The sequence below is a fragment of the Paenimyroides aestuarii genome, from assembly GCF_024628805.1.
In the GTDB taxonomy this organism is placed as follows: Bacteria; Bacteroidota; Bacteroidia; order Flavobacteriales; family Flavobacteriaceae; genus Flavobacterium; species Flavobacterium aestuarii_A.
Genome location: NZ_CP102382.1, coordinates 978815 through 1036485, shown reverse-complemented (window position 1 = coordinate 1036485; position 57671 = coordinate 978815). Strand labels below are relative to the sequence as shown.

General features: G+C 37.2%; 37 protein-coding genes and 1 pseudogene (2 of these 38 running past the window's edge). 15 read left to right on the top strand and 23 right to left on the bottom strand.

The features are described 5' to 3' along the window. The 10 genes from NPX36_RS04905 to NPX36_RS04860 all read right to left on the bottom strand — a co-directional run. Nucleotides 1-372 carry the 5' portion of a helix-turn-helix transcriptional regulator gene (locus NPX36_RS04905; RefSeq protein ID WP_257500299.1) on the bottom strand. The gene continues 462 nt to the left of window position 1, outside the view, so the window shows 372 of its 834 coding nt (coding positions 1-372); its start codon is at nucleotides 370-372; the stop codon falls past the left edge of the window. Nucleotides 373-499: 127 nt separating this feature from the next. Then, nucleotides 500-1369 (bottom strand): DUF6892 domain-containing protein, encoded by an 870-nt coding sequence (locus NPX36_RS04900; RefSeq protein WP_257500298.1) that lies wholly within the window; start codon nucleotides 1367-1369, stop codon nucleotides 500-502. A 135-nt stretch (nucleotides 1370-1504) separates the two neighbouring features. Continuing rightward, nucleotides 1505-2128, bottom strand: coding sequence for a hypothetical protein (locus tag NPX36_RS04895; RefSeq protein ID WP_257500297.1), 624 nt, complete (start codon nucleotides 2126-2128; stop codon nucleotides 1505-1507). Between the two features lie 90 nt (nucleotides 2129-2218). Further along, nucleotides 2219-3238, bottom strand: coding sequence for an SMI1/KNR4 family protein (locus tag NPX36_RS04890; protein WP_257500296.1), 1020 nt, complete (start codon nucleotides 3236-3238; stop codon nucleotides 2219-2221). Nucleotides 3239-3805: 567 nt separating this feature from the next. After that, a complete protein-coding gene (locus NPX36_RS04885) occupies nucleotides 3806-4459 on the bottom strand; it encodes a hypothetical protein (RefSeq protein WP_257500295.1) in 654 nt (217 codons plus the stop codon). 337 nt (nucleotides 4460-4796) lie between these two features. Beyond that, on the bottom strand, nucleotides 4797-5789 hold the full coding sequence (locus NPX36_RS04880; protein ID WP_257500294.1) for an SPFH domain-containing protein: 993 nt from the start codon (nucleotides 5787-5789) through the stop codon (nucleotides 4797-4799). A gap of 6 nt (nucleotides 5790-5795) precedes the next feature. Then, nucleotides 5796-6620, bottom strand: coding sequence for a hypothetical protein (locus tag NPX36_RS04875; protein ID WP_257500293.1), 825 nt, complete (start codon nucleotides 6618-6620; stop codon nucleotides 5796-5798). Further along, nucleotides 6607-7401: a hypothetical protein gene (locus NPX36_RS04870; RefSeq protein WP_257500292.1), complete on the bottom strand. Its 795-nt coding sequence runs from the start codon at nucleotides 7399-7401 to the stop codon at nucleotides 6607-6609. The genes NPX36_RS04875 and NPX36_RS04870 overlap by 14 nt, the downstream gene beginning before the upstream one ends. Nucleotides 7402-7423: 22 nt before the next feature. After that, nucleotides 7424-7627 (bottom strand): hypothetical protein, encoded by a 204-nt coding sequence (locus tag NPX36_RS04865; RefSeq protein ID WP_257500291.1) that lies wholly within the window; start codon nucleotides 7625-7627, stop codon nucleotides 7424-7426. A gap of 179 nt (nucleotides 7628-7806) precedes the next feature. After that, nucleotides 7807-8202: a hypothetical protein gene (locus tag NPX36_RS04860; protein ID WP_257500290.1), complete on the bottom strand. Its 396-nt coding sequence runs from the start codon at nucleotides 8200-8202 to the stop codon at nucleotides 7807-7809. 373 nt (nucleotides 8203-8575) lie between these two features. Here NPX36_RS04860 and NPX36_RS04855 point away from each other — a divergent pair, with 373 nt between their 5' ends. The 3 genes from NPX36_RS04855 to NPX36_RS04845 all read left to right on the top strand — a co-directional run bounded on the left by NPX36_RS04855 (nucleotide 8576) and on the right by NPX36_RS04845 (nucleotide 11433). Next, the gene (locus tag NPX36_RS04855; RefSeq protein WP_257500289.1) at nucleotides 8576-8719 is read left to right on the top strand and encodes a hypothetical protein; all 144 of its coding nucleotides are present in this window, start codon (nucleotides 8576-8578) and stop codon (nucleotides 8717-8719) included. 198 nt (nucleotides 8720-8917) lie between these two features. Continuing rightward, a complete protein-coding gene (locus NPX36_RS04850; RefSeq protein ID WP_257500288.1) occupies nucleotides 8918-10714 on the top strand; it encodes a tetratricopeptide repeat-containing sensor histidine kinase in 1797 nt (598 codons plus the stop codon). A 5-nt stretch (nucleotides 10715-10719) separates the two neighbouring features. After that, nucleotides 10720-11433: a LytR/AlgR family response regulator transcription factor gene (locus NPX36_RS04845; protein WP_257500287.1), complete on the top strand. Its 714-nt coding sequence runs from the start codon at nucleotides 10720-10722 to the stop codon at nucleotides 11431-11433. 90 nt (nucleotides 11434-11523) lie between these two features. Here NPX36_RS04845 and NPX36_RS04840 read toward each other — a convergent pair whose 3' ends face one another. The 7 genes from NPX36_RS04840 to NPX36_RS04810 all read right to left on the bottom strand — a co-directional run bounded on the left by NPX36_RS04840 (nucleotide 11524) and on the right by NPX36_RS04810 (nucleotide 31958). Next, a complete protein-coding gene (locus NPX36_RS04840) occupies nucleotides 11524-13485 on the bottom strand; it encodes an OmpA family protein (RefSeq protein WP_257500286.1) in 1962 nt (653 codons plus the stop codon). A 12-nt stretch (nucleotides 13486-13497) separates the two neighbouring features. Continuing rightward, a complete protein-coding gene (locus tag NPX36_RS04835) occupies nucleotides 13498-14430 on the bottom strand; it encodes a PorP/SprF family type IX secretion system membrane protein (protein WP_257500285.1) in 933 nt (310 codons plus the stop codon). Nucleotides 14431-14439: 9 nt separating this feature from the next. Beyond that, the gene (locus NPX36_RS04830) at nucleotides 14440-25815 is read right to left on the bottom strand and encodes an HYR-like domain-containing protein (RefSeq protein ID WP_257500284.1); all 11376 of its coding nucleotides are present in this window, start codon (nucleotides 25813-25815) and stop codon (nucleotides 14440-14442) included. Continuing rightward, a complete protein-coding gene (locus NPX36_RS04825; RefSeq protein WP_257500283.1) occupies nucleotides 25812-26174 on the bottom strand; it encodes a hypothetical protein in 363 nt (120 codons plus the stop codon). The genes NPX36_RS04830 and NPX36_RS04825 overlap by 4 nt, the downstream gene beginning before the upstream one ends. Before the next feature lie 180 nt (nucleotides 26175-26354). After that, a complete protein-coding gene (locus NPX36_RS04820; RefSeq protein WP_257500282.1) occupies nucleotides 26355-27002 on the bottom strand; it encodes a response regulator transcription factor in 648 nt (215 codons plus the stop codon). Nucleotides 27003-27031: 29 nt separating this feature from the next. Beyond that, entirely contained in the window at nucleotides 27032-28807 is a 1776-nt protein-coding gene (locus tag NPX36_RS04815) for a sensor histidine kinase (protein ID WP_257500281.1), read from the bottom strand. An 898-nt stretch (nucleotides 28808-29705) separates the two neighbouring features. Further along, on the bottom strand, nucleotides 29706-31958 hold the full coding sequence (locus NPX36_RS04810) for a helix-turn-helix domain-containing protein (protein ID WP_257500280.1): 2253 nt from the start codon (nucleotides 31956-31958) through the stop codon (nucleotides 29706-29708). Nucleotides 31959-32040: 82 nt separating this feature from the next. On the opposite strand from NPX36_RS04810, the gene NPX36_RS04805 reads away from it, so the two are divergent. Next, nucleotides 32041-32274, top strand: coding sequence for a DUF2683 family protein (locus NPX36_RS04805; RefSeq protein WP_257500279.1), 234 nt, complete (start codon nucleotides 32041-32043; stop codon nucleotides 32272-32274). 156 nt (nucleotides 32275-32430) lie between these two features. On the opposite strand, the gene NPX36_RS04800 is transcribed toward NPX36_RS04805, so the two are convergent. The 5 genes from NPX36_RS04800 to NPX36_RS04780 all read right to left on the bottom strand — a co-directional run bounded on the left by NPX36_RS04800 (nucleotide 32431) and on the right by NPX36_RS04780 (nucleotide 40087). Then, entirely contained in the window at nucleotides 32431-33063 is a 633-nt protein-coding gene (locus tag NPX36_RS04800; RefSeq protein WP_257500278.1) for an OmpH family outer membrane protein, read from the bottom strand. Between the two features lie 223 nt (nucleotides 33064-33286). Further along, nucleotides 33287-34117: a class I SAM-dependent methyltransferase gene (locus NPX36_RS04795; protein WP_257500277.1), complete on the bottom strand. Its 831-nt coding sequence runs from the start codon at nucleotides 34115-34117 to the stop codon at nucleotides 33287-33289. 64 nt (nucleotides 34118-34181) lie between these two features. After that, nucleotides 34182-36059 carry a tRNA uridine-5-carboxymethylaminomethyl(34) synthesis enzyme MnmG gene (mnmG, locus tag NPX36_RS04790; RefSeq protein ID WP_257500276.1) on the bottom strand — a complete coding sequence of 626 codons (1878 nt, stop codon included), beginning with the start codon at nucleotides 36057-36059 and terminating at the stop codon, nucleotides 34182-34184. Between the two features lie 37 nt (nucleotides 36060-36096). Next, on the bottom strand, nucleotides 36097-36516 hold the full coding sequence (gene ybeY, locus NPX36_RS04785; RefSeq protein ID WP_257500275.1) for an rRNA maturation RNase YbeY: 420 nt from the start codon (nucleotides 36514-36516) through the stop codon (nucleotides 36097-36099). A gap of 619 nt (nucleotides 36517-37135) precedes the next feature. After that, nucleotides 37136-40087, bottom strand: coding sequence for a sensor histidine kinase (locus NPX36_RS04780; protein WP_257500274.1), 2952 nt, complete (start codon nucleotides 40085-40087; stop codon nucleotides 37136-37138). 26 nt (nucleotides 40088-40113) lie between these two features. Between NPX36_RS04780 and NPX36_RS04775 the strand changes: the two genes are divergently transcribed. From NPX36_RS04775 to NPX36_RS04730, 11 genes and pseudogenes are all read left to right on the top strand, one after another. Then, the gene (locus tag NPX36_RS04775; RefSeq protein ID WP_257500273.1) at nucleotides 40114-40872 is read left to right on the top strand and encodes a LytR/AlgR family response regulator transcription factor; all 759 of its coding nucleotides are present in this window, start codon (nucleotides 40114-40116) and stop codon (nucleotides 40870-40872) included. Between the two features lie 554 nt (nucleotides 40873-41426). Beyond that, entirely contained in the window at nucleotides 41427-41768 is a 342-nt protein-coding gene (locus NPX36_RS04770; RefSeq protein WP_317618270.1) for a helix-turn-helix domain-containing protein, read from the top strand. Beyond that, complete coding sequence (locus NPX36_RS04765) at nucleotides 41738-42091, top strand: helix-turn-helix domain-containing protein (protein WP_257500271.1); 354 nt, start codon at nucleotides 41738-41740, stop codon at nucleotides 42089-42091. The genes NPX36_RS04770 and NPX36_RS04765 overlap by 31 nt, the downstream gene beginning before the upstream one ends. Before the next feature lie 119 nt (nucleotides 42092-42210). Then, entirely contained in the window at nucleotides 42211-42492 is a 282-nt protein-coding gene (locus tag NPX36_RS04760) for a hypothetical protein (protein ID WP_257500270.1), read from the top strand. Continuing rightward, nucleotides 42489-48824, top strand: a complete 6336-nt coding sequence (locus tag NPX36_RS04755; protein ID WP_257500269.1) for an HYR-like domain-containing protein — start codon at nucleotides 42489-42491, stop codon at nucleotides 48822-48824. Before NPX36_RS04760 ends, NPX36_RS04755 begins: the two co-directional genes overlap by 4 nt. A gap of 30 nt (nucleotides 48825-48854) precedes the next feature. Further along, a pseudogene (locus tag NPX36_RS14420) lies at nucleotides 48855-48929 on the top strand (HYR-like domain-containing protein); the annotation flags it as partial. A 30-nt stretch (nucleotides 48930-48959) separates the two neighbouring features. Next, on the top strand, nucleotides 48960-50840 hold the full coding sequence (locus NPX36_RS04750; RefSeq protein WP_257500268.1) for a gliding motility-associated C-terminal domain-containing protein: 1881 nt from the start codon (nucleotides 48960-48962) through the stop codon (nucleotides 50838-50840). A 92-nt stretch (nucleotides 50841-50932) separates the two neighbouring features. Next, nucleotides 50933-51865 carry a PorP/SprF family type IX secretion system membrane protein gene (locus NPX36_RS04745; protein WP_257500267.1) on the top strand — a complete coding sequence of 311 codons (933 nt, stop codon included), beginning with the start codon at nucleotides 50933-50935 and terminating at the stop codon, nucleotides 51863-51865. A gap of 12 nt (nucleotides 51866-51877) precedes the next feature. Then, entirely contained in the window at nucleotides 51878-53839 is a 1962-nt protein-coding gene (locus tag NPX36_RS04740; RefSeq protein ID WP_257500266.1) for an OmpA family protein, read from the top strand. A 166-nt stretch (nucleotides 53840-54005) separates the two neighbouring features. Beyond that, complete coding sequence (locus NPX36_RS04735) at nucleotides 54006-55196, top strand: phosphoglycerate kinase (RefSeq protein ID WP_257500265.1); 1191 nt, start codon at nucleotides 54006-54008, stop codon at nucleotides 55194-55196. 104 nt (nucleotides 55197-55300) lie between these two features. Continuing rightward, nucleotides 55301-55786, top strand: coding sequence for a GNAT family N-acetyltransferase (locus NPX36_RS04730; RefSeq protein ID WP_257500264.1), 486 nt, complete (start codon nucleotides 55301-55303; stop codon nucleotides 55784-55786). A 472-nt stretch (nucleotides 55787-56258) separates the two neighbouring features. Here the strand turns inward: NPX36_RS04730 and NPX36_RS04725 are convergent, their stop codons facing one another. Then, nucleotides 56259-57671, bottom strand: partial view of a hypothetical protein gene (locus NPX36_RS04725; protein WP_257500263.1) — the 3' portion only. It continues 72 nt past the right edge of the window; 1413 of the gene's 1485 nt are visible here — the last part of the coding sequence; its start codon lies beyond the right edge, outside the window; its stop codon occupies nucleotides 56259-56261.

Sequence of the window (57671 nt, the reverse complement as noted above, 5' to 3'; positions counted from 1 at the left end):
AATAAGTTCACTGATGCGCATCAAACGTTGGAAACACTGTTCCCGTTCGAATTGGATGTTAGCCTGATGGTGATACAGTGAATACAACTGAAAGGTGGTTTCGGGAATGAACTCGCTTTTAAACCGAATGCCCCAAATTTCACACTTTCCATCTACCGCTTTGGGCAATACTCGATGTACTTTCCCTTTGGTGACAAAGCTCACAAATGGTGCCTGAATTTCGGTGGTTTCAAAGTCGATAAAATGCTCCAATGCACCTTCAATCCCAATGAGTAATTCCTCAAAATTGTGGTTGTGTGGCTCGTTGGGTACTTCTGAAATTCGCTGCGCCTCTTCAGCATTTACCTTAAATATGTGAAAGAGTTGGTTCATTATACGTTTGGTAAACAAAAATTCTTTCACAAATATACGAAAGGCTTACAAACACTTTTAAGGTGTAGCTTTTTTAAGTGTTGAATTAATTCCAATCATAAATCCCAAATCCGCATTCCGCAATCAATCATATCCACCTAGACTCAATACCTTTGGCTTTCAATTCATCAAGAATATGCGGTTTGGCATAGCAAAGAACGGCCGATTTCAAATGGGGAAAATGCTTGGTGTCTTCTGTACTTTCAATGTCCCAATAGTCTTCATAGCCTTCGCATTCTAAACAGGTATTCAGATAAATTTCGTTGCCGCCATCTTGATAGATTTCTGTGATTTCTTTTGCGAATCGCTTCGGAATAGGCAGTTGTTTAAAATACTGCATCACCTCTGGAATGGGCTCAAAACGCTCTTCTTCGGTGTCGATTGTTCGTTGTTTGTACCATTTGATAAACTCATAAATATCGAACTTGGGTTGTAGCAGTTCTTTTTCATACATCAAAATTTGAATAATACAGAGCTTAAAATTGAAATCTGTAAACTCGATAATCTCTTCGTTAAGTTTAGGAATGTTGTATTTATCTGCCGGAATCTCAAAGAATTTATTGTGCCAGATACTTACGCCAAAGGGTTGCTTATCTTCGGGGCGCTGTAGTCTGCTTACCGTCCAAAAGCCTTTTAAAAATGCTCCTTCTACAGGATGATTCGGCAGAACAAACGCGTTTCCATCAAGGTGGAGTACGCCATCAAACAGTTGTGTGGGCGCTACTTTTAAACCATCAGAATGCCTGTAATGCAACATAATATTGCTGATAGCCCCGACAGATTCCATTACTTTTATACCCAAAGCATCCCAAACATAGGTTTTCTCAAAGGTATATTTTTCATTATTCACCACACGATTGGGTTCGCCCAAAGCAGCAATTATCTGTTCGAATTGAATGGGAAAGTGAATGGGTGTATTGTTAATTTGTAGCTCGTGTTTGGTACAGTAAATGTTCATATTAATTTATGATTTTTGATTTTTGATGGATGACCTTTTTTAAATTTATGATTTTTGAATGATGATTGATGATTTTAATCCGAAATCCGCATTCATCAATCAGAAATCCGCATTCCGAACACCTAACTTATTATTCTATTCCCCATACATTTCATACTGCTTTTCTAACCAATCTTGAAATGTTCTATCGTTTACGTTGATAATTTCATTGCCTTTCACAGGAATACTTACCTTAAATGCTTCTTTCACCCAATGCTGAAAGTTGTTGTTTATACCTTCGTACAGTTCATCGCCATATTCAGCTACAATTTCTGCTTCGGTTATTGTTGTATTCCCAACAAACCGAAACTGTTTTAGTGCTTCCTGAATGTTATGTTCCATAGGTGAAACGTGCATATTCGCCTGACTTATTTCTTTATAACCAATAGCTAAAAACCGTAAAAAGTCGATAAAATCTTCAGCAATTATGAACATATTATCGCCTTCTGAACCCAAATGGACAATCTTTTGATGGTCGTTATCATCTACCCAAAAGGCAAAAATATCGCCCGTAGCTCCTGCACCAAACACCCCAAACCGATGCGAAACTTCATTAAAACCGAACCAATGGTTAATGGTTTCTCCATCATCTACACGTAACTCAAAATCACCACTAATGGGATAGCCGTTTTGTTCTACCCAATGGCATAAGTGTTCTAATTCTTGAGGAGCTTTTATTTGCTCGGGAAAACTACTTTTCAATTGTTCAAATAGATTCATTTTTTTAGTGGTTAGTGGTTAGTGTTGAGTTTTTAGTGTTTAGTAACTCAAAATTAATAACTCAACACTCACAATTCAAAACTCATAACATTAAAGGCCATACTTCTTTTTCATTTCATCATACAATAGGTTGTGTTTTTGAATCAATTCGGTATAAAAATCATCAAAACCAATGTCATACAAGGTTAAACCGCCATAGGCATAGCAATCTTGCAAAAAACCATCGGCAGTGGCTTTTTCAGGCGGAATTTCATAAACTTCATCGGTTTTTCCTTCTATCCAATCGACCATTGAGCTGGCTACTTCGTGGTCGAGCATTGCCAATTTTCCTGTGTCTTTGCCTTGTGCAATTTGGAGTAAGGCATTTCCACCGCCATCTAAACCAATTGGATAGGCGTATTTCAGTAAGCCTTTATGGTAGAATAAGTTCTCAAAATGCATCGTGTTTAAATCGGCATAAGGGTCGTGATTTGCTAAGCCAAACAATGATTTTGTCTGGTACAACCAGTCCCAATCAGAATGTTTGGCAAGGTCTTCATAAAACGGATATTCGGTTTGTGTAAACCCATACTTGTCTGATTCATAAGCACCTTTTTTAGTATCGAATTGTTCAGCATCTTGCCACCAATACAGGTACAAGCCATTTTGTGTGGTTAAAAAGCGTTTATAATCTTCACAAAACTTGAATTGATACTGATTTTCATAGGCTTCAATTGCCTTCAAGGTTGCTGATTCATATGCAGTATTACCAAACAGAACATTGCCTTTTTTGTAGAGGTAAAAACGCTGTTCGAGTGTACCCAAATTGGGATGTTCGGGGAAGGACACACGAAATAAGGTTTCGCCCATAACAGCCTTATCATCATAGGCATTCACGCAACCAAAAAGGGCATTTGTTTCTATGGTATTCTCGCATACTTTTACTGTACCAGCAGCATCGATGTATTCGTTTTTTACGCGTATTTTTTGTGTTTGTTTACTCGTAACCTGATAGGTAAAACCCACCACCGTTGGCCCATTAATGGGTACATTCGTATTTTTATACGTCGCTCTGAAGCTGCCATCGGCTTGTTTGGTGTAAATGCCGTATTCAAATTTTTCTGCTTTCAATTTTTAATTTTTTTAGTGAATTAAACCTATTTTTCGGAAACAGAAACGAAGAAATTGGTATTCGTAAGGCACTTGTTGTTATCCGTTAAGTGATTTATGAATGATGATTTTTGATATATGATTGATTAATTAATTCCGCAATCTGCAATCCTCAATCCGCATTCATCAATCTAAAATCATCAATGGTCATTAACAGGGCGCTCAACTGGAGCTTTGCATTGTTCGCCTCTTTGAGGCTATTATCAGACCGCTCCTCTGGCGCTAGGTACAAACGCACTTTCGATTCTAGGAACAGAACGCTCCTACGGAGCTTGGAATTGTTTGCCTCTACGAGGCTATTATCAGAACGCTCCTCTGGAGCTATGCCTGTGATGAACTTCCAACTCAAAACTCACAACTCAACATTCACCACTAAAAACTCATCACTTAGCAATCCGAAACCCGAATTCATCAATCACCAATCATCATTCATCATTCCGCAATCCCAAATCATCAATTCGCATTCATCAATCCGCAATCCGAAATCATCAATCCGAATTCCGAAATCCTCAATCATCATTCCGAACTCTAAAATGTTTCCAGTTCTAAATCGTCAATGTGTTTGGTTTCTTTCCATATTTCGAGTTTTTTCGACTCTTTGTTGTGTTCTCTTTTTTCAATAAGAATGCTATCGGGATTTACCCATTTCATCCCATACTCAGGCTTAGTTTTTAAGCCTAATGAAGGGTTGAAAAGACGATAATCCAGTCCGTTTTGATTCATCATTATCACTTTGTTATACTTGCCGAAATACTTCTTGTAATCAAACTTTTTTCCTTCTAAATTGTACAATTCCTTCTTTCCTGGAATACCCGCTATCTCGGTTAATAAAGCTACTTGTGTAATCACTTCTTCATCGGGCGAATAGCCCCAAACACGCACCAATTCAACGGCATCAAACTTGGCTTTTAGCAGTATTTTTTTATCGGCATCGGCAAAACCATATTTATAGACCGGGCTGGTGGCCTTACTGCTCAACCCAATGGGAATTCGCCTTTTGGAGTACTTGTATTTTTTAACCAAATAATAGGTTTTACCATCTACTTTATTGTCTTGTGGCTGTTCGGTAAGCCAAAATTTTATGTCTCCTTTTTTGCCCTTTTCAATGGTGGTACAGGCATTCATCAACCACAACACAGTAGCAGTTAATAAGGCAATAGGTAAGAAAGCTATTTTTTTCATTGTCGTCACTTTTTAATTTAGGAATTAGGACCTTTTTGATATATGATTGATGATTTTTGAATTATGATTTTAATCCGAAATCCTCAATCCTAATTCCGCAATCATCAATCATCAATACCAATTATTTTTAACAGGCCGCTCCTATGGAGCTTTGAATTGTTCGCCTCTTTGAGGCTATGAACAGAACGCTCCTCTGGAGCTATAAACAGGTCGCCTCAATAAGGCTCTAATTTGTATGCTATACAACTCAAAATTTATTACTAATAATTAAACACTCACAATTCATAATTCATAATTCACAATTCATAATTCACAATTCAACACTCACAACTCCTAACTAAGATAACAGTTTCGCTTTCGCGGCTTTAAACTCATCTTCGTCGATTAAACCTTCGTCAAACAATTCTTTCAGTTCTTTTAGTTTCGATTTTAAATCGGTTGTAGGTGCTGGGTTTTCAGTCTGATTGGATTGCTGAATGCTTTTACCCATTTCCATTCCGGCAAAAAGTCCCATTCCCGCGCCGGCAGTTCCTTCGTTATTGGCGGCATCGCGCATTGCACGCAGCTTTTGCAATTCAGAAAAATCGATACCTGCCAATTTTGCGGCTTGCACATCGGCTTGCATATCGCTAATGCCGGCAATTCGCTTGTTGGTTTCGTCATCAAACGAGGTACCTTCAATCCTAAAATCGAGCAATTCAAAACCTAAATCCGCAAAAATCTGCACCGTTTTTTCCTGAGCATCTTTGGCAATTTGTTCGATATTACTATCGATTTCGGCATACGAAAACTTTGCATTCGCCAAAAAATTAGAAATAGGTTGGGTGATTCTCGATAAAAAGATTTCTTGCAAATGGTGCACGCAGTAAAACTCCTGTCCGCCAACCATTTGCTCAAAAAACTGACGGGTTTGGGTAATTTTTACCGAATAATTGCCAAAAGCACGCAAATTAACCGGAAAACCATACACAGGGTCGTTGTAGGTTATGGGAATACGTGTGCCCCAGCGAATGTTGACCATATCGGCTTTTCTGAAAAACCATAGCCCAACTTTGTGGTTGCTTTCAAAGTTGTACAACACCTTTTTTATAGAGGTAAGAAAGGGTTTGTTGCCCGTTTCCAGATTGTACATTCCGGCTTCTTCAAAAACATCAACTATTTTCCCCTCATACGTAAAAATGCAGCCTTGTCCGGGCTGCAAAATTAACTTTGAGGCATTCTTAAGTTCGTCACCACGTTCGGTAAAACGGTAAAATAACTCATTGGGATGCGGTTGCTCCCATTGTACTACCGACCGAAATTGGTTTTTTAAGCTTTCTTTTATGCCCATAATTGTTTAAAATTCAATATCGCCTGTTAATCCTTCTGTTTTACTTTCTTCTTCATTCACATTGGCAATAGCTACATTCCCTGCCTTAACCTTGTCAATAATACCAAAGCGGTAGGCGTTAAAGGCTTCATTGCCTTGTTTTTCTAGCTGTTCTTGTTCCCAAGCGGAATAATAATCATACATATAATTGTATAAATTTTGGTCGATGCCCAACTCGTTCAATTTGTCGCGTTGTGCGTGTATTGCGGTAGAATCTAACTTAAAACGGTCTTGCGCCATCGCTTCATTTACTGCCACTTCTAAGGCATACACCAAAGCAATGTATTGCTCGTATTCCGGAAAATACTTGTCCATCAATTCTTTGTGGTCCAAATCGGAGCTGTTTTCTTTGTAAGCTTTATACACATCGGCAGAATCCATCTCGTTTTGTTGCTGCATAAACGCCATACTTGCTTGCGAATATTGCCCGATGTTAAGGCCTTTATCTTCCAAAAACTGGGCAGCATCAACACCCTTTTGGGTAGCGATATTCATTTCGCGTTGCAAACGAATAAAAGCGCCGTGGTCTGGAATTACCTTGCGCCAATCTTCCTCGCCCGTAGCTTGACCTCCACCAGCAAACGGCCCAACGTTGGGATTGCTGAAAATTTCGGTGTATTTCATAATCAAATCTGGGTCAGACAATTTTTCGGTGAATTTCTCCATTGTGTCCTGCCAAACAGGTAGCTCCACACCCAAGGTTGCAATAACTTGTTCTTCAGGCATTCCGTGGGTTAATTGACCACAACCGGCAGCCCAATCTTCAAATGATATTCCGTTAATTTTCTCCATATTTGTTATGTTTTTGAATGTTTATAAATTCGTTTAATTCGTTTTGAAACTTTTCTCTTTTTGTTTGAACTTCCTCTTCAGAAAGTGTTCTTAAAGTTTGCAAACTTTCCAGTTTGGCGTTTTGATAGTTTTCATAAGCCGTTTGATAGGCATTCCACAAGTGTTCTGGTGCCGGTGGTCGCTCTGCTTGCAGCTCTGCCAAGGCACTTTGCATTGTCTTAAATAATTCTAAATTTTGATAGGCCGCAATGCTTTCTAATTGATGCACCAAATGCACATAATTGGTTTCTAAATCGATGGTATTTGTAGTGTTACAGGCATTGCAGGTAATGTATTGTGCCCTGAAAATTTTGGGGTTAATGCGCACAATCGCGCCACACTGGGTACAGTTATAGTCTTTATTTACATTGGGCAAAAGGTGCTGGTATTGCAACTCCGATAATTTCCCTTGAATATACAGGTCGTGCACCTCTAAGCGCTGATGCAAGTTGTTTTCGATATCGCCCACGCTTAGTCGCACCGTATACCAGGCGTCGCCTTCTTTTTTAAGCAAAGGTTCAACCTTGTGGTTCCAGGCATTGTCGATGGTATCTATCAGTTGAAAAATCTGGTTTTTTACTGCGCTCCAGGTTCTGAAAACCGTTTGGTAATCATAATCGGTGTCTTGTAATTGCTCGATAAGCAGCTGGGTGCTTTCCGTTAAGGTTTCATCAAACCGTTGTTGTGTTTTTTGCACAAAGCTTTCCCATCGGGTAACCAAAGCGGACTCGTTAGGTGACATTTTTAGGTTGCTGTAGGCGTTTTTATTCATCGGCTTTAATGCTTGTATCGATGTTCATAAACTTTGTTCCGCAATAATCGCAGGTGGTGAGATTGGTATCTTTAGGTCGTGCCGCACCACAGGAAACACAGCGTTTGGTATCGGTTTTCGATTCTTTTTTTTCGGTACCGTACTCTTTTTTGCTGTCTTTGGCAGTATTGGCAATTTTTGAGAATAAGTTTTTCATTTTTTACAAACTAAAGATTGAGGATTGAGGATTGCGGATTGCGGATTGCGGATTGCTGATTGCTGATTGCGGATTGCGGATTGATGATTGATGATTGATGATTGCGGAATTAATTTATCATTCAAAAATCATAAATCAGCAATCATAAATTATACGTCCTCAATTCTTAATCGCAGCAGTTAAAGTACAAGGGATAAAACAGCTAGTACAATCAAGACGATTCCTGCTGGTATTTGATATTTCATAAGTTTTAATCTCAATTGTTGTCCTTTTTCTTTGGCGGTTTCGTTTTTTTCTAAGACATACTGAGAAATCAATCCATAGCCTAATAAAAATCCTACCACAAATTGCACAACAGATGCCGCTAAACCAATCAACCAAACCAAGCTAAATGCGCTAAGGTGCAAAATCATTTGAATGATTCCGATAAGTCCCAACACCGCAAGCACAACACCAATCCAACCTTGGTATGGCGTGATTTTGTCAATAAGTTCTTTAGCATTTGGTTTTTTTGCAATAATTACAGGCGATGCTGCAATAATGCCACCCAAAAGGGCGATAATAGATAAAATCATAATTTAAGTTTGTTTGTTTTTAATTATTGCTGCAATTTATTATAACCAATGTTTTCTTTTATAAACTAATCAGTATTCGTAGTTATTGAATTGGTATTTGATTGAATAAATGGAAACTTAATTTATATCTTTGAAAAAGAGCAAGTTAATTTATTTAAGTAATGACCTTATGAGATTTGACGACATCATTCAACTTACTCGATCCATTTTCAATGCTATTACATCTTAAAATATAACTCCTAAAAACATCAAACAATATGATCAGTAATTTGACATCAATTGAGGAATTTTTTGAAAGTTTAAAAACATCTTTAGGAAACTATCAAAGCACTTTGAAGTATTATAACAAAGATATAAGACTTTGATGGGTTAATTGAAAAAAGGTGCCTATCCGTTTACCAAACCTAAAGAAGAGATGTTGCCTATTTTTAAAGCGCATCCAACTTATGAATCTGGTTTTTTAAGCGATAGCCACGAAGGTTTTTTTAAGGTTTTAAAATACAAACAATTGATGTAAAATGGCAGTTAATCTTATGTTGCTGTCATTTTTTTGTTAACAATGCACCTCTATAATTGCTAAAATATTATTTTTTCAGTACCTGTATGGTTACCGTAATCCATAATTAGTTATTACTTTTGAAAAGCTAAAACAACCCCAAACTTAATAGTAATTTTGAATCCTATAAAATCCCTTTTTATTCTCATTTGCATCCTAATGTCAACGGGGTTGCTTTTTGGACAAGATACTACGTTTTCTAAGGCAGATTCTTTATTACAAACGGGAAATCTTTTGGCATACAAAAATCAATTGGTTAAAATTCAAAAACAACATCAAAACACTGAAAATACAGAAATACGACTTAAAACGTATGTGAAATTAGTAGAATTCTACTCAAATTTTCAAGAAAATTCAGACTCTTTGATGCATTATTACTACCAAGGAATTGCCAAAGCCAAAGAAGCAAATAGTAAAGAGTTTATAGCCAATTTTAAGTTTCAATACGCCAATTATCTTACAACTAAAGGCACCTATGTTGAGGCTTTGAAATTGTTTCAGTCTATAGAAGATGAAATTATCCAGAAGGATTATTCCTTTTTACCCCATTTTTACGATGCTTACGCCAGATTGCATTATTACTTAAAAGACTACGACAATGCGTTTGCTTATCTTAAAAAAGAAGCCCAAATATTTGAAAAGCGTAAAATGACTAAAAACATCGCCAGCGTCTATAATAACTTGGGTATTTTGTATAATTCTCAGAGCAAATTAGATTCTGCGTTGTATTATCATGAAAAATCGCAACGTATTAATATACAGTTAAAAGATACCATTGGAATTGTAAAATCTTACAACAATATTGGGCAAAGTTATTTTAACCATCGATTAATAGAAAAAGCCAAACTACATTACGAAAAAGCATTAGAATATCCTGATAAATACATTACAGAAAGCCTGCTGAACAACTATGCAGAACTTTTAATTAATAATGACGAACACGCAAAAGCAGCATCGTTTTTAGTGCATTTAACCCAAAGTGAACACAAAAAAATTGCCCAAAGTGCTTTAAGTCAGTTGGTCACACTTTATAAAGCCCAACACCAATTTGAAAAAGCCTTGATGTATCAAGAACAACTGAATCAATTATCACAAGAACTTTTAGATGAAACCAAATTAAAGGAAATTGAAAGGTTAAAAATTGAATATAATACTGCACAAAAAGAAAAAGAAATAGAGAGCCTAAAACTCATTAGTGAAAGTCAGCAACAAGTTATTGACCGCAACAGATTGCTAGTGTTTATCAGTGTATTATTGTTTCTAATTTCAATTGTAGTGTTTATTTTATGGAAAGTAAACCAAGACAAAAGAGCTAAAATTTATGAATTGGAAATGAACAGTAAAGTGCTTCGTTTGCAGATGAATCCGCATTTTATATTCAATGCTTTAGCAGCCATACAAAGCAATATTTTGAGCAGAGAACACCAAAAAGCCTCTAATTATTTGGTGAAATTTTCAAAACTGCTAAGGCATCATATTGAACAAACCCGAAGCAGTAGCGTTTTGTTGCAAGACGAAATTCAAAGTTTACGAGATTATCTTGAACTTCAAAAAATGCGAATGAGTTCTCAACTTTCGTTTCATTTTGAAATAGACCAAAGCCTAAATATTAAAGAATGTTATATTCCGGCAATGCTTATTCAACCCTTAGTAGAAAACGCCATAGAACATGGTTTAGAAAGCGTCCAATCACCAGAAATTAACATTCGATTTATTAAATTTTCAACCTATATTGAATGTCAGGTAATTGACAACGGAGTGGGTTTTTCTACAACCATTCATCAAGAAAAATGGAAAGTAAAATCATACGCCACACAAATTATAAAAGAACGTTTGGCTTTGCTCAGTAACAACCCCAAAAAACCATTAACTTTGATCATTAAAGACCAAATGATTAATAATCAACCTAAGGGAACCATTGCAATTATTCAAATTCCTATCTTAACACAATCTTAAAAATAATGCTAAAAACATTAATCATAGACGACGAAAGCCTGATAAGAAATAGCTTGAAGATATTACTTTCTGAACGAAATGACATAGAAATCATAGGTGAAGCCAGCTCAAAAGACCAAGGTATAGCGCTTATTGAAACGCTAAAACCCGATTTGGTATTATTGGATATACAACTAAAAAAAAACACTGGTTTTGAATTATTAGAGCAATTATCAGACATTACATTTAAACTTATTTTTGTAACGGCATACAGTGAATATGCCATAAAAGCCTTTAAATACAGTGCGTTTGATTATTTGTTAAAACCGATAGATCAAGACCTATTAAACCAAACCATTGACCGGTTAAAAACTGAAATTATCACAACCAGCCAACAATATCAAGCGCTCAAGACCAATAAAGAATTTCATAAAATTACCATCAAAACCACAGAACACATATATCATCTTAATTTTGATGAAATTATATATTGCAAAGCCGATAGTAGTTATACGCGCTTTTACTTAACCAACGACCGAAGCTTGATGACCTCAAAACCCTTGAAAAATTATCAAAATTTATTGCCAGAGCATCAATTTTTTCGTTCACATCAATCCTATTTGGTCAACTTAAATTTTGTAAAAAAGTATAATAAGAAAATGGCTGCATTAGAGATGCAAGACCAAACTGAAATTCCAGTTTCGGTGCGTAACCGTTCAAAAGTTAATGATTTGTTTTAATATTTCTCCCCCCCACAAAAAACCACCCCCAAACGGTATATTTTACCATTTGGGGGTGTTTAATAAGTTTTAATCCTTTGTGTGGGTGGTTTACATCTCCACGATAATAAACTCGGATCTACGGTTGGCTTGGTGTGCTTCTTCGCTACACTGCACTCCGTCGGCACATTCGTTGACTAATTGGCGCTCGCCATAGCCTTTCGATGTTAATCGTGACGAACTGATACCTTGGTCAATCAACCATTCTCTGGTCGATTTTGCGCGGTTCTCAGACAATCTGTCGTTGTACTTGTGCGATGCACGGCTGTCGGTATGCGAACGGATGTCGATTTTCATCGTTGGATATTCTTCTAATACCGCCAATACTTTTGCCAACTCTGCTGCTGCATCAGGACGGATGTTGTATTTGTCTAAATCAAAATAAATCGGATTCAGTTTTAATACTTTAAACAAGTCGTCGCCTACTTTTACAGGGGTTTTCACTGGTTCCAAAACAATGGTGTGCTCGGTTACACCGCTTTCATTGGGCAAACGCACCACGTCTTCTTGGGTCGTATAGCCTTCTTTTTCTGCTTTTAAACGGTAGGTTTCCCCACATTTGAATTCGTTGTTGAACACATAACCGCCGTTTTGGTAGCGGTTGCTGCTTTCTAATTCGCCGTACAAATTGTTGTACAACGTTACGTTGGCATCGCTAATAATGTTGCGGGTTTTTGCATCTACTACTTTTAAAAGTAGTTTTTGGATGCATTCTAGTTGCAACGGTTTGGTTTCATGGAAACTGTAAATATCGTCGTTGCCGTTGCCGCCTTCACGGTTGCTTGAAAAGAAGCCTTGTTTGGTGTTTGGGTCGATATAATACGCAAAATCATCTGCATTTCCGTTGATTGGTGCTCCTACGTTGTGGATTTCCCCAGGTTGGCTGTTTCTGTCTAATTTTGTGGCATATACATCAAGTCCACCTAGTCCTACTCTACCGTCGCTTGAAAAATACAATTCCCCACTTTCGGTTACAAACGGAAAGGTTTCTCTGCCTTCGGTGTTGATCCCCTCGCCCATGTTTACAGGTCCGCCAAAGGCTCCTGAGGGATGAATCGCCACCTGCCACAAATCCGATTCGCCGAAGCCTCCCGGACGGTCGCTCGCAAAGTACATTGTGGCTTCGTCTTGGCTTAAGGTGGGGTGTGCCGTGTTGTAGCCGTCCATATTGAACGGTAACTCGGTTATGTGCTCCCATTTGCCCTCCACGTTTTCTGCACGGTAGATTTTAAGCTTCGTGTTTTTGTCGGCATCGTATTTACGGGTACGGTTGATGTAGTTGTTGCGTGTGAAATACATCGTGTTGCCGTCTTTGGTGATTACCGCTGTGGATTCGTTAAGTGGTGATTTTACCTTTCCTTTCAATCGGGTTACTTTATCATCTTTGCTTGCCGTTTCGGCTACGCTGTACAAGCTGGTAAAGGCATCGCCTGTCCAGGTGTGTTCGCGTTTGTGCAAGCTGCCTGTGTCGCGCGCGCTGGTAAAGTACAACTGGTTGTTGTGTACATAGCTTCCGTAATCGGAATAAGGCGTGTTGATCTCCAAGTTCTTGATCTGGTCGTAGCGACCTGAATTGACTTGTATCTGCTTTTTAAGCGCGGCTTCGTTCTGGCGGATTTTAGAACGCTGCGTGTGGCTGCCGGCTTTGTTTACAAACTGGTCGTAATAGCGCTTTGATTCGCTTTCTTTGCCCACGTGTTGCAAGGTTTGGGCGTAGCGGTAATAGTACTCGCTGCCAATGTTTTCGCTGCCAAATTCTTTGAACAAGCGTTCGTAGTGCTTTTGGGCTTCGCCATAGCGTGCGTTAAAGTAGTAGGCGTTGCCTAACTTTTCTAGTACATCCTTCCCGGCATAGCCGCGGTTGGCTACTTTCTCGTAAATGCTTATTGCATCTACATAAGCCCATTGGTTGTAGTCTTTATCGGCTGTATTTAATCCCGCTTGTGCTTGTGCCCCCGTGTTCCCCAGCATAAAGGCGGTGAACAAAGCGGCTCTATATATCCCTTTTTTCATTTTTCTTTATTTTTAGAAGAAACGCGGCGAGTTCACGCGGCGGTATTTGTTAAACAATTCAAAGCGCATAAAAATCTCGTGTGAGCCGTTGTTGTAATTTCTCAAGGCTTTGATGTCGCTGTCGTAGCTATAGCCTATAAACAATCCGTCGGTTACCTGGAAGCCTGCCAAGGCACTCCATGCGGCATCCCAGCGATAAGCGGCTCCTAAAGTAAACTTCTCGTTGATTAAGAAATTCCCTGTGATATCGGCCTGTAAAGGTGCGCCTTCTACTGCTTTTAACAAAAATGCCGGTTTAAACTTCAACATCGGGTTCAACTCAAATACGTGGCCTCCCATTAAATAATAGTGCATCTTTTGCTGCATCGTGCTTTGTACGTTGTCGTCGTAGCGTGTGGTTTCTAAAAAATGGGGTGCCGATAATCCTACATACGTTTGTTCGTTATGCCAATAAACACCCGCTCCTATGTTTGGAGTGAATTGGTTGTTGATGTCTGTAAGGATCTGCGGATCGTTCGGGTTGTATTTGTTCAGCCTGGAATAAGCTACATTCAGCATATTGGCTGATCCTTTTAAGCCGAAGCTTAACTTGCTGCCGCGGTTGTTTAAATCTAAGGTGTACGAGAAATCTACACTTAAGGTGTTTTCATCGGTCACTCCTAACCTGTCGTTTACAAAGCTTACTCCTAAACCTACTTTACTCTCGGCTATAGGGGTGTTTATGGAAAACGAATTGGTCGTTGGTGCGCCTTCTAATCCTACCCATTGGCTGCGGTGCAAACCAAAGATGCTCAAGGCGCCTCTGCTACCTGCATAAGCCGGGTTGATGTTGATCGTGTTGTACATGTAATTCGTGTACTGGGGGTCTTGTTGGGAATGTGCTTTTGCACATCCCAACAATAATACTCCCAACAATAATCTGTTTATGTTTTTTGAAATATTCATATCCATTTATTATTCGTTATTCTCCAAATGTAAGTAGCCGGCTTGTTCGGTTGGATATTGGATTCCATTGCCTAAATCAAACGTGTACTTAACTACGTAATAATATGTTCCTGATGGTAATTTTGATTGCTTACTAACTGTGGCTCTTCCTTCGGAATATCCTTTGAAGGTGTTGCCTTGTGAGTTGTAATCTCTTGTGTGGTAAACCAATACACCCCAACGGTTGTATACTTCTACAACGTTGCCCGGGTAACAATTGATTCCTTTCAAAATTAACTCATCATTCATGCCGTCACCGTTTGGAGTTACTGCATTAAATATTTCTACTGGACACGATAAATGAATGGTTTGCGTATAACTGGTCTCATTTCCACATGCGTCTGTTGCAACCCATGTTCTTAAAATGTCATACTTCGCTTCACAATCGCCTTCTATCTTCTCATCGTATGAGCGAACACTTGCTGCTCCACAATTGTCAACGGCTGTTAAGATTTCTGCCGGTTCAAAGTCTTCGCATCGCATGAATACTTCTCTATTTGGCATAGGGCCTACAAATTCAGGAGCGGTGGTGTCTTCCACTGTTATCACTTGGGTGTGTGTAGTGGTGTTGCCGCACTGATCTGTTGCTGTCCATGTTCTTTCTAATGTATAACTATTTGGACATGAACCTTCTGTACGCTCTTCGTTGAAGCTTACCGTTGCTGTACCACAGTTGTCAACGGCTGTGAGTTCTGCTACCGCTGGTAACGAATCGCTGCATTCCAAGGTGATATCCATTGGTAAAACTTCTACAAATTCCGGACCGGTGCTGTCTTCTACCGTGATGGTTTGTACCAAATCGGTTTGGTTGCCTGCACAATCTGTTAACGTATAGGTTCTGGTGATGATATAGGCATTGCCTAAACATCCACTGCCTCCATTATCTGTGTCGGATACCGTTACGGTAACACTTCCGTTGCAGTTGTCGGCCTCATCTAAGATAGCTGCTGCATCTGCCGCTGGTATAGCACTCATACATTCTAATGTTAAATCGGATGGTGCAGTTCCTGTTGGCGCAACCGTATCTTCAATGGTGTAGGTGTACACCCAATCGTGGCTGTTGCCTTGGCAATCAGTAAACGTGTAGGTATAAGTTACATCACCTTCACAACTTGGAAGAGCTGAAACTACCGGGGCACTTGCCGTTAATACATTCCCGCAATTATCGGTTACCGTTGGTACAGCAGGTGCTACAATCTCTGAAGCACATGCTACCGTTGATGATCCGTTTGCAGGTAAGGTGAAGTCTTCTGCTTCAATGATATAGGTATATACCCACGTTTGTGTATGGTTGGCACAATCTTTATATTCATAATTGAAAGTTCTTGTGCCTTCACATCCGTCGTAGGTTCCTCCTTCGAAACTGAAAACCGGTGTTAATACATTGCCACAGTTATCGGTTACCGTTGGTAATACCGGTGCCACTGCTGCGCTTATACATGATACCGTTTCTGAACCATTGGCAGGTAGCGTGAAATCTTCTCTTTCAATGGTGAAGGTATGCGTCCAAGGGTGCGTATTTCCTTCACAATCTGTAAACGTGTAGGTATAAGTTATAGCGCCTTCACACGCTGGTTCTTGTGAAATTACTGGGGCACTTGGTGTTAATACGTTTCCGCAATTGTCTGTTACCGTTGGCACTGTTGGTGCCGTAATAGCAGATGCACATGCTACTGTTGATGCAGTATTAGCTGGTACGGAGAAATCTTCTCTTTCAATGGTGAACGTATGCGTCCAATCGTGCGTAGTTCCTTCACAATCTGTAAACGTGTAGGTATAAGTTATAGCGCCTTCACACGTTGGTTCTTGTGAAATTACAGGTGCACTTGGTGCTAATACATTGCCACAGTTGTCGGTTACCGTTGGAACTGTTGGTGCTGCTACATCGGACGGACATGCTACCGTTGATGATCCGTTGGCTGGCATAGTAACTACCGGGGCACTTATTGTATAGGTATGTGTCCATGTATATGGTGTTCCTGTACAATCTGTATAGGTATAGGTGTATGCTTTTGTGCCTGCACATGCAGGGTCTGCATCTGTATTTGTTAATACGCCCGTTAGTGCTCTGCCGCAGTTGTCAACTACTGTTGGAGCAGTTGGAGCTACCGCATCAGCCACACAAGCTACCGTTGATGATCCGTTGGCTGGTAAAATTACCGTTGGTGCCGAAATGGTATAGGTGTATTCCCAAGTGTATGGCGTTCCGGTACAATCTACATAGGTATAGGTATATACCTTGGTGCCTGCACATGATGGTGTTGCCGATACATTGGTTAAAAATCCTATTAGGAATCTTCCACAGTTGTCGGTTACCATTGGGGCTACTGGTACTACTTGTGCTTCGGATGCACATGATACCGTAGATGACCCATTTGCAGGTAGAGTCACTACCGGTGCACTTATCGTGTATTCGTAGGTCCAAATATGCGAGTAGCCTTCACAATCCTGGTATTGGTAGTTGTAAGTACGCGTTCCAGAACATCCGTCGTATGTACCCCCTATAAAGGAACTTACCGGCGTTAATACATTTCCGCAGTTATCAGTTACCGTTGGTAAGCTGGTTGGTGCTACTGCTGCTGATATACATGCTACCGTGGATGAGCCGTTTGCCGGTACACTGAAGTCTTTACGCTCTACTATATACGTGTGAACCCAATCGTGGCTGTTGCCTTCACAATCTGTGTAGGTATAGGTATAACTGATTATTCCTTCACATATCGGTGTGGGTAACTCGGTTACTACCGCAGCACTTGGTGTTAATACATTGCCGCAGTTGTCCGTTACTACAGGTAATACCGGTGCTACCGCGTCTGCAGGACATGCTACCGCTGACATTCCATTGGCTGGCATCGTGAAATCTGCACGCTCAATGGTGTAGGTGTAAACCCAATCGTGGCTGTTCCCTTGACAATCGGTATAAGTGTAGGTGTAGCTTATATCTCCTTCACATGAAGGTGCCGCTGATATTACCGGAGCACTTGGTGCCAATACGTTGCCACAACTGTCTGTTACCTCAGGTAATGCAGGTGCTACTGCTTCTGATATACATGCTACTGTTGACGATTCGTTTGATGGTAGTGTTACTGAAGGTGGATTAATCAACAAGTAAACTGTTGCATAATCACAAGCAACCGGATTGCCACTATCACAAATTTGGTAAACAAAACTATCAGGTCCAGTATAACATCCCGTTGCAGTATAAGTAAACGTTCCATTACTGTTGATTGTCACCGTTCCATGTTGTGGTTGCACAACTGCTATGGTGTTTATTAATTGCATATCGCCTTCTAAATCGTAGTCATTATCTAATAAATTATAATTAACTACTAAACTACAATCTATGAAGTATGCATCATCTACAGCGATAGTTCCGTTTATATTACTAACCGGTAATACTGTTACAATTACTGTAGCGGTGTCACATGCCTGTGGAGTTTCATTATCACATATTGTATATTCAAATGAATCTTCTCCAACAAATCCTGGGTTTGGTGTATATGTTATTGTCCCATCTAGATTTACAGTAACTGTTCCATTTGAAGGAGTAGTTACAGATCCTGGCGTAATTGTAAACGAGTCTTCTTGAGGGTCAAAATCATTTGCTAATACAGAAATTGTAATTGCTTGCCCTTCTTCGGTTATAACTGCGTCGTTATTTGCTACTACACTATTATCAGTTGGAGTAATTAAATCTTCCACATTAATAGTTACAGTAGCCGTATCACATGCTTGTGGATTTCCACTATCACATATTGTATATTCAAATGAATCTACTCCTACAAACCCTGAATTTGGTGTGTATGTATAGCTTCCATCCGGATTCATTACAAGCGAACCATTTGTAGGATTTGTATTGGATGTAACCTCTTGGTCATGACTTTCTACATCGAAATCATTGGTCAATACATTACCTGATACCGGGGTATCTACAAAGGTATTATTGATATCATCAATCGCATGTGTAGTGTTCGCTGGGTTTATTGTTAAATAAACTGTTGCGGTGTCACACGCTTGCGGTGTTCCATTGTCACATACGGTATATGTAAACTGATCTGGCCCTGAGTACTCGCCTGTTGGGGTGTAAACAAAGGTTCCGTCTGGATTCATTACTACCGTTCCGTTTTGTGGTTGGGTATTTGATGAAACCGTTTGGGTGTGTCCTTCTGGATCTGTATCGTTATCTAATACGCTGCCATTGATTGGTTGGTATTGATCTCCATTATACGCATCGTCATTTGCATACGTTGCATTGGTACTGCTTGATGGTACTACAGTAATTGTTACTTCTGCAGTATCACATGCTTGTGGAGTTCCATTATCACATACTTGGTACGTGAAGGTATCTTCTCCTACAAATCCTGGATTTGGTGTGTAAACGCCTGTTGTTGGATCAAATGTTCCGTTTGTTGGTGGCGTAACTACTGTTGGTGTTCCCAAAGTATCACCATTTGGATCGAAATCATTCGCTAATACATCAATTGTTACAGGTTGACCCTCTGGAGTGGTTGCTGTATCATCGTTCGCTACCACATCATTTGGTGTTCCTGGCACATTCGGACTAGGCATCACTTCAATGGTCAACGTTGCTGTAGCACATGCTTGAGGGGTTCCATCATCACATACTGTATAAGTGTGAACAAATGTTCCTTCAAAACCTGTTGCCGGAGTAAACGTGTACGTGCCGTCTGCATTTAGAACTAATGTTCCTTCTGCTGTAGTGGTGTTTGATGGTGTTACCGTTTGTGTATGACCTTCTACATCGTAATCATTGGTCAATACATTGCCTGATACCGGGGTATCTACAAAGGTATTGTTGATATCGTTCTCTGCAAAAGTGCTGTTAGCTGGGTTTATTGTTAAATAAACTGTTGCGGTGTCACACGCTTGCGGTGTTCCATTGTCACATACGGTATATGTAAACTGATCTGGCCCTGAGTACTCGCCTGTTGGGGTGTAAACAAAGGTTCCGTCTGGATTCATTACTACCGTTCCGTTTTGTGGTTGGGTATTTGATGAAACCGTTTGGGTGTGTCCTTCTGGATCTGTATCGTTATCTAATACGCTGCCATTGATTGGTTGGTATTGATCTCCATTATACGCATCGTCATTTGCATACGTTGCATTGGTACTGCTTGATGGTACTACAGTAATTGTTACTTCTGCAGTATCACATGCTTGTGGAGTTCCATTATCACATACTTGGTACGTGAAGGTATCTTCTCCTACAAATCCTGGATTTGGTGTGTAAACGCCTGTTGTTGGATCAAATGTTCCGTTTGTTGGTGGCGTAACTACTGTTGGTGTTCCCAAAGTATCACCATTTGGATCGAAATCATTCGCTAATACATCAATTGTTACAGGTTGACCCTCTGGAGTGGTTGCTGTATCATCGTTCGCTACCACATCATTTGGTGTTCCTGGCACATTCGGACTAGGCATCACTTCAATGGTCAACGTTGCTGTAGCACATGCTTGAGGGGTTCCATCATCACATACTGTATAAGTGTGAACAAATGTTCCTTCAAAACCTGTTGCCGGAGTAAACGTGTACGTGCCGTCTGCATTTAGAACTAATGTTCCTTCTGCTGTAGTGGTGTTTGATGGTGTTACCGTTTGTGTATGACCTTCTACATCGTAATCATTGGTCAATACATTGCCTGATACCGGGGTATCTACAAAGGTATTGTTGATATCGTTCTCTGCAAAAGTGCTGTTTGGTATTTCTACAATCGTACAATCTGTACATGTTGGGTCGATTGGTGTACATGTTGGACACGGCGTTGGATCGGTAGATTCACCTGTTACATCTGGCCCACTTGGTGGGGTTCCCGTTACAACAGCTAAGTTATCTACTTGTCCTGCGTTAATATCTGCTTGCGTAATAGCATAGGTAGCTGAAGCAGTTCCAGTATCTCCTGGTGCTAACGTACTTGGAGTTACCACAATGTTGCTCAACCCTAAAGTAGCGTCATCTATATGTACATTAGTTAAGGTTACATTTCCGGTATTGGTCACTTCAAAACTATAAGTAATGAGGTCTCCTTCGCTTGCCGTATTGTCTGCTCCTAAATCTAAAACTCCGTCTTTGGTTACTGCAATAGATGGCGCATCCTCAATTTCTACAATCGTACAATCTGTACATGTTGGGTCGATTGGTGTGCATGTTGGACACGGCGTTGGATCGGTAGATTCACCTGTTACATCCGGCCCACTTGGTGGGGTTCCCGTTACAACAGCTAAGTTATCTACTTGTCCTGCGTTAATATCTGCTTGCGTAATAGCATAGGTAGCTGAAGCAGTTCCAGTATCTCCTGGTGCTAACGTACTTGGAGTTACCACAATGTTGCTCAACCCTAAAGTAGCGTCATCTATATGTACATTAGTTAAGGTTACATTTCCGGTATTGGTCACTTCAAAACTATAAGTAATGAGGTCTCCTTCGCTTGCCGTATTGTCTGCTCCTAAATCTAAAACTCCGTCTTTGGTTACTGCAATAGATGGCGCATCCTCAATTTCTACAATCGTACAATCTGTACATGTTGGGTCGATTGGTGTACATGTTGGACACGGCGTTGGATCGGTAGATTCACCTGTTACATCTGGCCCACTTGGTGGGGTTCCCGTTACAACAGCTAAGTTATCTACTTGTCCTGCGTTAATATCTGCTTGCGTAATAGCATAGGTAGCTGAAGCAGTTCCAGTATCTCCTGGTGCTAACGTACTTGGAGTTACCACAATGTTGCTCAACCCTAAAGTAGCGTCATCTATATGTACATTAGTTAAGGTTACATTTCCGGTATTGGTCACTTCAAAACTATAAGTAATGAGGTCTCCTTCGCTTGCCGTATTGTCTGCTCCTAAATCTAAAACTCCGTCTTTGGTTACTGCAATAGATGGCGCATCCTCAATTTCTACAATCGTACAATCTGTACATGTTGGGTCGATTGGTGTACATGTTGGACACGGCGTTGGATCGGTAGATTCACCTGTTACATCTGGCCCACTTGGTGGGGTTCCCGTTACAACAGCTAAGTTATCTACTTGTCCTGCGTTAATATCTGCTTGCGTAATAGCATAGGTAGCTGAAGCAGTTCCAGTATCTCCTGGTGCTAACGTACTTGGAGTTACCACAATGTTGCTCAACCCTAAAGTAGCGTCATCTATATGTACATTAGTTAAGGTTACATTTCCGGTATTGGTCACTTCAAAACTATAAGTAATGAGGTCTCCTTCGCTTGCCGTATTGTCTGCTCCTAAATCTAAAACTCCGTCTTTGGTTACTGCAATAGATGGCGCATCCTCAATTTCTACAATCGTACAATCTGTACATGTTGGGTCAATTGGTGTACATGTTGGACACGGCGTTGGATCGGTAGATTCACCTGTTACATCTGGCCCACTTGGTGGGGTTCCCGTTACAACAGCTAAGTTATCTACTTGTCCTGCGTTAATATCTGCTTGCGTAATAGCATAGGTAGCTGAAGCAGTTCCAGTATCTCCTGGTGCTAACGTACTTGGAGTTACCACAATGTTGCTCAACCCTAAAGTAGCGTCATCTATATGTACATTAGTTAAGGTTACATTTCCGGTATTGGTCACTTCAAAACTATAAGTAATGAGGTCTCCTTCGCTTGCCGTATTGTCTGCTCCTAAATCTAAAACGCCGTCTTTGGTTACTGCAATAGATGGCGCTGGACAAACCGTTCCTGTTACAACTGCTGGAGAAGAATAGTTTCCTTGATCATCAGCAATTACATAACTGATTGATGTTCCAGTATAAGAGGTAACTGGTGTAAAATCAATTGCACCTGAAGTAGCATTTATAGTGAATGTTCCTTGACCTGCGATAGTCACCGAAGCTACTTGTGCCGAAGTTACTGGGTCAATTAACATTGTTGATAATGGATTGATTGGGTAAGTACCCGCATTATCATTAGAAACAACATTAAAAGTTACTACTGAAGTACTATTTGAAGGTGTACAAAATTCATCAGCGATTGCTACAGGAGCTATGGCAGCGTTTGGACAACGAGCACCTTCGCCAGGAGCTTGTATGCTCAAATTAGTATATTGAGAAGCGGTAACTGGACCTGTTGCTATATGTGGCTGAGATATCTTATACATATCTCCAGTTGAATTATTTGCAAAATACAAGTTTCCTAAGTTATCCATAAAAGCTGTACCAAACGAACCTGTATTTGTAGGATTTATTCCGTTAACTACACCAATTATAGTAAATGTGTTAGTGCTTGGTACAAATTTAAACAATCTAGCAGGGGTTTCAGTTACACCATAAATAATATTGTCAACTGGACTAAAAGCAAAATCATCAAAGTTTGTAGATACCGTAGTTCTTACAATTTTTGTAAGATAATCAGGAGATGAAGGATTTAAATCAACAGAAATTAATTCATTGGTATTTTTACTATGCGCAAATAATATTCCATCAGAAGATACATCTCCAGAGGCATAACCAATTGTGTTTCCTAAACCAGGAACATTTAAAAATTCAGTACTTCCGTCTGCTCCGATACGAACAATATTATTCGAATATTGACGAATTCCATACATATAATTATCTAGAACATTATATCCTACTGCATTGATAAATCTGCGAGTGGTTCCGTCTATTATCGGATCTTTTACTAAATTAACATCCGATGTTGCAATATCAATAGAATATAAACCTGTAATCCAATTTTGTGGAGAAGAAGCTGTATTTGTATTGGTAAAAATATACCCTAAACCGTTAGCACAGTCATAAGGAGTTAAACCGCTTATTACTTCTACAGTCACCGTAGCCGTATCACAAATAGTAGGATTTACAGCATCACAAATTGTATAGTCGATGGTGTATGTTCCCACAGGTGTGTTTGCCGCAACAGTTACATCTCCTGTAGCCGGATCAATTGACAATTGAGCAGTTGGTGTAGAAGTTAAGGTAACTTGTGACGGCACAAATGCTGTTCCATTTAGTAAATCATTTACATAAACATTTCCTACAACAGTTGGAGTTGAAGCTATTGGAGTAGGTCCAAATGCATCATCTACTGCGGTAATAGCAAGAGGTTCGTTACATTGCTGAGAATCTAATGTTACATTTGCATATCTAGTGATACAATTGCTCCAAGTAATTTTACAAGTGTACGTTCCGTTATATGAAGAGATGTAATTAGCAATTGGATAGCTTCGTGTATTTGAAACAACTGCTCCCTGCGGATTAGTCCATTCATAAGTAGCCCCTGCATAAAACGGCATCTCTAAATTATAAGGTGCGTTTTCGCAAGGATGTACTGTATTTGATGTTACTAATGCACCGATTGTATTAATTAATACTGAAGAATTAAACGTACCACCGCAAGCATCAAGTAATTGAAGTTCATAAACCGCATTTGACGTTAAATTGCTAATAGTAATATTCGAAGGTGCATTGTTTATGGCTGTCCATGTTGATGTTCCTTGTAATCTATAATTTAGCGTTAACGGCGCAACTCCGTTCAAGACTACGTTCGCTGATCCTGTTGACAATGGATTACCTGCTGCATCTTCACAAACCACACCTATCGACGAGGAAATAATTGGACCTGTTGACTGGTTTGTGATGGTAACACTGTTTCCATCTATAAAATAAAAGTCATCATTACAATAGGTCACTCTCATTCTTGTAGAGTAAGTACCTGCTGGAATGTTGCTAAATGTTCCTGAAATACTGCTACCGATTACACTGCCAGAGTTGTCTAAAAGCTCCACAATGCTCGAATATGCTCCGTTATAAATTTTAGTTGAAGTGATAGTTCCTCCTTGCGCACAAAACGATTGAGCGGTAGAAGTTAAACTTTGTTGCAATAGATGACTACCTGTTGCTGGTACACTTACAGTAGCTGTATTGGTTACTCCACAAGAGGTGTAAGAAATGGTATAGGTTCCTGGCACCACATTGGTCCATCCCCAGTATTCACCGTCTAAAACAGTTGCATTAACTCCAACGTTAGATGGACCCGCTGTTATGGTAACAACAGCATTTGCACGGTCAGGTAAATAACCGTTGATTGCTACAACAAGTTGGGTTGCTCCTGTCTGTGATAAAGGTCCGGTAGATCCACAGTGGTATTTTCTAAAAGCATGCGTAACCAATGTAGGTTGTCCTGCGCCAGAAGGATCATTCACAACTTCTGACAAGGTATCTCCACACTGATCAACATACGTAACAGTATAGGTTCCGAAAGGAAGGCTTGGAGTTGTCCAATTAGAATCTGCCGAAACGCTAGGATTCGTATAAACAATGCTTCCAGAAGAATTTGTAACCGTAACTTGAATTGGGTATCTCCAATAAGTTTTATTGGTTTCAGCATAAATAGTCATACCACTTGATGCACCACATCCACTTGTTGAAACAATTGCGTCAATCGTTTCATATTCTGGATAATCACCACTATTCAAATTATGTATATAAGTACTTACCAATCCACATGCATTTGTTGTTTCTACATAGTAAGTATGGCTTGGGCTTTCTGTATACACAAAATTCCCCCCTGTATAAGTACCATCAAACAATATAGCACCAGATGCATTGGTATCTCTTATTAAAAGATGTACGCCACCATATGCAATTAAAGTAGCGTCTGTTATTGGTGTTGATGTAGCCGAAATATTGGCAAACCAATAATATCCCTCTGCAGTATTGCCACCACAAACTTTCTTAGGCCTCCAGCTAAAATTAATAGCAGGAATACTTGGCGCAAGTGTTCGAGTAAAAGTAGCATAGTTATCACAAGCGTCTTTGATACGTATTTGATAGGTTCCAAAGGCCGACACATTAATAACATTACTCGGCGAATACGTACTTAAAGTATCGTCGTAATCAGGATTTGAGTTTTGAATAACTGAATATTCATATGGTGCATTTCCACCAACAACTCCGCTAATTGTAAAAGTTCCTCCCTGAGTGAAATTGGTACAAACATCAGATATTGCAATAGTAGCATCGGTTATAGCCACATAATTTTCTGCAACATTAATGTTTGATGTATTTGAATACACTACACTATTATCTAACGAGCACACAAAACGCACTTGATAATTGGCATTTGCTTGCAAGTTTGAAAATGTGAAAGGACTTGTTGGATTAACCGTTGATTGCAATACAGATCCGTTTAATAACAATTCAATAGTAGTGTAATTTACTGTATTGAATGTAGCTGTAATACTGCCATTACCTGCGCAGGTATTTGGCGAGGTATTAATAGTTGCAACAACACTTCCTGGTGCATCACATACTTGACCGAAACTAAAATTTGTTGCTAAAAAAAGGAAACTTAAAAGTATTAAATAAAATTTCTTCATAAGGCACTGGTTTTAAAGTTAAATCCATTCCTTAGATTAGGTGCATTGGCACCACCTCCATTTTCAGCAATACGTCTTGTTTTTTTGGCAAGATCTTTGCTTTCTTTTCCTAAAGAACAAATGTTGCTTGTCTTTACATTTTCAAAATCACATAGATTTGGTGTGATTGTTGTACTTTGTTTTTCAAGTAATGTGGCATTGCAACTCATCAATCCAAAATGGTTCGATGTGGATGCTTGCACACTTTTGCTCAATGGAAAATTAATTGTTAGGTTTTGGGCATGCAGTGCAAATCCTGTGAGTAAGGTAAGGATACACAATACATGCTTTGCCCTTTTAAGAACATAATTAATTCTCATAAAAGTAAATTTAAGTTAATTACTAAGGCATAAATGTTGCTGTGAAAAGAATATTTATACCCATTTTATTGAGAACAAAAGTAATTACTTCAAATGCAACTATTTGTAGAACTTGTTCTAGGTAAGCAGTAGAATTTGTTCTAAAAAAAATCCGCTTTTAAAAGCGGATTTTAAGGTTTTTTAAACTTCTTTATAAAGGCTGAATAGTTGTATAAGGTCGGATAGGTTTTCTACATCTAGTTTTTCAAAGATGCGGGTTTTGTAAGTGCTCACTGTTGATTTTTGCAAATCTAATGCTGCGCAAATTTCTAAATTACCGTATCCTTCAACCATTAAACGGGCTATTTCCAACTCGCGGTTTGAGAGTTGATCCATAGGGTTTATGGGCTTTCTGAAGAGGTAACTGTCGGTGATTTTTTCTTGGATGTATTTACTAAAATATTTTCCCGAATTCATCACGGTATGAATGGCGTTTTGAATTTCGGCTTCGTTGCTTAATTTGTTTAAATACCCACTTGCGCCGGCTTGCACATAACGAACGGCATAGATGTCTTCGTCGTGACCAGAAAATATTAATATTTTTAAATGTGGTTGCAGCTTTCGCAAGGTAGGAATTAAATTTAAAGAATTTCCGTCGGGAAATGACACGTCTAATATCAACAAATCTATGCTTGTTGATTCTATCTTTTTCATTACCTCGCTAAGATTGTCTAACTCATAAACCTCTGCATTGCTGTACATATCTTTCAATATGAAACCAAGCGATTTTGTAACCACACTGTGGTCATCAGCTGTTATGATTTTGTAATTCTTTACATTATTTTTCATTTTTTTCTAAATGTTTTCTATGATTAGCCCTATTGTTTTGATTCTTTCTTTTGTGTATCTAGAATTAAATTGAATGTTACTACGGTTTCGGTGTTGGGTTTACTGGTTACAGAAATTTTTCCTTGGAATAATTCCACTATTTCTTTGCACAAATTCAATCCCAAACCTGCTCCTAAATTCTGAACATCTGCAGCTATTTTGCCTTGATGGTAACTTTCAAATATATGTTTTAAATCTTTTTCGCTGATACCTGCTCCATTGTCTTTAATGGATACTTTTAAATTTTGTGTGTGTTCATCTATTTTTTCTATAGCTACGTTTGCAACTATTTCGCCCTTTTTGGTGAATTTATTCGCATTTCCTATAATGTTGTAGAACAACTGATGTATTTTCACACTATCGGAGTGCAGCATCACATCGTGGGAAATGGAATTGTTAATTACTAATTTATTACCATTATTGCTCACAAAATGTGCTAACGATTTTAATATTTCATCTAATTCTGTTTTTAGATTGAATGTGGTTTTGTTTAATGTTAGCTTTTTGTTTTCATTTTTTGAAAATTCTAAAATTTGATTCGCCATTAACGACAGTGATTGTGTGGTGGCTTCGATTGATTTTAATGATTCTTTTACGTCTTCATCTTGCACTTGTCTGCTAATTCCGCGCGTGTAAATAGAAATAATGTTTAATGGCGAACGTATTTCATGACTGATCATTCCCACGATACGGTTTTTAAAATTCAAGTTTTGCTGAATTTTTTGTTTTGCTTGTTCTAACCTTTTTTCATAACCAAATGCTAATCGGGTTAAAAATGCCAACAAAATAGAAATAAGCACCATTAAAAAAATCAATCCAATTACGGCGTAATTTCTAATTTTTTTATTGGCGTGGTATTGCTCTTGAAATTTTTTGCGGGCGTCGTTGGTAAACGATACCAATGCATCATTGTATTTGGTGAGCAACATATTGCTGTATGTGAGCAACTCGGTATTGGCATTAAAAAAATTAGTATCGTTTTTAGAATTTTTACGGTTTACAGCGGCCAATTTGCGCTTGTAATTTTCAAATTCCTTTTGATAATATTCATTGGTTGATTGGAACAAATTCTCTATTTGCTCTTCAATGCTACCTGAACTTACTTTTTTCCCATGACGAAGGGTTAACACCACGTTCGATTTTTCTTTTTGCACATCTACTTCTCCGGAAATTGCATTTCCTAAACGCTTAAACAATCCTTTGCGCTCTACGCTATCAACAGAAACACTGGTTTCCACATTTAAACTATCAATTACATCTTTGAATTGAATACTGTTTAGTTTAAACGCTTCTGCTCTAAAATCGATACTTGGCTGAATCTCAATCTTTCGAAGCGAATCGATCTTTGAATTGATGTTTTCTACTGATAACTTTGGGTTTTTATCTTTGCGCAAATACATAGAAAATCCCGCACTTTTATCGGTTGTTTTTACTAAATTTTGAATGTTTTTATTTAAGCTGTCTAATGCATCATTATACTTCACCAAATATTGTTCATCTTTGGTTTGAAGATACTGTTGTAAATTAAACTGCGCTGCAATATAATCGCTTTTTGTGCGGTCACTGAATTGCTTGGCTTGTTCAGAAATATGAATTTCGGCTTCTAACTCTTCCAGCTTTGGTTCGTTAAAAATTTCATTGTAAACAATTACAAGCAATAGTATCTGAAAAAAAATCACACTTACAACCAGCGTATAATGAACCGTTTTTCTGTATTTAAAACTACCGGTTGTAAAATTTAATTCATCAACTTTTTGTTCTTTCAAAATAATCTTTTTAATTACATTCTTACTCTTAATAAACTCTTAGATATTTAATTCTTAAAATATACGACTATTTTTTTATCAATACATTCTTTTATCGCTATCTTTTTAATTATTTTTCTAAAATATACACTTGGTGAGTGGTTTTGCAATTAGCGTGTATGCCATGTGGTTTCTAATGCACAAATATATAAATTAAAAATAATTCACCAGCGACTTAATTATTTATTCCTTTTTATGATATTGATTATGAGATTGTTTATAACAATTTTTTATATTTTAACATGAATAGTAATAAATATGATATAAATAACATAAATATAGTATATAATTTTCTGTTTCGTTGCATCAATTATCATAAATTTTTGATAGATTTTTATACATAATTCAGTAGAAAAATTAACAATTGCGCTTGATAAAAATTTTAATGTATTAAAATTCAGTTATTTGTGTCATTTTCATAAAATATAAAATCACTGACACGTTAAAAAATTTAACATATTTAATTCATTTTTTTAACATTTGATGACTTCGAAGGAAGCCTTCTGTTTTGGATGATGCTTAAAAATAGTTCGATGCTTCAAGACTTCGTAGGGTTGATTAACTGCTTTATAATTTCTACCAGTTAAACCAAGTTCCATTCTAAATTCGCTGCTCATTTTCCATTTATTTAGATCAATTGATTATGAAATGAATTTTTATACCTCTTGTAAACAGTATTCGTAAATAAAAAAATGCTGCAAGATTTAAAAACTGGCAGCATTTTAATCAATATCGTAAAATAAGAAAATAAGCTAATAATAATCTGATATTTAATACTTTATATTTATATCATATGATTTTAATAAAACTTCCTTTGTAAAAAAACCTGCATTTCAGTAAAATTATATTCCACTGCCTATCAGTTCTTCACTTGTAGAGAAGCTTTATAAATACGCAAATCTTCCCAAGTAATTGATTCAGGAGCATCGGCTTTAATTTCGGTTAAGGTTTTATCTTCATTCCCACTGAATAATTTTTGCAATTCTGCTATTTTCTTTTTTGACAATACTTCGCTGATTGCTATTTTATTCGCTGCTATTAATTTGCCCACATGTTGATAAATGGTTGCAACAGAAAGTTTGCGTTTATCGGCAATTTGGCTCACGGTTAATCTTTGTTGAAAAAGCTCAAACGTTTTGTCTATTGTAGTGGTTTTAGTAGGTTTTTCAATTTGTTTTAAATCATCATCTATAGCATCTTCCTCTGTAACATCTAACATTTGGGTGCGCAAAATTTCCTTAATCGCCGTTAAATGATTCAATCGGTATGAAACGGCATTTGTTTGCTTTAGATTATCGGTTGAGAAATCCATTTGCTTGCCAAACAATTCAATCATTTTATTCGTTTTAAGCAACTTTAAAACCATTTTTATATGTTGCTCCTCAAATACTCGTAATTGTTCCACAAAAAGTACAAAACCTTTCTTTTTCTTTGCTTGTTCCAACACAAAAAGCGTGTCGTATCCCAATTCATCCAATTTTGGATAAAAATAGGTATATGCTTTGGAAAAACGCTGCACCAAATGATCGGTTCTAAAATCGGTATCGGTAAAAATAGCGTGTAGTTCTTGTAAAAATTGCAATCCCACTTTTTTGAGATGCAACAGCAAACGTTCTTGTTTTTCTGCCCAAGCGCGATAAATTTTTCGGGTCGATTTTTTTTCGGGAATCCAAGTAGCAATCCATTTATAAAAATCATCATGTGCTTGCTGCCAATTGAATGTTTCGGATACTTGTTGCCATAAATATTCTAATTTGGCTTGCAATAATTGATCTTCCTGCCGAATAGCTGCATTCTTTTGGGTGAAAGACAGAATGTTTTCATCGGCCAAAATTTGGCGGATTGCAACTGGTTTTGATAGAACCAAACCATCTAAACTGCGCAAACGCGACAATGCCACATAAGCTTGCCCACTCATAAACACATCGTTGATATCAAGCACTGCTTTATCAAATGTTAATCCTTGCGATTTATGCACCGTTATGGCCCAAGCCAGTTTCAAAGGATATTGCACAAATGTTCCTAAAACTTCTTCTTCGATTTCTTTGGTTTGTTCATTGAGCACATAACGCACATTTTGCCATTCGTATTTTTCAACCGTAATTTTGACATTATCTTCGGGCAAAAAAACCTCTATTTCGTTTTCAGACACAAAAAACACCGTTCCGATTTTTCCGTTGTAATAGCGTTTTTCAAAACTTAAATCGTTTTTTACAAACATCACTTGTGCGCCTTTTTTCAGCACCAATTCGGGTTCTAACGGAAATAGTTTTTCGGGAAAATCGCCAATAATTTCAGGCAAGAAAACAAATTCTTGTGTTTTAATATGGCGCAGTTGTTGCTCATTTATTTCATCGGCTTTTCGGTTGTGTGTGGTAAGTGTGATATAACCTTTGTTTTTGTTGGTGTCGAAATGTTCATCAACTTGTTTTGCCAAAACCTCATAATCGGCAGGAGTGATGTTGTTTGTTCTAAAATTATTCAGCAACCGAATAAAATCGGCATCGTCTTGGCGGTAAATCTTTTTAAGTTCCACATAAACAGGAGGTTCTGTTTGCATGACCCAGGCGTTGAAAAAATAAATACCTTGGTAAAAATGCCTTAGAGTTTCCCATTCGTTTGGCTTCACAACAGGCGGCAATTGCCACAAATCGCCTATAAACAATACCTGAACGCCACCAAAAGGCAACGATGACCTGCGAACAAACTGCAATAATTCGTTCATGGCATCTAACACATCAGCTCGCAACATAGACACTTCATCAATCACCAGCAACTCTAAACTTTTGATAATAGACTGCTTTGATTCTTGCATTTTAAAATGGCGGGTAATAGTTTGTTTGGTTTCAAAATACAGCCCATTGTTGTTATTTTTAAAATCGGTAGTAGGAATATAGGATGAAAAAGGCAACTGAAAAAACGAGTGAATGGTTACCCCGCCCGCATTTAAAGCCGCAATACCAGTTGGTGCCACTACAACTGTGCTTTTGTGTGTGGTGGCAAGAATTTTTTTGAGCAAAGTGGTTTTACCAGTTCCTGCTTTTCCAGTTAAAAAAACATTTCGGTTGGTATGCTGTATGTATTGTAAAACTAATTCTGCTTCAGGTGTCATAAGTACTAATTTAACTAAAATGCTGATATATTGGAACGTGCGACAATTTTTTGTAATTTTTTTTTACTAAAATACAAAACTAATGACAACTATAACCATAAAAATAAACGAACGTACAAAAGCTGGCAAAGCATTAAAAAATTTAATTGAATTTTTTTCTAAAGAACACAAAGGTATTGAAATTGTTTCGGATACAAAAAGTGGATACAATGCTGAATTTGTTCAAAAAATAAAGAAAGCCGAAGAAAATATTAAAAGCGGGAAGTGTGTAGAAATAGATCCAAATGATGTATGGCGAAGTTTAGTATTGAAATAACTGATAAATTCCATTTTACAACTTCCCTAAATCTATCTTTAAAAGATGAAAGACAAAGCACCGTTTTAAAATGCTTGTTTCTGCTTGAACGTAGCTTTTAAAAGCAAAAAAAAGCCTGGAAGTTTCACTTCCAGGCTTTTTAAATATTCTAAACTATTACTTCTTATCCGCTTCTTTTTTAGTTTCAGTGGTAGTAGTTTCTTCTTTAGCCTCTACTTTTTTACCGGTTTTTTCTTCGTATTGTTTGTGTAACAATGCTAATATTTCTTTGGTTAAATCATATTCTTCTTTTGCATAAAGAACCGATGCTGCATCGCCTGTTCCATAAATATAGTCGTAACCTTTTTCTTTGCCGTAATCTTTAATGAATTTTTTCATTTTAGAAACCATTGAATCGCGTTCCACAGCACTTTCTTCTTGGAACTTTTTCATATAGTTTTGTTCTTTCTCTGTTAAAGTTTGCTGACGGCGTTCTAATTCTGCTTGGCGTTTTTGTGCCCATTCCATACCTTTTGATTGGGCATTTTTCTGAAGATCCAACACATCGTTTTGAAATTTACGTGCATCACTGTCTAATTCATTCTTCATTTTTTCGGACATGGTTTTAAACTTTACCTCGAAATCTTTGAATTCTTGGTAATCTTTCATTAAAACTTCCGTATCGATATAAGCTGTTTTTAAAGCCACTTTTTCCGCTGTTGCTTTTTCTGAATTCGCTGTTTCTGCCGTTTCTTTGTTACAAGCCACAACACTAAGTGCTACAACAGCCAACATCATTATTTTTTTCATATTACTTAATTATTTTTTAATTTCTATTGAAAATAAAATTTCAACAAAAGTATTTAAAATTATCGAATTTGTTTAATTATAGAAAATTTATATGCAAATATAAAAATCAATTATTTTTAATTATAAAAAATACATTTAAAATATTCGATTTAAGCCTCTTTTACAAAATTGGAATATAAAGACACATTTTACATAAACATCTTTTAAAATAACCTATTTAAAATTATTTTTTAAGAATATAAATGTGCGAAGAATACTCTTTAGAGAAAAATCCCTTTAAATTAGACAGTAAACCGATACAAAATGCTTTTATAAGGTTTTTGGATCCTGTTTTGTATTCTTCCGATAATAATGAAACATAAAAACTATCAAAATACATAGGTTTTATATGTATTAATTTGAATTGATGTTCTTCGGCTAATTGTTTTATGGATGTTTTACTAAAATGCCAAAGATGTCTGGGTACGTCCCAAGCTGCCCAATGTTGTTTATAATGTTTTGCATCATACGATTTAAAATTTGGAACAGCAATTATCAGTGTTCCATATTTGTTTAAATGTTCTTTAAAAAATTGAAAATATACATTCAAATCAGTTACATGTTCCAGCACATGCCATAGTGTAATCACATCAAATTTTTCAGCAGGCATTTCATCAATGGAAATAAACACATCCATTTTTTTAGATTGTGCAATACCACGCGCTGTTTTGTTGGGTTCTACTCCTACTCCATTAACTGCTAATTTTTGAATACCATATTTTAAAAAATCACCCGTACCGCATCCAATATCTAATACATTTAGGTATGACCGATTGGTAACATTACTTATTAAGTTCCATTTACTTTTTATGGTATGATTTTTTACCAACTGATACATTTTTTCAAACCAATTTCTTTTACCGTCGGTGTGTGAAATATAATTCTCACTTTTATAATATGCTCCCAACTGGTCAAATGCCGAAAATTTTGTTTGATACATATCATATTTTTTATGATAGATCAACTCAAAATCTTCTTTGGTTATACTGTAATCTTTAATGGTTTTGTTTTTCATAGTGCGAATATATAAAACACAAAACACCTTTGCAAAGGTGTTTTGTTTCACGTGGAACGTTAAATTATCTGCCCATGTGTATTAATAAAATAGAAATATCAGACGGTGCTACACCACTAATACGCGATGCTTGCGAAATAGTAACCGGACGAATCTTTTTCAATTTCTCTTTTGCTTCATAAGACATGGATTTGATTTTATCATAATCGAAATGTTCCGGAATACGCACATCTTCTAATCTATTGAGTTTATCAGCATTGTTTTTTTCCTTTTCGATATAACCAGAATATTTCACTTGAATAATTGATTGATCAACAATCTCTTTATCTAAATCATTTTCGCAGATGTATTGCTTCACTTTTTCAAATCGCAATATATCTTCATCAGTTATTTGCGGACGTGAAAAAACCTTAAACATTTTATCGGGTTGCTTCATTGGTTCGCTTCCTTTTATTTCTAAAATAGGATTTGCTTCTTTCGGCTGCACAGATGTTTCTTTAAAAAACTGAACGAAATGATCGGATGATTCTTTTTTGTATTCCATTCTTTTTAATCGATCTTCACCTGCTAAACCAATTTCAAATGCTTTTGGAGTTAATCTAAAATCTGCGTTATCTTGGCGTAAAAGTGTTCTATATTCCGCACGTGATGTAAACATTCGGTATGGTTCTTCTGTTCCCTTTGTAATTAAATCATCAATTAAAACCCCAATATATGCTTCGTTTCTTTTCAAAATTAAAGGTGCTTTTTCTTGCACTTTTAAAGCAGCATTTATACCTGCCATTAAGCCTTGTGCTGCTGCTTCTTCATAACCTGTAGTTCCGTTTATTTGACCTGCAAAAAACAAACCTTCCACTAACTTTGTTTCTAAGGTATGTTTCAATTGTGTTGGCGGAAAATAATCGTATTCAATCGCATAACCCGGACGGAAAAACTTCACCTTTTCAAAACCAACCACAGACCGCAAGGCATTAAACTGCACATCTTCTGGTAACGAAGTAGAAAAGCCGTTTACATACACTTCTACTGTGTTCCAACCCTCAGGCTCCACAAATAATTGGTGACGATCTTTATCTGCAAAACGATTGATTTTATCTTCAATAGAAGGACAATAACGCGGACCTAAACTTTTAATTCTACCGTTAAACATAGGCGAACGATCAAAACCTTCCCGTAACAAATCATGTACTTCTGGCGAAGTATAAGTCATATAACAAGAGCGTTGTTTGGTAAGCGGTTTTGTTTTATCTGAATACGAAAACTTTTGCGGATTTTCATCACCTGGCTGTTCTTCCATTTTAGAATAATCTAACGATCGTCCATCTACGCGAGGCGGTGTTCCGGTTTTCATTCTTCCAGCTTCAAAACCTACTTTTATTAAATCTTCAGTAATTCCAAAAGAGGCACTCTCTCCTGCCCTACCACCTCCAAACTGTTTATCTCCGATATGAATTAAACCGTTTAAAAAAGTACCATTTGTAAGGATAACAGTTTTTGATTTTATTTCAATTCCAAGGCTTGTTTTTACACCTACTATTTTATGATTTTCTATCAAAATTCCGGAAACCATTTCTTGGTAAAAATCTAAATTCGGAGTTCCTTCTAACATCAAGCGCCAGGTTTCTGCAAACAACATACGATCGCTTTGACATCTTGGCGACCACATAGCAGGTCCTTTGGAAACGTTCAACATTTTAAATTGAATAGCCGATTGATCAGATACAATTCCAGAGTAACCACCCATTGCATCGATTTCACGAACAATTTGTCCTTTTGCAATTCCACCCATTGCAGGATTACAACTCATTTGTGCAATATTCTGAAGACTCATTGTTATCAAAAGCGTCTTCATTCCCATGTTTGCAGCAGCGGCAGCAGCTTCTGAACCCGCATGCCCAGCTCCAACCACAATCACATCATATTTATCTTGAAATATACTCATTGTTCCACGTGAAACATTTAATTAATAAATAAAAAAATTATTGTTCCACGTGGAACATATTAATTTTTTCTTGTTCTTTTATACTCATTAATTCGGCTTCTTTATCTGTTTTATCTTTGTATCCGCAGTAATGCAAAACACCATGAGCCATCACTCGAAGTAGTTCGTTTTGGAGAGATACCTCGTATTCTTTTGCATTCTCTTCTACGCGCTCCATTGATATAAAAATATCACCAGAAATTAAGTCGCCAATACAATAATCGAAACTAATAATATCTGTTAAAGTATCGTGATTTAGGTACTGCATATTGATGTTGTGCAAATACGCATCGTCACAAAAAATGTAATTAATTTCACCGGCTTCTTTACCTTCCGATTCAATTATGGCATCAATCCAATCTTCATATTGTTGCTCGTTTTCTAACTGAAAATCGGTTTCGTAATTAAATATAACCATTATTAACGTTTAAAATACTTGCAAAGGTACAACGAAACTAAAAAAAGAGGATACAATATTGTATTAAAATATTTAATATATTGATAATCAATAATTTAAATAATAAATAAGCTAATTATCGCTTATAAATCAGCTATACCCTTTTTGGTTTTCAACAATACTATATTATAAAAAGAAATAAATTTTTAAAATTTTAAAAAAACTTTCTTCTTTATTATGCTTGTTAATATATAGCATAAGTTTTTAAAGAAAACACAGTAAATGTGAGTTATGAAAAGTTGTTAACACTGCCCTACCCTTCTAATGGCTTAAAAATCAAATAAATTTCTATTTTTTGTTGAAATAGAATACTTCTTGTTAACTAAAAATATTAATAATTTTTATGGTTAATAAGTGTTGATAACTGTGTTTCATTTGTCAATGAAGCGTGTACTATTTTCAATAATTTTTTTGGTATTGTTGATAAAAATTATGCCTTACCATTTTTTATGAAATTGTAAATAAATAGTTATCTAAAGTTATTCACAGTTATCAACACAAGTTATGAATATACAAATGGCGGTTATGAACACTTATTTATCTTGAAATATATCATACTATTTAAAATACTATCAATCAGTTATTTAAAAATATTATGTACATTAAATGAATCAATAATGGCAATGTTAAGAATTACTTTGGTACCTAGTGGCTGGTTGTTGGCATCGACCAAATCAACAATTTCGCATGAGAATTCTTTTTTAAACAAATCTTTGTATAATTGTAACCTGTTTTGAACGATTTTTGTTGCATAGGAGGTGTGTAAGGTGGAATGGTCTGTGTTTTTATTTGCGTTCCTCCCTACTCCATTGTCTGTAATGGCAATGATGATTGCATCTGTTTGTTTTTTTATAGTAATTTTTAATTGTTTGTCATCGTTTATATCCGACAAGCCATGAATTACTGCATTTTCTACAAATGGCTGTAACAGCATCACAGGTACTTTTGTTGTGGTAGTATCAATGGATTCATCAATTGTATAAGTGAGATTTATTGGCTGGTTGGTTTTCAAATTTTCAATAGCAATATACGAATTGATATAAGCCATTTCATCGGCCAAGGTTATGTGTTCTTTATTTACAATATCAAGCGTAGAGCGTAGTAATTTTGCAAATTTCGCAAAGTAGTTATTCACTTTAATTTCATCGTCAAACAACACACTGCTCTGCATATTATTTAAAGTATTAAAAATGAAATGAGGGTTCATTTGTGCGCGTAAGGCTTTCATTTCTAAATTTATAAGTTTTAAACGAATGTTAAAGTCTTTAGCACGTTTTGATCGAATGATATACAACACCAAAATGGTTAATAAAATAACTGCGATAAATACAAGTATTTTAAAGAAAGTTGTTTCCCAAAAATACGGTTTTATTGTAAATTGAAAGCTCTTACTATTTTTTGTTTTATCACTGTAAGATTGACTATAGGCTTTAAAAGTATATGTACCCGGAGCTAGTTCTTTAAAAAATAATTCATTTTCGGTAAATATTTTCCAATCATCTGGTTGATTATTTCTTGATAAGGAATAATACTTCACAAAATCAGCGGTATTATTCATTGTTTTTATAGAAGTTTGAATGCTTATATTATTTTGATTTCTTTTTAAAAATAAGGATTCTAAATTATTGATTTTATGGTCATTAACGGTGATATGATTAATTTCTATTTCACCCGAAATTTTTATATTGATGAAATCTTTTGCTATTGTTGTAATTCCTTGCTGCGTAATGATATAAAGGTTTTTGCTATCGGAAAGAATATCATTAATTTTACCTTTTATAATACCACTATCCAATGGTATTATCCTCGTTAAATGTAATTTTTTATTGTTGTAATTATAAACATATAATCCGGCATTGGTTACCACAAATAGCTGGTTTGATACAGAATCTTTGATAATTTTATAGATGTTGTCATTAGGAAGTAAATTTTGTAAAATTTTAAAATTTTGCGTTATCAAAAGCAAACCATTTGAATGTGTACCTACCAAAATTAAATCGTTGATATGATTAATGGTATTGGTAAATTTTATGGAATGCGATGCTACAAATTGTTTATTGTTTAGATGATAAATACCTAATTGTTCTTCGTTTGAAACAACCACCGATTGATTATCGGTCACCAAAATATTATTAAAGCGCAAATCGGCCTTTATTTCGTACAAACTTTTCGAAGTATTGTTTTGTATAATATTTTTCTGAATTGCATATATATCGCCGTTTTTAAAATAACTATCTCTAATACCTCCTGTTCTTTTATGGGGAATTAATCGGTCTTGAATGCCCAAAAATTCCAGCGAATTTTCTTGAATTTTATAATAAGCAATTTTGTTTGTTTGCACCGCAATCAATTGGTTACCCGAACGATAGATAGCAGATGTTTTATCATTAAACGTATGCAATTTTGTAGATTTATTTGTAAAATCAATTTGGAACACCTCATTTGTACTTGTTAATGCAATTAGCGAATGCTCATACAAAAACGCCGATTTAATATGGTAATTATGATCTCCTAACAGCTGATTATAACTGTATTGTTTAATTTTAAAAAACGATTTTGGAATGAATTGAACGGTATTTCCTTTAAAAATAATCCAAAAATTCTCATATTTATCAATGCTGATACTTTCAATAGTTTCAAAATTGTAGGGTAATGAAGAAATTTTTTGCGATAAAACTTCGTTATAGATACCTTTTTCAAAAACGATGCATTTTCTGTCAGCATTACTGTATATTTTATAAACATCATCGTTTTTTGCAGAAAGCAATTGCACCCGTTTTGAATTGAATCCAGCTATACCTGCAAAGATTGGTTGTGATTTTTGAAATGTAAAATTTTGTATTTCAAAAGGAAACCGTTTTGTAGCCGTATAATTTTCTTGTTGATTTTGGTGTATATTTACAAAATTAATGGAGAATGGATTAGAAAGTAGCGAATAATACCGTTCATTGGATGCAAACTTCTTTAACACCTTTTTTTGATCATTTAATAGATAAAATTCATTTGTTGCCGCATTTTTAAATACATAAGCCTGCAATGCATGGTGGTAATTAACCAAAACAAGGTTTTCTTTATCTGGGTATCTTTTGATTTCAAAATGTTGATTGGTTAAAAAGTAGCGACCATTTTTCAGATGCTCTGAAAAAAATAAAGTATCTTGTTTGGTAAATTCATAATATGCACTTTGTATATTTGCATTTTCCACTTTAAAAATTCGGTCTTTTTTAATATAATATAAACCCTTGAAATAGCCGGTAAGCCAAATGCGATCTTCAGAATCAATTTTAATATAAAAGATATCATTGGTGGGCAAACCGTCTTTCATAGAAAAATGTTTGTAGTATGTACCATTAAATTTATAAATTCCATTGTCGGTAGCCAGCCAGGTATAACCATTGCGGTCAAAAGCCACGGTATATGTTAACACAGATTCAAGTTCACGCACCGTGCGTATATTTTTTGTAGCATACTGCTCTTGTGCCCATAGTTGGTTAAAAGCGCACAAAAAAACAAGCAGTTTTATAAACTTCATTTGTTCAAATTTTAATAATTATAATCATGCAAACGTATTCAGCAGTAATTGTAGATGACGAAAAAACAAGTATCAATTTAATAAAATATTTCATAAACAAATACATTCCAAATATTCACATTGTTGGTTTAGCAGATACAGTTGATAATGGGAAAAAAATTATAAATCATTATAAACCAGATATATGTGTTTTAGATATTCAGTTAAAAAATAAAAATGTTTTTGAATTATTAGACCAGATTGATTACAGTGAAACCGAAATAATATTCATTACCGCATTTAGCGAATATGCGCTTAAAGCTTTCAAATATAATGCAATAGATTATATAATGAAACCTATTTCTATCGAGGATCTTACAACAGCTTTCGAAAAATGCATACAGCGAATTGAAGAACGCAAACTTTTTGAACAAAGCACACACAGTACACAAAACCATAACAGCAATCAAAAAAACGACACAATCTCTATTGTATCAACCGATAAAGTAGATACAATTAAGAAAGCAGATATTCTTTTTTGCAAATCAGATGGCCGATACACTACTTTTTATTTAAAGAACAATCGGCAAATTGTGGCCAGTAAAAATTTAGGCGAATACGAGCAATTATTCGCAAATGATTATTTTTTTAGAATACATCACTCCTATATTGTAAATCTAGACAATTTAATGCTTATCAGTAAAAAAGAGAACAATTATTTTTGTGACATGATCAACAATTACAGTTTACCAATAGCTAAAAGAAGAATTGAAAGCCTACGGGTTTTTATGAAAATGAATAAATAAGTGGTTTTTAAAACAAAAGCAATAGACAGCAGTTACCTCTTTTCTTTTGTATAAACAGTTCAAATAAAAGTAAAATCCTTTATTATTTTTGATATACTAACTCTTTTTGCAATACAGCATTCCTCCTTTTATCTCTGTGTGTTAGTGTAACCAAAACCACTTTGCAAACACTATTTATTTTGAAGCACCAATATCTTTGATAACTCATTTAGTAACAAAGCTGTTGCAGTATTAAAAAAGCATTTTTTTCTGAGTACCTTCTACATACCCTTAGAACAAATTCTACATTTTATCGCCACTAGTTACTTTGTTGACCGTCTATTACATAGATTTTGTTTAAAAAGATATAATTTTTAAATATTTGTTAAGTTTTTACATGTAAAATATAGTATTAATAACAAAATTAAGTAAAAAATAGCATAAACATAGTATTAATTTATCTGGAATAAGAACAAGACCAATAAATTTTGAATATTAAAAACATACATATAGGCACATTTATAAAAAAACTGTATGAGGAACGCAATATTCCAATAGACCGTGTGTGCAATTTTATGAAATGTGAAGAAGAAGATATTTTTGAAATGTTTCAATACAAAACGCTTGATACTGATAGATTACTAAGATGGTGCAAGCTTTTAGAATATGATTTTTTCAGGCTTTATTCACAACATTTAATATTATATACATCAAAAAAACACTTTGTAAATAAAAGTACATCGAAAAGCAGCCAAGTGCCACAATTTAAAAAGAATATATACACCAAAGAGATTATAGACTATTTATTAGACCTTATACGCACTAACCAAAAAACAGTAACTGAAATAATAAAAGAATATAAAATACCAAAAACAACTTTATACAGATGGATACAAAAATACCCAACCAACAGTTAAAAACAGGGCCAGATTTTGGAAAGATTTTCAGAGACATGGCAGCCAATAAAAAAATAGAAACTCCTTTAGATTTTGCCGAAAAGCAAAATTGGAGCAGTCTAGATGTAATCAAAATAAACGATATGTTTTTTGCTTCCAAACAAAATGATAGTCAAATGTTTAATCAAAGTCATCGCGCCTATGATGCAGCCTCTGTGAAACAAATTCTTAATTATCAAAAAAAGCATGGATTAAATAATTCTGAAATTTCCAAAATGTTCAAACTAAGTAGAAATACGTTAGCAAAATGGAAAAAAATGGATCTATACAGAAACAACAACTAGTGCATTGCACATTAAAAACACATGTATGTTGTTATTAAAAATCCTAGCAGATTCCTTTTTAAAACATACAAATTTAATATGAATAACAAACAAACCTTTAAATATTGATTAAAAATTCTATGAAAAAAAGTACCATGTTTTTTTTATGCTTCTTTTTTTCTTTACTGTTTCCAATGGCTTATGCAGCACCTCCAAACCACTCTTTTGGTGTGCCAAACCACACAGTATATGCAAAAAAACAAGCATTAAATATAGTTGAAACAAAGACAACTTCTTTTAACAACTATATGTTTTTGAAAAAAGCGTATTTGCACCACCATATGGCTTTTATGGTTGATACAAATGGAGCAATTACCCCTAATTTATTCGATAGCTTTAATAGTAAAAATACAAGCTTATGAAAAATGTTTATCTAACAAAATGGCTGTTTGCTTTATGCTTCACAGCCTTTATAAGTACTATTGGTATTGCGCAATGTAACATCAATAGTTTTACCGCAACACCCGTAAATGGTATTTGTACACAAGATGGACAAGTACAAATTGCCATTCCTGGTGCAGCTACCTGCAGTGGTGGGAACGCCGTTTCCGCAACCATTAGAGTAGCGGGCGGAACGACCGACTTAGACTTTCAAGTATTATCAACTACAGGTACAGCTACTTTTAGTAATTTAGCACCTGGTAGTTATGATATTCGGTTAATACAAAATGGTGTTACCGTGGGACCACAAACCGTAACGGTGGGTTCTAGCTACGTGCCTTTTACCGTATCTTTCGATGAAATACTTGGCGAAACCTGCCGGGCAACCGATCAGTTCTATGGACCCGATGGTTCGGTGACAGCAAGTGTAAACCGCCCTACAACGGGTACTTATACCTACGAAATTCAATCATTAGGCTTAACTTCTGGACCCATTACAGCTCAAACCTATACCTTTGATAATTTACCTTCGGGCAACTATGTATTAACCATCACCGAAAACGTGGCGGGCTGTTCTGCAGGTATCGGTTCTGGTTTTACCATCGACCCTTATACAGGGACTACTTTGCCAAGCGGTCCTTATACTGGGCCAGCTGGTTTTATGCTTGTGCAAAATGCAGATTGTTCTGGATGGTATATTAGAGTTGTTACTGTAGATGGAAGATTTTTGGGTGATAACGAAAACAGAAGTAGAATTTTGGGACCTAATGGTTCTTTAACCATTTCTTATGGAGGTAACACCTATAATGCAATTAGCGGTCAACTTCCTGAATTTAACAATAATTCAGTAGTTTATTTCGAAAATATTCCACCCAATACAACCGTAGTTTTTGAAGCAAATGACGGCTGTAACACCCGTACACAAAGCTACACTACGCCAGCAATAAATACAGATTTTTTATATCTAGATCAGCGTTCAACTTATAGCTCTGAAGTGTGTGGAACAGTAAATTATATAGTGGTTAATGAAAGAAATACCGGTGGAGTAGGTTGGGCTTATCAATCAAGTTATCCCGTAACTTATAATATTTATCACGAGCAACCTTTGGGTAGTGGTAATTGGGTTCAAATAAATCCTAATCAGAATTTTAATACTCATAATTCAGATGCAGGTCGAGAGTTTCCCAATACAACCTCTTTCCCTTTACCATATAATTTCATTAATGGTGAAAGTTACCGTCTAGAACAAGTGAATTCTTGCAGAACAATTACACGAGATTTTATTTTTAATGAACCAGCAGCTATAAACCCGCTGGATCAAGCTACTTTAGTCCCTAGGATTTCTATTTTAGAAGGTACAGCAGGTTTTGGGATAAATAGAGGTTCAAGCTATGTAGGTTTTGACAATATCTTTAATGAACTAAGTTTTACGATTAATCGGGTAGATGGGATGACCTCTTATACCTATCCAAATACCGATCCTTATAATTACGGAGATGAGCGAGATGGGGTAACCATTAATTTTCCTTATACCTTAACTCATAATTACAACTTGGGGTTTGTTAGGCCTTCGTTTATTAATTTGCCTTTAGGTGAATATGAAGTAACCATTACCGATGTTAGTTGTAATTATTCGGTGGTTCGTACAATCAATTTAACAGATCCCATTTTATATGATCCTGTATTTGAAGCCGAACCTGTATCTTGCGGATCGTTTAATGTAAACTATGATTTAGGTAGAAACAGAACAGGTGATTTCGGTTTCCTAGCAAACACCAGATTAAGAAATGCTGCTACGAATACTATTGTGGCACAAAGCGGTACTTCTAGTGCGGAAAGAGAAAGCGGTACGTTTACAAATATTTCTCCTGGTACATATAGGGTAGAGTATTATATAAGATCTGCTTCTATTTATCAGAATCATGATTTAGCAGGCATACCAAATAATACGTTTAATAACGGAAGTACGCCTTATTTATTAATTTCAGAAGATTTGGTAATAGACCCACTACCAGCATTAACATTTTCTACCACCAATTTGTTTTGTGATCCTTCGAACAGCAATACAGGCATCATCGCAATTCAAACAAGTGGTACACCAATAGGTTCTATTACCTATAGTTTGTGGAATAGTACAGCAAATCCTGATACCGATGCACCCTTACAAACATACAATACCACAGACTTAACAGAAACAGCACATGCTTTCCAAAATCTTGCAGCTGGTACATACGTTGTTCGTGTATTTACAGATTGTGGTTTTACCGAACAAACAGTAAATTTAGCAAATGGCAATACGGTATTCCCATCGCCATCGTCTAATCCGGCTACAGTTTGTGTAAGCGATAATCAAACTACTTTGAGCATTAGTTTGCCAAGCAGTACGTTTGATATTGAGTGGTATGAAGGCGCAACTTTAATCGGAACAGGAAATTTAGTTACAGTAAGCCCTACCGTTACTACTACTTATACGGTTAATTATGAACTTTCTGGTTCATTGGGTTGTACAAATCCTTTCCAAGCTTCTGAGGATGTTACAGTAACGGTAACACCTGATATCACTTTAGATGCACTACAAACAACAACTTGTGCAGCAGATGGATTAAGCTATACTGTTTCAGCAACCGTAAGTGGCACAGCACCTTTCACAGCAACCGGAACCGGAGCACCTGGTACATGGGTTGATAACGGAAACGGAACCTATACATGGACATCAGATGCCATCACAGCAGGAACAGATTACAACATTTCTATTGCAGATAGTGGTGTATGTGATGCTTTAGTTGTTGCAGGTGCTTCACCAGTTTGTTGTGTATTTGAAGTTACTTGCCCAACCTTCGCTGCTCAAAACGCACAATGCTATGCTGATGTTCCTACACAAACTAGCTACACCGAAGCCGAATTTGAAGCTTTAGGTAATGCAGATGGTGTTATCGGAGATATACCTTGTGGCGTAATCGAAATTACAGCAACCAATAGTGCAGATACAGGTACTTGTCCGCAAACAGTTACACGTACTTATACCGTTACGGAGTATGAAGACACCAATAACAATGGTGTACGTGATGCAGGAGAAGATACAGTATTAAACACGGTTGACTGTACACAAACATATAATGTACAAGACACCACCGCACCAACATTTGATGTGGCTCCACCAACCACTCCATTAACAGTTTCTTGCGCGAGTGAGATACCAAATGATTTGGTTGTTACTGCATCCGATAATTGCGATACTGATGTAGAAGTATTCATTCGCGATATAGAAACAGCAAGAAATTGTCCGGGTAATTATGTAATAGAACGTACCTATATAGCAGTAGATGCTTGTGGCAACACAACAGAATCTGCGCCACGCACAATTACCGTAGAAGACAACCAAGGACCAACTTTTAATGAAACTCTTCCTCAAGATCTAACACTTAGTTGTGAAGACAGCATACCGGCAGCAGTTACATTAACAGGTACAGAAAGTTGTGTATTTACCACAGATGCAGGATTTTTAAGCAATCCTTTAGCTAAGTTTATCAACTTAGGAGATGCAATGGCAGGCTACAACACGAATACCGGGTCACCGTACGGCGTTGTTTTCCAAAACTTACCGGTATTAAATTATATAGATACCCCAAGTGCATTAGACCAAACCTATTTTGCAGGAGTTACATTTAGTTTAGAAACCTATGTATTAGATCCGTCTTTACCAAGCAGTGTTATTACCACCGCAGGCAACGGTATCAGATTTTACAATGCGGGTTATAGAATTACTTTGTCTAGCCCACAATTAGCTTCTACAGAAGGTAACGTTCAAATGGTAGCCGGAGAAAAAGTGAACTTTAAGTCAAATGATCCAAATGCGAATCTATTTTTCGATAGCACATATAGTACCGATTATCCACACCCTGATTTTTATGTAAAACCAACAACAACCGGTTATGAAATTGAAAATAGAGGGGCAACCAATTTAAACTCGATTTATCAAATATTTTCAGGAACAGACATTACAGAGTTCGAGATAGAAAGTGAAGGCGTAACAAACGGAAGTACCTTTTTCTTGTATCTATTCAACCCATTAGTAGAAGCAGATTTTGAAGAAAATAGAATTGACGGTACATGTCCTGAAGACTATACATTAGAAAGAATATGGACATTAACAGATGCCTGTGGTAACAGTGATTCAGTTTCGCAAACCATCACCATTCAAGACACCACTGCACCAACATTTGATGTGGTTCCACCAACCACTCCATTAACAGTTTCTTGCGCGAGTGAGATACCAAATGATTTGGTTGTTACTGCATCCGATAATTGCGATACTGATGTAGAAGTATTCATTCGCGATATAGAAACAGCAAGAAATTGTCCGGGTAATTATGTAATAGAACGTACCTATATAGCAGTAGATGCTTGTGGCAACACAACAGAATCTGCGCCACGCACAATTACAGTAGAAGACAACCAAGGACCAACTTTTAATGAAACTCTTCCTCAAGATCTAACACTTAGTTGTGAAGACAGCATACCGGCAGCAGTTACATTAACAGGTACAGAAAGTTGTGTATTTACCACAGATGCAGGATTTTTAAGCAATCCTTTAGCTAAGTTTATCAACTTAGGAGATGCAATGGCAGGATACAACACGAATACCGGGTCACCGTACGGCGTTGTTTTTCAAGACTTACCAGTGTTAGATTATATTGACAATCCAAGCGATTTAGATCAAACATATTTTGCTGGCGTTACATTTAGTTTAGAAACCTATGTATTAGATCCATCTTTGCCAAGTAGCGTAATCACTACGCCAAACAAAGGTATTAGATTTGTAAATTCAGGGTACAGAATAAATTTATCGAGTCCACAATTAGCTTCTACAGAAGGTAACGTTCAAATGGTAGTCGGAGAAAAAGTGAACTTTAAGTCAAATGATCCAAATGCGAATCTATTTTTCGATAGCACATATAGTACCGATTATCCACACCCTGATTTTTATGTAAAACCAACAACAACCGGTTATGAAATAGAGAACAAAGGGACAACAAATTTAAACTCGATTTATCAAATATTTTCAGGAACTGATATTACGGAATTTGAGATAGAAAGTGAAGGCGTAACAAACGGAAGTACCTTTTTCTTGTATCTATTCAACCCATTAGTAGAAGCAGATTTTGAAGAAAATAGAATTGACGGTACATGTCCTGAAGACTATACATTAGAAAGAATATGGACATTAACAGATAGCTGTGGAAACACGCAAAGCTATACACAAAATATTTTTGTAACTGTAGAAGATTTCACTTTACCATCAAACGAATCGTCAACAGTAGCATGTATATCAGAAGCAGTAGCACCTGCATTACCTGAGGTAACAGACAGTTGTGGCAACGTATTGACACCAAGTGCTCCGGTAATATCAGCGGCACCTTCATGTGAAGGAGATATAAGCTACACCTACACTTACACCGATTGTCAAGGGAACAGCCACGATTGGGTTTACACCTACACCATTGAGCGTGCAGATTTCACGATGCCAGCCAATGGAATGTCAGCGGTAGCATGTCCTGCAGACGCGGTAGCACCGGTATTACCTGTAGTAAGGGACAACTGCGGCAATGTATTAACACCAAGTGCTGCGGTAGTAACCGAGTTACCCACACCGATATGTGAAGGAATAATCAGTTATACCTATACCTACACAGATTGTGAAGGCAACAGCCACGATTGGGTTCACACGTATATAGTAGAGCGTAAAGACTTCAGTGTACCGGCAAACGGCTCATCCACGGTAGCATGTATATCAGCAGCAGTAGCACCAACCAGCTTACCAACGGTAACTGATAACTGCGGAAATGTATTAACGCCGGTAAGTTCCTTTATAGGGGGTACATACGACGGATGTTCTGGAACGCGTACTTACAACTACCAATACCAGGATTGTGAAGGCTACTCGCATATTTGGACCTACGAATACACGATAAGTGCACCGGTAGTGACTCTACCTGCAAATGGGTCATCTACGGTATCATGTGCATCCGAAGCACAAGTAGTACCAGTAGCCCCAATGGTAACCGACAACTGTGGAAGATTCCTAATAGGATTTTTAACCAATGTATCGGCAACACCATCATGTGCAGGCACTCAAGGTATATACCTATACCTATGTAGATTGTACCGGAACGCCATACACTTGGGAATACACCTATACCATTTCGGCACCAACGGTAATTTTACCAGCCAACGATCATCAACGGTAGCTTGTGTGGCTGATGCGGTAGCTCCAACTGCTCCAACAGTAGTTGACAACTGCGGCAGAGCATAACGGGCGTATTAAACAAATACAGATGCAGACCCTGCATGTGCAGGCACAAAAGCATACACCTATACCTATACAGATTGTACAGGAACACCATATACATGGACACATACCTATACAATAAGTGCCCCGGTAGTTACTATGCCAGCCAACGGCTCATCAACGGTAGCATGTCCGTCCGATGTAGCAGCACCAACAGTTCCAACGGTAACCGACAACTGTGGCAATGTATTAGCACCAAGTGCACCTGTAATTTCACAAGAACCAACGTGTGAAGGCGCTATAACTTATACCTACACGTTTACAGATTGTGAAGGAACTACGCACGATTGGACGCATACGTTCACCATTGAAAGAGAAGATTTCTCCGTACCAGCTAATACTGCATCAACAGTAGCATGTGCATCTGCTATTACGGCACCAACAGTGCCAACGGTAACAGACAATTGCGGAAACGTATTAACACCAAGTGCCCCAGTAATTTCACAAGAACCAGCGTGTGAAGGCGCTATAACTTATACCTACACGTTTACAGATTGTGAAGGAAATACGCACCCTTGGACGCATACCTTCACCATTGAAAGAGAAGATTTCACGCTACCTGCCAATGGTTCAGAAACGGTATCATGTATAAGCGCAGCAGTGGCACCGGTATTACCAACGGTAACCGATAACTGTGGCAATGTATTAACACCGGTTTTCAGTTTCGAAGGAGGAACCTACGACGGATGTGAAGGCACAAGAACTTTCAATTATGAATATAAAGATTGTGCCAACCATACACAAACGTGGGTATATACCTATATCATTGAAGCAGAAGACTTCACCTTACCTGCAAACGGATCATCAACGGTAGCATGTGCTTCAGAGATTGTAGCACCTGCTGTACCAACGGTAACCGATAATTGCGGGAATGTATTAACGGCAAGTGCCCCGGTAGTTTCAGCTCTTCCAAGTTGTGAAGGCGATGTAACTTATACCTACACGTTTACTGATTGCCAAGGCAACAGCCACGATTGGGTGTACACCTACACCATTGAAGATACGGTTGCGCCAACAGGAACTGCACCATCCGATTTAACATTAGAATGTATGAGTGCTATACCAGCGGCAGATGCAGCAGCTATCTTAGATGAGGCCGACAACTGCAACGGAAGTGTTACCGTAACGGTATCCGACACAGATAATGGAGGCAGTGGATGTTTAGGCAATGCCTATATCATCACCAGAACCTATACGTTAACAGATTGTGCAGGCAACCAAACCGATTTGGTACAAACCATCACGGTAGAAGACAGCACCGGTCCGGAATTTGTAGAAGTTTTACCAATGGATATCACCTTGGAATGCAGCGATTCGTTACCAGCGGTAGCAGAACTCACAGCCGTTGACAACTGTGGTACAGCAACAGTAAGCTTTAACGAAGAGCGTACAGAAGGTTCATGTCCAAATAGTTATACATTAGAAAGAACATGGACAGCAACAGATCAGTGCGGCAACACCACTACACACACCCAAGTGATAACAGTGGAAGACACCACCGCTCCTGAATTTGTAGGCCCTATGCCAAATAGAGAAGTATTCATGCGATGCGAAGACTTTGAACCGGCAGAAATCTTAACAGCCGTTGACAATTGTGGAGCAGCAAGTGTTCGCTCATACGATGAGAAGATAGAAGGCGATTGTGAAGCGAAGTATGACATTTTAAGAACATGGGTTGCAACAGACGCATGTGGAAATGAGACCAGTTATACGCAAACAATTCATTTATCGTGTCCAGTAGAAATATTTAATGCAGTAACTCCAAACGGTGACGGCATGAATGATGAGTTAATTTTGAAAGGAATCAATTGTTACCCGGGCAACGTTGTAGAAGTATACAACCGTTGTTATTGTTGTATTTGGGTATACACCACACAAGAGATTACAACTCACAAGGCAACACCTTTAAAGGATATTCCGAAGGAAGAGCCACAGTTAGTAAGCAATCAAAATTACCATCAGGAACATATTATTACGTAGTTAAGTACACGTTTGATTTAGGCAATGGAATCCAATATCCAACCGAACAAGCCGGCTACTTACATTTGGAGAATAACGAATAATAAATGGATATGAATATTTCAAAAAACATAAACAGATTATTGTTGGGAGTATTATTGTTGGGATGTGCAAAAGCACATTCCCAACAAGACCCCCAGTACACGAATTACATGTACAACACGATCAACATCAACCCGGCTTATGCAGGTAGCAGAGGCGCCTTGAGCATCTTTGGTTTGCACCGCAGCCAATGGGTAGGATTAGAAGGCGCACCAACGACCAATTCGTTTTCCATAAACACCCCTATAGCCGAGAGTAAAGTAGGTTTGGGAGTAAGCTTTGTAAACGACAGGTTAGGGGTGACCGATGAAAACACGTTAAGTGTAGATTTCTCGTACACCTTAGATTTAAACAACCGCGGCAGCAAGCTAAGCTTCGGCTTAAAAGGATCAGCCAATATGCTGAATGTAGCTTATTCTAGGCTGAACAAATACAACCCGAACGATCCGCAGATCCTTACAGACATCAACAACCAATTCACTCCAAACATAGGAGCGGGTGTTTATTGGCATAACGAACAAACGTATGTAGGATTATCGGTACCCCATTTTTTAGAAACCACGCGCTACGACGACAACGTACAAAGCACGATGCAGCAAAAGATGCACTATTATTTAATGGGAGGTCACGTATTTGAGTTGAACCCGATGTTGAAGTTTAAACCGGCATTTTTGTTAAAAGCAGTAGAAGGCGCACCTTTACAGGCTGATATCACAGGGAATTTCTTAATCAACGAGAAGTTTACTTTAGGAGCTGCTTATCGCTGGGATGCCGCATGGAGTGCCTTGGCAGGCTTCCAGGTAACCGACGGATTATTTATAGGCTATAGCTACGACAGCGACATCAAAGCCTTGAGAAATTACAACAACGGCTCACACGAGATTTTTATGCGCTTTGAATTGTTTAACAAATACCGCCGCGTGAACTCGCCGCGTTTCTTCTAAAAATAAAGAAAAATGAAAAAAGGGATATATAGAGCCGCTTTGTTCACCGCCTTTATGCTGGGGAACACGGGGGCACAAGCACAAGCGGGATTAAATACAGCCGATAAAGACTACAACCAATGGGCTTATGTAGATGCAATCAGCATTTACGAGAAAGTAGCCAACCGCGGCTATGCCGGGAAGGATGTACTAGAAAAGTTAGGCAACGCCTACTACTTTAACGCACGCTATGGCGAAGCCCAAAAGCACTACGAACGCTTGTTCAAAGAATTTGGCAGCGAAAACATTGGCAGCGAGTACTATTACCGCTACGCCCAAACCTTGCAACACGTGGGCAAAGAAAGCGAATCAAAGCGCTACTACGACCAGTTTGTAAGCAAAGCCGGCAGCCACACGCAGCGTTCTAAAATCCGCCAGAACGAAGCCGCGCTTAAAAAGCAGATACAAGCCAATTCAGGTCGCTACGACCAGATCAAGAACTTGGAGATCAACACGCCTTATTCCGATTACGGAAGCTATGTACACAACAACCAATTGTACTTTACCAGCGCGCGCGACACGGGCAGCTTGCACAAACGCGAACACACCTGGACAGGCGATGCCTTTACCAGCTTGTACAGCGTAGCCGAAACGGCAAGCAAAGATGATAAAGTAACCCGATTGAAAGGAAAGGTAAAATCACCACTTAACGAATCCACAGCGGTAATCACCAAAGACGGCAAGACGATGTATTTCACACGCAACAACTACATCAACCGTACCCGTAAATACGATGCCGACAAAAACACGAAGCTTAAAATCTACCGTGCAGAAAACGTGGAGGGCAAATGGGAGCACATAACCGAGTTACCGTTCAATATGGACGGCTACAACACGGCACACCCCACCTTAAGCCAAGACGAAGCCACAATGTATTTTGCGAGCGACCGTCCGGGAGGCTTCGGCGAATCGGATTTGTGGCAGGTAGCAATTCATCCCTCAGGAGCTTTTGGCGGACCTGTAAACATGGGTGAGGGGATCAACACCGAAGGCAGAGAAACCTTTCCGTTTGTAACCGAAAGTGGGGAATTGTATTTTTCAAGCGACGGTAGAGTAGGACTAGGCGGACTTGATGTATATGCCACAAAATTAGACAGAAACAGCCAACCCGGGGAAATCCACAACGTAGGAGCACCAATCAACGGAAATGCCGATGATTTTGCGTATTATATCGACCCAAACACCAAACAAGGCTTCTTTTCAAGCAACCGTGAAGGCGGCAACGGCAACGACGATATTTACAGTTTCCATGAAATCAAACCGTTGCAACTAGAATGCATCCAAAAATTGCTTTTAAAAGTAGTAGATGCAAAAACCCGCAACATCATTAGCGATGCCAACGTAACGTTGTACAACAATTTGTACGGCGAATTAGAAAGCAGCAACCGCTACCAAAACGGCGGTTATGTGTTCAACAACGAATTCAAATGTGGGGAAACCTACCGCTTAAAAGCGGAAAAAGAAGGCTATACGACCCAAGAAGACGTGGTGCGTTTGCCCAATGAAAGCGGTGTAACCGAGCACACCATTGTTTTGGAACCAGCGAAAACCCCTGTAAAAGTAGGCGACGACTTGTTTAAAGTATTAAAACTGAATCCGATTTATTTTGATTTAGACAAATACAACATCCGTCCGGATGCAGCGGCAGAGCTGGCAAAAGTATTGGCGGTATTGGAAGAATATCCAACGATGAAAATCGACATTCGTTCGCATACCGACAGCCGTGCATCGCACAAGTACAACGACAGATTGTCTGAGAACCGCGCAAAATCGACCAGAGAATGGTTGATTGACCAAGGTATCAGTTCGTCACGATTAACATCGAAAGGCTATGGCGAGCGCCAATTAGTCAACGAATGTGCCGACGGAGTGAAGTGTAGCGAAGAAGCACACCAAGCCAACCGTAGATCCGAGTTTATTATCGTGGAGATGTAAACCACCCACACAAAGGATTAAAACTTATTAAACACCCCCAAATGGTAAAATATACCGTTTGGGGGTGGTTTTTTGTGGGGGGAGGATAATCTTCCTTAATAAATCAAAATAAAATCAATTCACAAAATTGTATATTTGTCACTTAAAACAATTCAACTTAAAATAAATGAAAACAATTAACGATTTCGATTTTAATAATAAAAAAGCCATTGTTCGTGTAGATTTCAATGTGCCGTTAAACGATCAGTTTCAGGTAACCGATGACAATCGTATTGTAGCTGCAAAACCCACTATCGAAAAAATAGTGAACGATGGAGGTGTGGCGGTTTTAATGTCGCATTTAGGTCGTCCGAAAAATGGTCCGGAAGATAAATTTTCTTTAAAACATATCGTTTCAAAAATAGAAGAAGTTTTAGGCAGAAAAGTAACTTTTGTAAACGATTCGGTGGGAAGTGAAGTAGAAAAAGTAGTTGCAAATGCACAGCCGGGAGCTATTATTTTATTAGAAAATCTGCGTTTTTATAAAGAAGAGGAGGCTGGAGATGAAGATTTTGCAAAACAATTAGCCCATTTGGGTGATGTGTACGTGAACGATGCTTTTGGAACCGCACATCGCGCGCACGCCTCCACAACTATTGTTGCACAATTTTTCCCTAACGATAAATGTTTTGGTTTTTTATTGGCAAAGGAAATTGAAAGTATTGATAAAGTTTTAAATTCAAATGATAAACCTGTGACTGCTGTTTTGGGAGGATCAAAAGTATCTTCAAAAATCACTATTATCGAAAACATTTTAGACAAAGTGGATCACATGATTATTGGAGGTGGTATGATGTTTACTTTTATTAAAGCAAAAGGAGGGATGGTTGGAAATTCTATTGTTGAAGACGATAAAATGCAACTTGCATTAGAAATTTTGGAAAAAGCAAAAGCTAAAAATGTTCAAATTCACATTCCTGTTGATGTGGTTGCAGCAGACGCATTTTCAAATGATGCTCACACACAAATTGTTGACGCAAACAATATTCCAGAGGGCTGGCAAGGTTTAGATGTTGGACCAAAAACCTTAGAGCAATTTAACAAGGTTATTATGGATTCTAAAATTATTTTATGGAATGGACCACTAGGTGTTTTCGAAATGGAAAAGTTTGCGCCAGGCACCATTACATTAGGTAATTTTATTGCAGATGCCACCCAAGCAGGAACATTTTCATTAGTAGGTGGTGGCGATTCTGTGGCAGCAGTAAAACAATTTGGTTTAGAAGAAAAAATGAGTTATGTTTCAACCGGAGGTGGCGCTATGTTGGAAATGCTTGAAGGACAAACCCTCCCCGGAATTGCGGCTATACAAGGATAATCTCCTCTTTAACAAAAAAAATCAGGTTTTAAACCTGATTTTTTTTTTTTTAAACATCAACTCACAATTTTTCATAGCTTTACCACAACACATACATATAGAAAATGACCATACAACTTGCACAACCCAAAGATTTAAGCAGCATTATGCAAGTGATTGATGATGCCCGAAACAATATGCGCGCCAACGGAAACCATACCCAATGGATCAATGGATATCCGTCAGCGGCAGTTATTCTGAATGATATCAACCAAAATATAGGATACATTTGTGTAAACGACACCAAAATGGTGGGTTATTTTTCTTTTTTAAAGGGCGATAATCCGGAGCCGACTTACAACGTTATCGACAACGGAAAATGGCTGAATAATGAACCTTATGGGGTGATTCACAGATTGGCACCAAACGGAGTGGCTAAAGGAGTTGCCAAAGCTTGTTTTGATTATTGCTTTGCGCAGATTAACAACATTCGAGTTGACACCAACAACAATAACCTACCGATGCAAAATTTCTTAAAAAAATATGGTTTTGTGTATTGCGGCGTTATTTATGTGGCAGATGGTTCTCCAAGAGATGCTTTTCAGATGTAGACTAGGACTAGAGTTAATATATTGTTTATTTTAAAAAACCTTTATCAATTAAGACAAAAGTTTTTTTATTATATGTTAAACATTTTATTCCATATATAAGCGAACTGAGTAATAATACAGAATACAAGCATTACCTCTAATAAATACTTAAAAAGAATTAGTTGATTACGTTCTTTACTTAAATTCATTGCATCAAAAAATCTAGTAATTACCATACCTATACACAAAAATAATATCATAAAAATATCATTTAATTCAAATGTTTCAAGCATTAAACCTAAAACTAATAAACTCACTCCGAGTATAGATAGCAAAATTTCATTCTTTTTAGAAAAAACTGTTAACGGCTTTAATCTTGTATACATAAAGTAATCAAGTATAAAAGCAAAAATTAATAATATTAAGAAGCCTATCATTTTAAAAAATTTTCGCAAAAGTATGGATTTCTCGCAAAAAGAAAAGGCTTATTAATTTATAGCGAGAAATAGGCTAAAAAGTTTCCTATATAAACACCTTGGTTGTTTAATGTAAATTTATCTAATTCCGCATTTATGTCTGCAAATAAAGATTTTTCTCTTGTGTTCATGCTAGAATGACCAATTGTGAAAAATCCGTTTATTGTAGGAATACTGAAACCGCTGTCATCTGCTTCATATCCATAGTAAGAGCCGTATAATAGTTTTTTACCATCAAGCGAAAGCATATAAGTATAAACGTCGCGCATTCCAGCATTTTTAGGTTGATATGCTTTTTTGGTGGTTTCAAAAATTTGACTTTTTTGGTCTAAAACAGAGCTTATTACTAATGCATCATTATCGAATGTTTTGTACAAATCGCCAGATGCAGGAATAAAAGTAGACCATACTTGTTCGCCATTACCATTGAATTTTGAGAGCGTATGATTTTCGTTATTGGATATGGGCTTATTAAACAACGTGTTAGCTGTTATTAAATTTTTAGTAACAGAAATCTTGTCTGTGTAATGTAAAGTCATAAAATACACCTCATCATTAATAACTGTTATATTGCTTGGGTTTTTGTTTATGTTTGTTAGTGGATAGGGTACAAATGATTTTTCATTTCCAAAATAGGTGCTCCATAAGCGTTTTCCATCAAAGCTAAATTTCGATAAAAACACACTTGCAGTCGTATATATCTCACTATTGGTAACAGGTTGATAACTTCCTGCTGTTCCAAAATAGGTACTCCCTGATGTTTGTGCTAAATGCATTCCATAAATATATAATCCTTTTTCTGATGGGATTATTGCATTTATTCTTGAATCATCTTTTGCATAAAAGGTACTCCATACATGTTCTCCATTAGTATTAAGCTTGGTAATAACATCTTGATATTGCATAGAAGATTTAACGTCAGCAGTATCTTGAAAAAATGAAAGAGATAAAGTGTCTTTTTTAGATCGCTTATTTACGATATAAATATCATCATTCTTATCAATAGCTAAAGGCCTTGCATTTTGCGGAATATCATAAAAATAGGTAAACCACGCTTGCGAACCATCAGGATGAACCTTAGTGATAAAAGAATAGCCACTATAAACAGTTGCTTTTACTTCTGAATTAAATGCGTTTTCAGAAGCTAAATCTTTAGCCAAAGTTCTACCCGTAATTATTAAGTTGTTTTTAGAATCAAACTTTATTTGTGTGATAACTGTTCCTTTTTCCGAGCCTGGGATTTTATATATTAACTTTGATTTTGAACTTTCGCGATCGTATGCTATTACTTCATCAAAATTTTCACTTACAACGTATAAGTTTCCATTGTTTGGATTTACTTCTGATACAAAAGGGATGCTTAAAATTTTTCTAACTGCAGAGAAAGGTCTTTCAGGCTTATCAAAGAGCGGTATCATGCTTCCCCATGT

What these genes read in the sequence shown, in the direction of transcription:
- NPX36_RS04850 (WP_257500288.1), top strand. Translation starts at nt 8,918, where the DNA reads ATGTCAACGGGGTTGCTTTTTGGACAAGATACTACGTTTTCTAAGGCA.
- ybeY (WP_257500275.1), bottom strand. Translation starts at nt 36,516, where the DNA reads ATGGTTATATTTAATTACGAAACCGATTTTCAGTTAGAAAACGAGCAA.
- NPX36_RS04895 (WP_257500297.1), bottom strand. Translation starts at nt 2,128, where the DNA reads ATGAATCTATTTGAACAATTGAAAAGTAGTTTTCCCGAGCAAATAAAA.
- mnmG (WP_257500276.1), bottom strand. Translation starts at nt 36,059, where the DNA reads ATGAGTATATTTCAAGATAAATATGATGTGATTGTGGTTGGAGCTGGG.
- NPX36_RS04860 (WP_257500290.1), bottom strand. Translation starts at nt 8,202, where the DNA reads ATGATTTTATCTATTATCGCCCTTTTGGGTGGCATTATTGCAGCATCG.
- NPX36_RS04825 (WP_257500283.1), bottom strand. Translation starts at nt 26,174, where the DNA reads ATGAGAATTAATTATGTTCTTAAAAGGGCAAAGCATGTATTGTGTATC.
- NPX36_RS04780 (WP_257500274.1), bottom strand. Translation starts at nt 40,087, where the DNA reads ATGAAGTTTATAAAACTGCTTGTTTTTTTGTGCGCTTTTAACCAACTA.
- NPX36_RS04740 (WP_257500266.1), top strand. Translation starts at nt 51,878, where the DNA reads ATGAAAAAAGGGATATATAGAGCCGCTTTGTTCACCGCCTTTATGCTG.
- NPX36_RS04770 (WP_317618270.1), top strand. Translation starts at nt 41,427, where the DNA reads ATGAAATGTGAAGAAGAAGATATTTTTGAAATGTTTCAATACAAAACG.
- NPX36_RS04735 (WP_257500265.1), top strand. Translation starts at nt 54,006, where the DNA reads ATGAAAACAATTAACGATTTCGATTTTAATAATAAAAAAGCCATTGTT.
- NPX36_RS04730 (WP_257500264.1), top strand. Translation starts at nt 55,301, where the DNA reads ATGACCATACAACTTGCACAACCCAAAGATTTAAGCAGCATTATGCAA.
- NPX36_RS04750 (WP_257500268.1), top strand. Translation starts at nt 48,960, where the DNA reads ATGCCAGCCAACGGCTCATCAACGGTAGCATGTCCGTCCGATGTAGCA.
- NPX36_RS04840 (WP_257500286.1), bottom strand. Translation starts at nt 13,485, where the DNA reads ATGAAAAAAGGGATATATAGAGCCGCTTTGTTCACCGCCTTTATGCTG.
- NPX36_RS04900 (WP_257500298.1), bottom strand. Translation starts at nt 1,369, where the DNA reads ATGAACATTTACTGTACCAAACACGAGCTACAAATTAACAATACACCC.
- NPX36_RS04835 (WP_257500285.1), bottom strand. Translation starts at nt 14,430, where the DNA reads ATGAATATTTCAAAAAACATAAACAGATTATTGTTGGGAGTATTATTG.
- NPX36_RS04845 (WP_257500287.1), top strand. Translation starts at nt 10,720, where the DNA reads ATGCTAAAAACATTAATCATAGACGACGAAAGCCTGATAAGAAATAGC.
- NPX36_RS04775 (WP_257500273.1), top strand. Translation starts at nt 40,114, where the DNA reads ATGCAAACGTATTCAGCAGTAATTGTAGATGACGAAAAAACAAGTATC.
- NPX36_RS04885 (WP_257500295.1), bottom strand. Translation starts at nt 4,459, where the DNA reads ATGAAAAAAATAGCTTTCTTACCTATTGCCTTATTAACTGCTACTGTG.
- NPX36_RS04745 (WP_257500267.1), top strand. Translation starts at nt 50,933, where the DNA reads ATGAATATTTCAAAAAACATAAACAGATTATTGTTGGGAGTATTATTG.
- NPX36_RS04795 (WP_257500277.1), bottom strand. Translation starts at nt 34,117, where the DNA reads ATGAAAAACAAAACCATTAAAGATTACAGTATAACCAAAGAAGATTTT.
- NPX36_RS04765 (WP_257500271.1), top strand. Translation starts at nt 41,738, where the DNA reads ATGGATACAAAAATACCCAACCAACAGTTAAAAACAGGGCCAGATTTT.
- NPX36_RS04830 (WP_257500284.1), bottom strand. Translation starts at nt 25,815, where the DNA reads ATGAAGAAATTTTATTTAATACTTTTAAGTTTCCTTTTTTTAGCAACA.
- NPX36_RS04805 (WP_257500279.1), top strand. Translation starts at nt 32,041, where the DNA reads ATGACAACTATAACCATAAAAATAAACGAACGTACAAAAGCTGGCAAA.
- NPX36_RS04760 (WP_257500270.1), top strand. Translation starts at nt 42,211, where the DNA reads ATGAAAAAAAGTACCATGTTTTTTTTATGCTTCTTTTTTTCTTTACTG.
- NPX36_RS04810 (WP_257500280.1), bottom strand. Translation starts at nt 31,958, where the DNA reads ATGACACCTGAAGCAGAATTAGTTTTACAATACATACAGCATACCAAC.
- NPX36_RS04870 (WP_257500292.1), bottom strand. Translation starts at nt 7,401, where the DNA reads ATGTCACCTAACGAGTCCGCTTTGGTTACCCGATGGGAAAGCTTTGTG.
- NPX36_RS04865 (WP_257500291.1), bottom strand. Translation starts at nt 7,627, where the DNA reads ATGAAAAACTTATTCTCAAAAATTGCCAATACTGCCAAAGACAGCAAA.
- NPX36_RS04820 (WP_257500282.1), bottom strand. Translation starts at nt 27,002, where the DNA reads ATGAAAAATAATGTAAAGAATTACAAAATCATAACAGCTGATGACCAC.
- NPX36_RS04755 (WP_257500269.1), top strand. Translation starts at nt 42,489, where the DNA reads ATGAAAAATGTTTATCTAACAAAATGGCTGTTTGCTTTATGCTTCACA.
- NPX36_RS04880 (WP_257500294.1), bottom strand. Translation starts at nt 5,789, where the DNA reads ATGGGCATAAAAGAAAGCTTAAAAAACCAATTTCGGTCGGTAGTACAA.
- NPX36_RS04875 (WP_257500293.1), bottom strand. Translation starts at nt 6,620, where the DNA reads ATGGAGAAAATTAACGGAATATCATTTGAAGATTGGGCTGCCGGTTGT.
- NPX36_RS04800 (WP_257500278.1), bottom strand. Translation starts at nt 33,063, where the DNA reads ATGAAAAAAATAATGATGTTGGCTGTTGTAGCACTTAGTGTTGTGGCT.